This is a genomic window from Achromobacter sp. Marseille-Q4962, assembly GCF_943737005.1.
GTDB lineage: Bacteria > Pseudomonadota > Gammaproteobacteria > Burkholderiales > Burkholderiaceae_B > Achromobacter.
This window is the reverse complement of sequence record NZ_CALSFU010000025.1, coordinates 1-54,782: the sequence shown is the minus strand read 5'-3', so window position 1 is coordinate 54,782 and position 54,782 is coordinate 1. Positions and strand designations below refer to the sequence as shown.

Here is a 54,782-nt window from a genome sequence, read left to right as displayed (position 1 = left end):
CCTGGCCGGCACGTTGCGGGAAGCCGGTTATGAGCAACCGCCGGATAATCCGCCGGGACGCGGGGAGTGGTTGTATTTCGGATCGCGCCTGCCGGCGCCGTGGACGGCGTGGCGCGAGGCGTTCTACCGCTGTCTGGCCGTCGTCGCGAACCGCCGGAACGAACGGCTGGGTATCGAGAACCGCTATCCGGACGAGCTGGACGCGTTCTTGCGGCGCAATCGCGAGGCGGGGCAGCGCCGGCCGCAGTCCCATCTCAGTCGGCTGGGTGTGGACGACTATGTGCTGCTGCATCAGCGCGCCGAGGGCGGGCAGGTGTTTCCCATGCAGCTGGCGGCGCTGCTATCCGAGCCGGGGGAGGATTTCGAGGGCGGCGAGTTCGTGATGACGGAGCAGCGGCCCCGGATGCAATCGCGCCCGATCGTGGCGCCGCTGAGGCTGGGCGACGTGGCCGTGGTCGCGACGGCGGGATGGCCCCGGGAAGGGGCGCGAGGGGCGTACCGGGTCAGTTTCAGGCATGCGGTGAGCCGGGTGCGGCGGGGCGAGCGCATCGGCATGGAGGTGTTCTTCCACGATGCGCCATGAGGTCGGGGCGGCGGCGTCAGCGCGCGCCCAAGTGTTTGAGATATGCGCAGAACATGTCGGCCATGGCATCGGCGTACGTCCGGATGTCGGCGGCCGTGCGCGGGCTGGATGAGAACTCCTTGCCCACGGTGCTCAGGGTGGTGGTGACGAGTTCGCCGGCCAGCGCGCGGCGGGCGGGGGCGGCCCGGGGAAGCGCCTCTTGCATGAAGGCCCGGATGCAGCGGCCGCCAGCGGCGCGGGCCTGTTGTGCTTCGGGCGCGTCGCGGTAGAGGGGCGCGGCGTCGCCGAGGGCGCCGCGCATGGCGGCTTCTTCGCATTCGGAGCGCAGGAACGCATGGACGAGGGTGCGCAGCCGTGCGAGCGGCGGCTTGCGCGCGTCGCCCAGGATGCGGTTCAGCAGGTCCGTCGTTTGGCGCCATTCGTCGCACTGCAGGCGGAACAGAATGGCGGCCTTGTTGGGAAAGTACTGGTACACCGAGCCCACACTGACGCCGGCTCTTTCGGCGACGCGCGCGGTGGTGAAACGCTGTGCGCCTTCCTTGGCCAGAACCTGAGTGGCGGCTTCGAGAATGGCCGCGACGAGCTGGGTGGAACGGGCCTGTTTGGGCTGCTTGCGCGAGGAAACTTGCGGGGCGGCGGGGCGGGGCATGGCGGCGTCGGGCGACTGGCAGGAATGCGAATAGGAAATGCGACGAAACAATCGTATTCTACCAACGCGACGAATTAATCGCATTTCCATGCCGCCGGGCCGGCCCGGCGAACAAGAATCCCCCTGGGGGACGGCTGGCCCGCACGCGGGCGCGGCATGGGGCATTTTTCTGTTTCGCTCCGCAGGCGTTTTGTTGTTGCGGACGTTCAGGCGGCTGGCGCGCGCCCGCGCGCTGGAAGCGCTGGTGGGTTAAGCCTGCCTCAGCGGGCCAGCATGAAAACCGTCACGCCCGCGCCGAGCAGGATCAGCATCGCGCCCGAGGCCCGCTCCAGCCAGGGCAGGGCGCGCTCGAAACGCCGCAGCACGGCGGGACTGCCGATCAGGGCCGCCACCAGGACGTCCCACAGCAGCACCACGCTGAACATCCAGACGCCATAGACCATCTTCCACCCCGACGCGGCCTGGGGGCCGAGCATGGCGGCCAGGCTGGCGTAGAAGAGCGCGTTCTTGGGGTTGAGAATGGCCGACAGCAAGCCCATGCCGGCGGCGCGCCGCCAGGCGGCGGCGGGATGCGGGCCTGGGTGCATTTCCCGGCCGGGCGGCGCGAGCGTGCCGCCCAGGCCGCCGGCGCCGGCGTGGCGGATGAACAGGACGCCGAGATAAAGCAGGTAGCCGCATCCGGCCAGTTGCAGCGCCGCGAACCAGGCGCTGTCGGGCCGCAGCGCGGCGGTGCCGGCGAAGGCGGCGGCGATGAATACGCCGTTGGCGGCCGCGATGCCCAGGCATGCGCCGCTGGCGATGCGCCAGCCGGCATGCAGCGAGGTGCGGGCGATAAGGAAGAAGTCGGGGCCGGGCGAGAGCAGCGCCAGGAAATGCGCCGCGGCGATCATGAGGAATTGCTGCATCCAGGAGGGCGTATCGGTAACGGACTCCCGTAGTGTGCAGGCCGGCGGCGCGCCGCGTATTGAAGAAAATTGCGGCGCCGGCACGGCGCGCCTAGCGCCGGAAGCGGCCGGGCGTCATGCCCGCATAAGCCTTGAAGACGCGCTGGAAATGCGCCTGGTCCGCGAAGCCCAGGCGGTAGGCCAGGTCGGAAATATCGTCGCCCGCGCGGATGCGTTCGCGGGCGAGATTGACGCGCTGGTTCAATTGCCAGGCGTGCGGCGTCATGCCGGTGACGGCGCGAAAGGCGCGGATGGTCTGGTAGCGGCTGGCGCCCGTCCATTGCGCCAGCGTGTCCAGCGCGACGGGCATGGACGGATCTGCGCGCAGCCGCTCCAGGATGGGCGCGACCCGCGCGGCCAGCCGGGGCGAGGCGGCGGGCGTGGCGATGCGCAGGCCCGCCGAGGTGTCGCAGTCGCCGACGAATTCGATCAGCGCGGATGTTTTCTCCTGCGGGTCCGCAGGGGAGAAGAGCAGCGTGTTGAGCCGGCAGTAGCGCCGGTAGAGCGCGGGGTCGGAGACGACGCGCACGGGCTCGTCGTCGGTCCGGGCGTACTCCTGCCGCACGGCGCGCAGCCACGCGGCGTCCAAATGCAGCATCTGGTAGCTCCAGGCGGCGCCCGGCGCCGGGTTGCAGGCATGCACGCGCGCTGCCGGCACGAACACGAGCGCGCCGGGCCGCAGCGCGACGGGCCCGCCGGGCGCGCCCGTGAAAACGCTGGCGCCATCGTCCACGGCGCCGATGGAAAACGTGGGATGACTGTGCGGTTTGTAGCAGGCGCGGCTGCGGCACGCGCGGCGGCTTTCGACAAAGGGCAGGGCGGGGTCGCGCCAGAAAGCCTCGGCCGGGCCAGACGGCGGGCGCGGGTCCGAGCCGGCGCCGCTCGCCGCGCGCGCCGGCGCGTCCGTCCGGGATGGCTCATGGCTCATGGCGCGATGCCGTCCAGTGTCTGCTGCGCGTCGGCGGGCAGCTCGATGTCTCCGGCGGCGAGGTTTTCGCGCAGGTGGGCCAGCGACGCGGTGCCGGGAATGAGCAGGATGTTCGGCGCGCGATGCAACAGCCAGGCCAGTGCCGCCTGCATGGGGGTGACGCCGAGCCGCTGCGCCACATCCGACAGGGCGGACGATTGCAGCGGCGTGAAGCCGCCCAGCGGAAAGAACGGCACGTAGGCGATGCCGTCGCCGGCCAGCGCGTCGATGAGAGCGTCGTCGCCGCGGTGCGCCAGGTTGTAGTGGTTCTGCACGCAGACGATCTCGCATATGCGCCGCGCTTCGGCGACCTGTTTGGCCGTGACGTTGCTCAGGCCGATGTGGCGCACCAGCCCCTGCTGCTGCAGGCCGGCCAGGGTGGAGAGCGGCGCCTCGATCGAGCCTTCCGCGGGGCCGTGGGGGTCGAGCATGATGCGCAGGTTGACCACTTCCAACACGTCCAGGCCGAGGTTGCGCAGGTTGTCGTGGACCGCCTGCGTCAGGGCCTCGGGCGAGAAGGCCGGCAGCCAGGAGGCGTCGGCCCCGCGGCGCGCGCCGATCTTGGTGACGATGACGAGGTCGTCGGGATAGGGCGCGAGGGCCGCGCGGATGAGCTGGTTGGTGACATGGGGGCCGTAGAAATCGCTGGTGTCGATGTGGTTCACGCCGGATGCGACGGCCTCGCGCAGCACGGCCAGCGCGGCGTCGCGGTCTTTGGGCGGGCCGAAGACGCCGGGGCCCGCGAGCTGCATGGCGCCGTAGCCGATCCGGCCGACGCGGCGGCTGCCCAGCGGAAACGCGCGGGTAGACAGGGGGGAGGGCATGGGGGGTATCTCCTGGGATGGGCGCCGGACATTCACGCCGGACATTCACGATAGCGCGGCCGGCCGCCGCAGGGAAATGCGAGTACGCGATTCCGGGGCCGACGGCGGGACGCCGCATTTTTCCGCGCGACGCCAGGCGTGCCGCGCTTGCGGCGGCAGGCCGGAAATGCGAATAGCGGAAGGGGGCGATGCCGTCGTATGCTATTCGCCGCAAGCGCGCCATCCGTGCCGATCGGGCCGGGCGGCGCGGCGAGTTTCACGCCAGCCGTGCTGGCCGTAAGCGTTTACGTCAATCAACGCACTGTCGATCCCCGCCGGTCGAAGTGCGTTGCGCGCGCCGAGCCGTCCGGGGAACTGCCTGGAGTGGTTCTGCATGACGCTTTCTTCTTCTCAAGACCCGGCCCGGGGGCGCCTGGCGCGCCTGACCGCCGTGCTTTTCATTTCTTATCTCTGCGTGGGCATGTCTCTGCCCGTGGTGCCCGTCTATGTGGCCGGGCAACTGGGGCTGGGCAACGCGTGGGCCGGCCTGGGCGCGGGCGCGGCTTTCCTGGCCACGATCTTCACCCGCGGCCATGCCGGCGGGCTGGCGGACCGCCAGGGCCCGCGGGCCGCAGTGCGGCGCGGCCTGGCGCTGTACGCGGCGGGCAGCCTGATCTCGATGGCGGCGGGCCTGCCCCTGGGCCACGCCGGGCTGGCCTATGCGGTGCTGCTTGCCGGCCGTCTCGCGCTCGGGCTGGGCGAGAGCCTGGCGGCGGTGGGGGCGATTGCGTGGGGCATCGGCCTGGCGGGTCCGGCGCGCTCGGGGCGGGTGCTGGCGCTGGTGGGCGCGGCCATGTATGGCGCGCTCGCAGTGGGCGGGCCGATCGGGCTGGCGCTGCTGGAGAGGATCGGCTTAACCGGCGCCATGGCGGCCGGCGCCGCGCTGCCTTGCCTGGGGCTGCTGGCGATCCGGGGCTTGCCGGACGTGGCGCCGCATGCGGGCGGTCCGCGCCCCTCGTTCTGGAGCGTGGTGGGCAGGATCTGGCGGCACGGCGCGGTGGTCTGCCTGCAAGGCATCGGCTTTGCCGCGATCGGCGCGTTCTTCACCCTGCATTTTCTGAGCCGGCACTGGGCCCACGCGGGATGGGGGCTGACCGCTTTCGGCGCGGGTTTCGTGCTGGTGCGCGTGCTGCTGGGCCATCTGCCGGACCGCATTGGCGGGTTGCGGGTGGCGGTAGGCTCGCTTGCCGTGGAGGCGGCCGGCCAGGCCCTGGTCTGGGGCGCGTCCAGCCCCTTGCTGGCGCTGGCCGGCGCGTTCCTGACGGGGCTCGGCTGCTCGATGATCTTTCCGGCGATGGGCCGCGAGGTGGTGCACCGGATCGAGCCCGGATTGCGGGCCACGGCCATGGGCGGGTTTTCGGCTTTCCAGGATATTGCCTACGGCCTGACGGGGCCGCTGGCCGGCCTGCTGGCCGACCGCGCGGGTTACGGCAGCGTGTTCGCCCTGGGCGCGGGCGCCGCCGCGGCCGGTTGCGTGATCGCGCTGTCGCTCGGAGCCGGCGCGCGCCGCTCGGGGGCGTTGTTCAGCCCAGGGCGCGCCAGACGAGCACGCTCGCCACAATGACGCACACCAGCGCGAACGCGCGCTGCAGCGCGGCCTGGGGCACCCGGTGGATAAAGGCGCGCCCGACTCCCATGCCGGCGATGGCGGCGGCCACGAAGGCCCATTGGGCCGCGGACAGCGCCAGCCCGTGGGCCGCGGCCGAAGCCACGGTGACGGCGGAGATCAGCGCGATCACCATCAGCGAGGTCGAGACGATGCCGTGCATGCGCACGTCGCTGAAGTAGGTGAGCGCGGGCACGATGATGAAGCCGCCGCCTACGCCCAGCATGCCCGTGCATACGCCCGACACCGCGCCGATGGCGCCCAGCGTGGCGGCGGTGCGCGGCGTCCAGATGAACTTGCCGGTGTCGGGCGAAATGCGGCAGGGCTTGGCGCGCGGATCGCCGGCGCCGGCCTGGCGCGACTGGCCGGCCATGCGCGCGGCCACGAGCAGCATCACCGCCGCGAAGCCCAGGCTCAGCCAGGCGGCAGGCAATTGGCGCGCGAGAAGCAGCCCGGCCGGCGCGGTGAGTCCGCCCGCTATCGCCATGAGCGTGGCGGCTTTGTAGCGCACCAGTCCGCGGCGCAGGCCCTGGACGGCGCCCAGGGCCGAGGCGGCGCCGACGGCGATGAGCGCCACGGGCGCGGCGTCGGCCAGCGGCATGTGCAGGCCGAACATGAGGGCGGGCACGGCGAGGATGCCGCCGCCCGCGCCGGTCAGGCCCAGCAGCGCGCCGACGGCCGCGCCCAGGATAGCGGCGGTGAGCATATTAAATAACCATTTGGAATAAGCTTATTATTTTATTTCATAATTGACGCGGCATGGCAAGCGCGGGCCAGCCTTGACTGCCCGATGGCCGCGCGAGCGCCGCGCTGCTGGCCCGGAAACAGGTTTTCCGACATGAAATTCACGAAAACGCGGATCTTTCGGCGACAGGTGGCGGCTTCGACTGCCATCGCGAACCGCTATCAATGGCCAGGGCTCCCGCTTTCCGCCGGTTGCCAAACGATGATGCAGACGGACGCGGCGCCGCAGGACGGCCGGTTTGGTCGGCAGGCCCTAGGCAGCCGGGCGATGCCACCAGCAGCCTGCCGGCGGACGCCATTGCATCGGGAAGGTGTTCCTGCCGCCGGGCATCCGTTCCGCCGGATCGGCAATGGAGAATGGGGACGACCTCTTGCGCCGCGGGGCGCTCTTGCGGGCGCCCCGCGGCAAGACGGCAAGACGGTGGAAAGACGTTCAGCCCAGCGCGGCCTCGTAGCGGCGCGCGACTTCGGGCCAGTTGATGACGTTGTAGAAGGCCGCGATGTATTCGGGGCGGCGGTTCTGGTACTTGAGGTAGTAGGCGTGCTCCCACACGTCCAGACCCAGGATGGGGGTGTTGCCGGTCATGAGGGGCGTGTCCTGGTTGGCAGTGCTTTCCACCACCAGCTTTTTCTGGGGTGTGACGCTCAGCCAGGCCCAGCCGCTGCCGAAGCGGGTGAGGGCCGCCTTGGTGAACTGGTCCTTGAAGCTGTCCAGGCCGCCGAGGTCGGCGTCGATGGCGGCGGCCAGCTTGCCTTGCGGCTTGCCGCCGCCCTGCGGCGACATGACTTCCCAGAACAGGCTGTGGTTGGCGTGGCCGCCGCCGTTGTTGCGCACCGCCACGCGCACCGCCTCGGGCAGTTTGTCGATGCCCGCCACCAGTTCTTCGACGGGCGGAAAGGGTAGCTGGTTGCTCTCGAGCGCGGCGTTCAGGTTGTTGACGTAGGTCTGGTGGTGCTTGGTGTAGTGGATCTCCATGGTCTGCGCATCGATGTGGGGTTCGAGCGCATCGTAGGCATAGGGCAGGGGAGGAAGGGTGTAGGGCACGAGGGTCTCCAGTCGAATGCGTGCGGGTGGGAAATTGCGGGGCGGGCGCTATTGCGGCGGACCGGCGGGGCCGGCCGCGCCCTGCTGGCAGGCCAGCCGCACGCCGGCGTCGTCGGGGTGGCCGGCGAGATAGCGCAGCAGTTCGGCGTAGGTGCGGCGGCTGTGGGCCAGGGCCGCCTGGCGCCAGGCCTCGGGCAGTTCGTCGTCGTACATGGCGCTGCACAGCCGCTGGTGCGCCGTCAGCAACAGGCGGCGTCGGGTGGCGTCGTCGCCGGTTTTTTCGCAGAGGTCGGCCAGGTTGTGGTGGGCGATGACCCAGGCGGCCACGCCCGCGTCGGCATCGTCGTCGACCGCGAATCGATCGCGCGCCTGGGCCAGCGCGGCGCGGTAGTGGGACTCGGCTTTGCGGAGGTCGCCCGCCTGGAAGGCGAGGTTGCCGTGGCGCGTGGCCAGCCTCCACCGCGCCAGGCTTGCGGCGGCGGGCCGGGCGAGGGCGTATCGATGGTCGACGGCGTGCATGGCGGCCTTCGTGTTTATTTAACAATAAAGCAAATGATAAGCACTGTTATTTGCGATAGCAAATTTCAGGCGGGCCTGAAACGGGGGCGGATACGTGCGACATAGCAGTTGTGCGCGACATGAAAGGGCGCGCCGGGAGGGCGGTTTTTATTTAGAACTTATGGTTATAAAAACTGGTTTTCTTATATTTTTGACTGCGCGCCGCCGCTCCTGGGCGACGCGCTGCGGTCAGGCGCTGTCGCGCTTTTTTTGCGCATCCCGGTCCGACCAGCGCCGGCGGGGAGAAAAATTTCACGAAACTTACGGCGAGGGTTTTCCCGGTTCGTTGTGAAGTCGTTTGCCGATACGATGGCGCCCGAAAACCATAAACGCGACCAATTGTTACCCGTTGGGACGCGCAGCGGGGAATGCACCCCATTCTCCGGCACAGCGACTGGGCACTTTATCCAAGTTGGGAGACTTCCACATGCAACGCCGTTCATTCCTCAAGAAAGCCACTCTGGGCGCGGCCGCCGGCGGCGCCACCCTGGCAGCCCCCGTATTCGCGCAGGACGCGCCGACGCTGAACTGGCGCCTGGCGTCGAGCTTCCCGCGCAGCGCCGACGCCATCTATTCCGGCGGCGAAAGCCTGGCCAAGTACGTCTCGGAGGCCACGGGCGGCAAGTTTTCCATCCGCGTGTTCCCCGCCGGCGAAATCGTGCCGGCCCTGCAGGTGCTGGACGGCGTGCAGAACGGCACCATCGAGTGCGGGCATTCGGCCTCGTACTACTACTTCGGCAAGGACCCCATCCTGAGCTTCGACGCGGCGGTGCCGTTCGGCCTGAACACGCGCCAGATGAACTCCTGGATGCGCCACGGCGATGGACTGAAGCTGATGCGCGAGGTGTTCAAGAAGTACAACGTGGTGAACTTCCCGTGCGGCTATACCGGCACCCAGATGGGCGGCTGGTTCCGTAAGGAAATCAACACGCTGGACGATCTCAAGGGCCTGAAGTTCCGCATGAGCGCGTTCGCCGGCGCGGTGCTGTCGCGCCTGGGCGTGGTGCCGCAGCAGATCGCGGGCGGCGACATCTATCCGGCGCTCGAGAAGGGCACCATCGACGGCGCCGAATGGATCGGCCCCTACGATGACGAGAAACTGGGCTTCAACAAGGTGGCGCCGTACTACTACTTCCCGGGCTGGTGGGAAGGCACGCTGCAGGTGTCGCTGTACGTGAACCAGGACGCCTACAACAAGCTGCCCAAGCACTACCAGGCGGTGCTGGACCAGGCCTCGGCTGCGGCGACCAACGACATGATCGCCAAGTACGACGCGGAGAACCCGGGCGCGCTGCGCCGCCTGATCGCCGCCGGCGCCAAGCTCAAGTCCTTCCCCAAGCCGGTGCTCGACGCCTGCTACCAGGAAGCGCTGAAGGTGTACGCCGACATGAGCGCGAAAGACCCGATGTTCAAGAAGGTCTACGAAAACATGCGCGACTTCCGCGACAACGAGCTGCCCTGGTTCCGCGTGGCCGAAGGCAGCTTCGACAGCTACATGGGCACCATCAACCGCGGCAAGTAAGTCCGCGGCGATGTCCCCGGGGCGCGCGCCTTCTTGCCATGAAGCGCGCGCCCTTTTCGTCCTCTCCTGGTAGACCCTAGCAGCCGCCGGGCATGCCGGCCCGGCGGTGTCGGAAATCCATCATGAATGCCCTATTAGCCTTGTCCCGCTTGATCGACGCGATCAACACGGCGGTCGGCCGGTGCGTGACGTGGCTGACGCTGGTCGTCGTCGTCATCAGCGCCGGCAACGCCGTCATCCGCAAACTGTTCCAGACCAGCTCCAACGCGTGGCTGGAGCTGCAGTGGTATCTGTTCGGCGCCATTTTCCTGCTGGCCGCCGGCTACACCCTGCTCAAGAACGAGCACGTGCGCGTGGACGTGCTCTCGTCCAAGCTGCCGCGCCGCGCGCAGGTGTGCATCGACATCTTTGGCGTGCTTTTCTTCCTGCTGCCGGCCTGCGTGCTGATCGCCTATCTGTCGTGGCCCATGTTCATGGACTCCTACGTGACGCATGAAATGTCTTCCAACTCCGGCGGCCTGATCCGCTGGCCGGTCAAGCTGCTGATTCCCGTGGGCTTCAGCCTGCTGATCCTGGCCGGCATTTCGCACCTCATCAAGTGCGTGGGTTTTCTGATGGGGCGCTGCCCCGATCCGGGCGCGCGCGAGGAGGCCGAGTCGGCGGAGGAAGCGCTGGCGCGCGAGATCGCCGAGGAGGCGCGGCAGCGCGAAGCGCGCGAGCTGGGCCAGCGCCAGCCGGGCGATGACGGGGAGGGCCGTTGAACATGGATTTCTTCATTGCAAACATGGCCCCCATCATGTTCGCCTCGCTTGTGGTGTTCCTGCTGCTGGGCTTTCCGGTGGCGTTCGCGCTGGCGGCCAACGGCATTCTGTTCGGCCTGATCGGCATGGAACTGGGGCTGCTCAATGCCGCGCTGTTCCAGGCGCTGCCGCAGCGGGTGTTTGGCATCATCGCCAACGATACCTTGCTCGCCGTGCCGTTCTTCACCTTCATGGGGCTGGTGCTGGAGCGCTCCGGCATGGCGGAAGACCTGCTGGAAACCATCGGCCAGCTCTTCGGCACCGTGCGCGGCGGACTGGCGATTGCCGTGGTGTTCGTGGGCGCGATGCTGGCGGCCACCACCGGCGTGGTGTCGGCCTCGGTCATTTCCATGGGCCTGATCTCGCTGCCCATCATGCTGCGCTACGGCTACGACCGCCGGCTGGCCAGCGGCATCATCGCGGCATCCGGCACGCTGTCGCAGATCATTCCGCCTTCGCTGGTGCTCATCATCCTGGCCGACCAGTTGGGCCGCTCCATCGGCGACATGTACCGTGGCGCCATCGTGCCGGGCTTCGTGCTGGCGGGCGCCTACGTGGTCTTCGTGGTGGTGATGTCGCTCATCAAGCCGGACAGCGCGCCGGCCCTGCCCGAAGAGGCGCGTTCCTTCCGCGAGCCCAACGGCACGCGCGGCGGGCGCTCGCTGCTGGTGCTGATGATCATCTCGGCGGCCTCGGCGTATTTCGCCGGGCAGTACCTGGAGTCCGACACCGCGCCCATCGACGAGCAGATCGTGCTGTCGCTGCTCATCTGGGGCCTGACCGCCTTCGTCATCGCCATCGTCAATAAGGTGTTCAGGCTGCGCCTGCTGTCGGCGCTGGCCGAGCGCGTGACCTTTGTGATGATCCCGCCGCTCTTTCTCATCTTCCTGGTGCTGGGCACGATCTTCATCGGCGTGGCCACGCCGACCGAAGGCGGCGCCATGGGCGCGGTGGGCGCCATCCTGATGGCGATGTCGCGCAAGCGCCTCTCGCTCAAGCTGCTCAAGCAGGCCATGGACACCACGACCAAGCTGTCGACCTTCGTGGTCTTCATCCTGGTGGGGTCCACGGTGTTCGGCCTGACCTTCCGCGGTGTGAACGGCGACTTGTGGGTGGAACACCTGCTGATCGGCCTGCCGGGCGGGGAGTACGGCTTCCTGATCGCGGTCAGCGCGTTGACCTTCGTGCTGGCGTTCTTCCTCGACTTCTTCGAGCTGGCCTTCATCATCGTGCCGCTGCTGGGGCCGGTGGCCGACAAGCTGGGCATCGACCTGATCTGGTTCGGCGTGCTGCTGGCGGTGAACATGCAGACTTCGTTCATGCACCCGCCGTTCGGTTTCGCGCTGTTCTACCTGCGCTCGGTCGCGCCCAAGGACCGCTACCGCGACAAGGTCACGGGCAAGATGATCGAGCCCGTGACCACGGGGCAGATCTACCGCGGGTCGATTCCGTTCATCGTGATCCAGCTGCTCATGGTGGCGGCCGTGCTGCTGTTCCCGGCCATGGTCATGCACTACAAGAGCGACGCGCCCGAGGTCGACGCCAGCAAGGTGAAAATCCAGGTCGACACCGACTACGGCGGCGGCATCTACGACACGCCGCAAGACCCCGCGGCCGGGTTCAAGTAGCCCGGCGCGGCAGGGCCGGCCGCGTCCTGCAGGCCCAGACCGGCGTGTCCGCGTGCGCCGGCGTCAGCGCGGGGGCGGCGCGGCGTTGCGGCCGAACAGGGCGTTGAGCTCGCTGCCCGCGGCCGCCTGGGCGAAGCCCTCGAGCCGGCCTTCGGCCAGGCCGCGCGCGGCGCGCATGAAGCCGCCCCAGGCCGCGCGCGCCAGCGCGCCGCCCACGCTGACGCGCCGCACGCCCAGGCGGGCGGCTTCGTCGATGGAAAGGCCGCCGGGTGCGCCGAGCAGCAGGTTGACGGGCCTGGGCGCCACGGCCTGCACCACGGCCCGTACTTGTTGCGCCGTCTGGATGCCGGGCGCGTAGAGGCAGTCGGCCCCGGCTTCGGCATAGGCCCGCAGGCGGGCAATGGCGTCGTCCAGATCGGGCGAGCCGGCGAAGAAGTTTTCGGCGCGCCCCACCAGCAGCGTTTCGCCGCCCGCGGCGTCGATGGCCTGGCGCGCCGCCGCGATGCGATGCGCCGCGGTTTCGATGGGCAGCAGCGGGGCGGCCGGGTCGCCCGTGCTGTCTTCGATGGACAGCCCGGCCACGCCGGTTTCGACCGCCAGGGCTACGTTTTCGGCCACTTCGCCGGGCGTGGCCCCGAATCCGTTTTCGAAATCCGCATTGACAGGCAGGCTCGTGGCCCGCACCAGTTCGCGCAGGTGCGCCAGCACGGCATCGCGCGGCAGCGCATTGTCGGCATGGCCGGTGGACCAGGCCAGTCCGGAACTGGTGCTGGCCAATGCCTTGAAGCCGAGGTGCTGCAGAAAGAGCGCGCTGCCGATATCCCAGGGATTGGGCAATACGAAGCAGCCGCTCCGGTGCAACGCCCGGAAGGCGGCGCGTTTTTCGGAAATGCTCGGGGGCATGGGTATCTCTCCGTTTTTAATGAATTCGTCAGCAGGATTTAAGCGGATAGAAATATGACGAAAACCTGAATGGAAAACTGTTTTCAAAACCGCCGAAAACCCGCTTTCATTGTCAAATTTTGAAACTGGAGCCCATTTTTACGCCTATTGCGCTCCGTAATGCGCGCATAATGGGGTCGCTTCCGGGTTTTCCCGGTAGGCTCTTTTTGCAAGCGTGTTGTCACCGTTCCGGCAGTTCGTGGTTCGAAATTCATGTCGTCGTTGCGTGACAGCATGGAATTTTTCACGGAGATGTCTATGACAGACGAGGCAAAACCGCGCAGGCGCTTCCTGCAGGCGCTGGCCATCGTGCCTGCTTCCACCCTTGCGGTGGGCACCATGGCAACCGGCTGTAGCAGCGCCGCCGACAAGGCGGCGCCGGCTTCCGCAAAGGCCTACGAGCCTACCTATTTCACCAAGCCCGAATGGGCGTTCATCGTGGCCGCGGTGGATCACCTGATTCCCGAAGACCAGTACGGTCCCGGCGCCGTCGCGGCGGGCGTGCCCGAATTCATAGACCGCCAGATGGAAACGCCCTATGGCCACGGCAAGCTGTGGTACATGCAGGGGCCGTTCCACCCCGACGTGGCGCCCGAGCTGGGCTACCAGCTCAACCAGAACCCCCGCGAGCTGTACCGCCACGGCATCGCCGCCTGCGATGCGTGGTGCAAGAAGACGCACGGCAAGGTCTTCGCCGAGCTCGACAAGCCGGTCCAGGAGCAGGTGCTGAAGGACATGCAGGCCGGCAAGATCGAATTCGATACCGTGCCCGCCAAGACCTTCTTCAGCTACCTGCTGACCAACACCAAGGAAGGTTTCTTCGCCGACCCGATGTACGGCGGCAACAAGGGCATGGTGGGCTGGAAGATGGTGGGTTTCCCGGGCGCGCGTGGCGATTACATGGATTGGGCCGACCAGCCTAATGTCAAGTATCCCTACGGCCCTGTGTCGATTTCCGGGGAAAGGGGCTGAGCGATGGCGATCAAGAAAGAAAAAGTCGATGCCGTGCTGGTGGGTTTTGGCTGGACCGGCGCCATCATGGGCCAGGAACTCACGGAAGCCGGCCTGAACGTGCTGGCGCTGGAGCGCGGCGGCATGCAGGACACGCCCACGGATGCGGAATATCCGAAGGTGCTGGACGAACTCGCCTATTCGGTGCGCGGCAAGCTGTTCCAGGATCTCTCCAAGGAAACCGTGACGATACGGCATGGCGTCGACGACGTGGCCGTGCCGTATCGCCAGAACGGCTCCTTCCTGCTGGGCACCGGCGTGGGCGGGGCGGGCTTCCACTGGAACGGCATGCACTACCGCATCCTGCCCGAGGAACTGGAGCTGCGCACGCGCTACGAGACGCGCTACGGCAAGAAGTTCATCCCGGAAGGCATGACCATCCAGGATTTCGGCGTCACGTTCGACGAGCTGGAGCCCAGCTTCACCAAGTTCGAGTACGTGTGCGGCACCTCGGGCAAGGCCGGCAACCTCAACGGCAAGATCGTCGAGGGCGGCAATCCGCACGAAGGCCCGCGCAGCAAGGAATACCCGCTGCCGCCCCTGACCACCACCTACGGCGCGCAGCTTTTCGAGAAGGCCGCCCGCGAAGTGGGGTTCAACCCCTATCCGGCGCCGGCGTCCAATGCGTCGGGCCCGTACACCAATCCGTACGGCGTGCGCCTGGGGCCCTGTAATTTCTGCGGGTTCTGCGAGAACTACGGGTGCTACATGTACTCGAAGGCCTCGCCGCAGACGACCATTCTGCCGGTGCTGCTCAAGAAGCCGAACTTCGAGCTGCGCACGCACTCGCACGTGATCAAGGTCAACCTGGACTCTTCCGGCAAGAGGGCCGTGGGCGTGACCTACATCGACGCCCAGGGGCGCGAGGTGGAACAGCCCGCCGACCTGGTGATCCTGTCGGCCTACCAGATGCACAACGTGCGCCTGCTGCTGCTTTCGGGCATCGGCAAGCCCTACGATCCCAAGACCAACGAAGGCGTGGTGGGCAAGAACTACGCCTACCAGATGAACGGCGCGGTGAACGTGCTGCTGCCCAAGGGCACCCAGCTCAATCCCTTCGTGGGCACGGGCGCGGGCGGCGTGAGCATGGACGACCTGAACGGCGACCAGTTCGACCACGGGCCGCTGGGCTTCGTCGGCGGCGCCAGCATCCGCCACGTGCGCTACGGCGGGCGCCCCATCAAGCAGACGCCCACGGTGCCGGGCACGCCCGCGTGGGGCACGGCCTGGAAGGCCGGCGTGCAGGACGCCTACCAGCGGTTCCTGACCATCGGCATTTCCGGATCGGTGATGTCGTACCGCGACGCCTATCTGTCGCTGGACCCGACCTACAAGGACAGCTTCGGCCAGCCGCTGCTGCGCATGACCTTCGACTGGCATGACAACGAGTTCGACATGCTGGCCTACATGGGCAAGCGCATGGAGGAAGTGGCCAAGGCCATGAATCCCGAGAAGCACTTCGTGGCCGTGCGCAAGAAGGGCGCCCGCTACGACACGCGCGTCTACCAGAGCACGCACAACACGGGCGGCGCGATCATGGGCGCCAACCCCAAGGAAAGCGTGGTCAACAAGTACCTGCAGAGCTGGGACGTGCCCAACGTGTTCGTCATGGGCGCCTGCGTGTTCCCGCAGAACATGGGCTACAACCCGACCGGCCTGGTCGGCGCCCTGGCGTTCTGGTCGGCCAAGGCGATCCGCGAGCAGTACCTGAAGAACCCCGGTCCGCTGGTCCAGGCTTGAGGAGGGACGCGTCATGATGAAGCAAACCATAGCCGCGGCCCTCGCTCTGTGCGCCGCAAGCGCCGCCTGGGCCGCCGAGGGCACGCCCGCCGCGGCCGACGCGCAGCTCGTCAAGCAAGGCGAATACTTGTCCCGCGCGGGCGACTGCATCGCCTGCCACACCGCCAAGGACGGCAAGCCCTTTGCGGGCGGCCTGGGTCTGGATTCGCCGCTGGGCGTCATCTATTCCACCAACATCACGCCGGACAAGGAAACCGGCATCGGCGAATACAGCCTGGAAGACTTCGACCGCGCCGTGCGCCATGGCGTATCCAAGGACGGCCACACGCTGTATCCGGCCATGCCGTATCCCTCGTACGCCAGGATGTCGCCCGACGACGTGAAGGCGCTGTATGCGTACTTCATGCAGGGCGTGCAGCCGGTCAGGCAGGAGAACAAGGACACGGACATCGTCTGGCCGCTCTCCATGCGCTGGCCGCTGGCGGTGTGGCGCTGGATGTTCGCGCCCGACGTCGCGACCGCGCCCGTTACCGTGCCCGACGGCGCGGACAAGCAGGCGCTGCTGCGCGGCCAGTATCTGGTCGAGGGCCTGGGCCACTGCGGCACCTGCCACACGCCCCGCGGCTTCGCGCTGCAGGAGAAGGCGCTCACCGACGCCGACGGCTCCGACTATCTGTCCGGCGGCGTGGTCGAGGGCTGGCTGGCCAAGAACCTGCGCGGCGATCCGGTGGACGGCCTGGGCGCCTGGAGCAAGGAAGACATCGTGGCCTTCCTGAAGTCCGGGCGCAACGGGCATTCCGCCGCCTTCGGCGGCATGGCCCAGGTGGTTTCGGACAGTACGCAGCACCTCTCCGACGAGGACCTGAACGCCATCGCTGCCTACCTGAAGAGCCTGCCGCCCGCCCGCAAGGACGCGGCCGCGGCCCTGACGTACGACCCGGCCGTGGCGCAGGCGCTGCGCACCGGCAAGGACCAGGGCGACGGCGCCATGACCTTCCTCAACAACTGCGCGGCTTGTCATCGCAGCACCGGCAAGGGCTACGAGCAGACCTTCCCGCAGCTGGCGCTGAGCAGTACGGTCAACTCGGCCGATCCGACCTCGCTCATCCACATCGTGCTCAAGGGCGCGCAGATGCCGGGCACCGGCGCGGCGCCCACGCGCTATGCGATGCCGGGCTTCGACTGGCGCCTGACCGACAAGGAAGTGGCCGATGTCGTGACCTTCGTGCGCGCGAGCTGGGGCAACAAGGGCGCGGCCGTTACCGCGTCCGACGTGGCCAAGGTGCGCAAGGATGTCGGCGCGGCGGCCGCGCCGGCCCGCTGAGCGGCATCCCCGACGGCCGCGCCCGCCGCGCGGCCCCGGCGCCGGAAAGCCATGCGCTTTCCGGCGTTTTTTTTTTGCCGCCGGGCCGCTTCAAGGCAAACAGACGGCTTCTTTTGGGGCGGCAAGCCGGGGGGCTTTGTCCGCCGCGCGGCCCGGCCATTAAGTTCCGCCTTAAGTGTGCAATTGCAGGCCGTTAATCTCAGGCGCGGCGGCGCTTTCTACACTGGGGCCTGTCCATCACGGGGAGCCTTGCCATGACGCGCCAATACGATTTCGTGCTGTTCGACCTGCTGACCGCCTTGCTCGATTCCTGGACGCTGTGGAACAGCGTGGCGGGCGGGGAGGAGGCGGGGCGCGCGTGGCGGGCCGCCTATCTCAGGCGCACCTACGCCTGCGGCGCGTATCGGCCCTATGAAACCCTGGTGCGCGAAGCCGCCTTGGAAACCGGGCTGCCGGGCGGCGTGGCGCAGGCGCTGGAGGCGCGCTGGAGCGAGCTGGCGCCCTGGGAGGGCGTGGCGGGTATGTTGCGGGCGCTGCGCGCCACGCACAGGCTGGGCGTGGTCACGAACTGTTCGGAACGGCTGGGGCGCCTGGCCGCCGGGCGCCTGGGCATGCCCCTGGACGTCATCGTGACGTCGGAGCGCGCCGGCTATTACAAGCCCGATCCGCGGCCCTATCGGCTGGCCCTGGCAGAACTGGGCGCGGAGCCGGCCCGGACGCTGTTCGTGGCGGGGTCGGGATACGATCTGTTCGGCACGTCGGCGGTGGGCATGGACGCGTACTGGCACAACCGCGCGGGGCTGGCGCTGCCCGCGGGGGCGCCCGCGCCGCTGCGCGAAGCCCGCACGCTGGACGGCCTCGCGCAGCTGGCCGGCGCGCCGCCCGCCGGCCCGCGCTAGGCGTCGACGCTAGAAGGACCGGCCGTCGACAGGCCGGACGTCGAGCGACTGCAGGTCCACGCCTTCGAGGCAGCGCGCGTTGACGGCCGCCATGCGGTTGCCGGCGGGATCGACGCCCTCGCCGTAGGGATGGATGCCGCAGACGGGGCAGAAGCGGTGCTGGATGCGCTGCTTGCCAAAGGCATAGGTAGCCAGCTGGTCTTCGGGGGTGGACAGGCGCAGCCGGTCGCGCGGCACGAACCAATGCAGCGAGCCCATCCGCGTGCAGATGGAACAGTTGCAGTCCATGACCTGGGCCAGTTCGCCTTCGACTTCGAAGGCGATCCGTCCGCAGTGGCAGCTTCCCTGGTAGCGCATGGTGTCTCTCTCCGGGTGGCGAGGGCCCCGCCGGTCGGCGCCGCAGGCCCTGACATCGGCAAATTTATCACCGACGGCGGAATCGGGCATGCGCGCCGCGGCGTGCGCTTCAGGCGATGCGCAGCACGTCGGCCAATGGGCGGCGGGGTTTCTGCGGCCACGCTGCGGCGCTCGGGCGCGCCGTGCAGGTTGAGTCCCACGGCGCTGTTCTCGGCGCTGATGGTGACGTCCGGCACCATGACACACCGGCTCAAGCGGCTGGAAAGCGCGGGCCTGGTCGGGCGCGTGCCGAACCAGCGGGACGCGCGCAGCATGCTGGTGCAGCTGACGCCCGGGGGCTGACGCTGATCGACCGTGCGGTGGAGGCGCTCCTGGATAACGAGCGCGTGTTGCCGGCCCCGCTGCCGGCGGCCTGGACGCGCACTGATCGACGCTGCTGCTGGCGCCCGAAACGCCCGCCGGCGAACCCCGGCGCTAGGCACGCGCGGCGCGCCCCGTCAGACCGGCCGTACATAGCGGCGCGCCTGCACGCGCAGGCCGCCCAGTTCGTCTTCCTCGGTGGCGGCGAGGCGCCAGCCCTGCCGTTCGTAGAAGCCGATGGCGCGCCGGTTGCCTTCGATGGCGTACAGGTAGAGCTGTTTTGCGCCGCGCGCCCGGGCCCACCGGGCGGCCTGTTCCACCAGCATCCTGCCCGCGCCGGCGCCCTGGAACGGGCCGAGGACGTGCAGATTGTCGAGCAGCACGCCGCGCGGATCGCCTTCGTCGCGCACGCACGCGAAGCCGATGGGTTCGCCGCCCCGCTCGGCGATGTACACCGCTTGCGGCACGGCTTCGCGCATCCGGCTCTGCCAGTGCACCCGGCGTTCGTCGGCCAGCCCGGTGTCCAGGAATCCGTCGGGCAGCAGGCCGCGGTAAGTCGCGGCCCAGCTGTCGGCGTGCATGCGGGCGATGAGTTCGGCGTCCTGGCTGCCGGCCAGGCGCAGGACGATCGGGGAAGAGGGCATGGGGCGGGTCGGCTCCTGGGACGGTTCCGGGGAGGCGGCTCGGGCGCGGTTGCCGGATGTGGGCGAGGCCCGCGCGGGAGCCGGCCCGCCATGGTAGCGGATCGCGGCCGGTTCCTTCGGCGCTTGCTTGCGGCCCGGCCCGTCGGCGCTTGCTCGCGGGAGCCGGCCCTTGACGGCGGCGGGAGCCTGCTTGCGCCGCATGATTTCCGCGCGCGCCATTATTTCCATCGAGATTATTCCCACCATTACGGACAGGGTGGGTCAGCGCGCAACCGGAACATCTTGCACACCGACCCGCCGACGTGGCGGGGTTTTCATGGCCCCGCCGTTGGCGCATATCCACGGCGGAGCATGCCATGACACTTGCGTTTTCCCCCGCCCCCCCGGCGAGCCGCTGCTCCTGCCGGCTGCGCGCGGCCATCGGCCCGCATGTGGCGGCGCTGGCGCGCGCGGGGTTTTCGGTGGCGCTGGATTTTCCCGCCAACACGCGCCGCAGCCGGCAGTGGCTGCTCAGGCTCGCGCAGGCCGCGGGCTGCGGCCACCGCCTGCATTACCTGGACGTTCCGGCGGCCGAATGCAAGGCCCGCCTGCGCCGGCGCAACGCCGAGGGGGGCATCCGTTCCGCCCCGACGAAGCGGCGTTCGACGCCATCGACGCCTTTTTCGTCGAGCCGGACGGGCAGGAAGGGCTGGTCATCGAGCGCCACTGCGCGCAACACCGCGCGCCTGCTATGATTGCTGGATAAATAACCAGTATACGGACGGCGCGCCGGCTTTTCGCGATGTTTCCCGAGTACCGCTATTACTACCTGCACAATTTCCAGCGCGCGCTTGCCTGGATCGAGGCGCGTTGCGCGGATCTGCTGGACGAGGCCGAGCGGGGCTTCCTGTCGTCGTTCGCCGCGCTGCCGCCGCTTTCGCAGGCGCTGCTGGTGCGCCTGCTGATGCGGCGCGGCCCCTGGTTCCGCGCCAGCCGCCTGGCCTACGAAGAGATTCCCGCCATCGCCGAGGCGGCCGCGCCGCTGCTGGCGGCGGGCTGGCTGGCGGCCGACGATCCCATGACGCTGGAGGAGCTTTTCGCCCTGAGCACCAAGGCCGAGCTCGCGCCGCTGTGCGCCGAGGCGGGCCTGGACCCGGGCAGCATGCGCAAGGCGGACCTGCTGGCGGCGCTGCAGGCGCGCGCGCCCGCGCCGCGCCGCTACGCCGAATGGCGCGCCGACGCCGACATCGCCTGGAAAGTGCGGGCGGCTGCGCTGTGCGAACGGCTGCGGCTGATGTTCTTTGGCAATTTGCGCCAGGACTGGTCCGAATTCGTGCTGGCCGACCTGGGCGTTTTCCAGTACGAGCAGGTGCCGCTGGATCGCGCGGCGCGCGCTTTCCAGTCGCGCGCCGACATCGATTGCTACCTGGCGCTGGCAGCCTGCCGCGAAGCGGTCGACGACGGCGCGGACGTGGCCTCGCTGCTGCGGGCGCTGGACGCCTGCGCCAGCGCCAATCCATGGCTGGAGCAGCGGCGCGCCAAGGTGCTGCTGCGTCTCGGCCAGCGCTGCGAGCGCGAGGGCGACTGGGGCAACGCCGAGGGCGTGTATGCGCAGTGCGCCTATCCGGGCGCGCGCCATCGCCTCGTCCGGGTGCGAGAGCGCATGGGCCGCCACGAGGCGGCGCTGGCGCTCGCCCTGCAGGCCCTGCGCGCGCCCGAGGACGAAACCGAGGCGCAGCGCCTGGCGCGCATGCTGCCTCGCCTGCGGCGCGCGCTGGGGCTGGCCGAGCGGCCGGCCGGCGGCGTCCCCGGCCTGGCGCGCGAGGACGTGTCGTTGCCCAGGTGCGGGGCTGCGCGCGTCGAGGAGCAGTTGCGCGCGCACCTGCACCGCGACGAGGCGCCGGTGCATTACGTGGAAAACACCCTCATCAATGCGCTGTTCGGCCTGTTGTGCTGGCCGGCCGTGTTCGCGCCGGTGCCGGGCGCATTTTTCCACCCGTTCCAGCGCGGCCCGGCCGACCTGGACGCGCCCGATTTCCATGCGCGCCGGCGGCCCCTGTTCGATGCCTGCCTGGCCGCGCTGGACGACGGTTCGTACCGCGATGTCATCCTGCGCCGCCATGCCGAGAAGGCCGGCATCCAGTCGCCTTTCGTGTCCTGGGCCGCGCTGACGGAGCCGCTGCTGCGCCTGGCGCTGGACTGCATCGCCGCGCCGCACCTGAAGCTCTACTTCCAGCGGCTTGCACGCGACGTGCGGAACAACCGCTCGGGCCTGCCCGACCTGATCCGCTTCTGGCCATCCGAAAAACGCTACGAACTGATCGAGGTGAAAGGGCCGGGCGACCGCCTGCAGGACAACCAGATCCGCTGGCTGCGCTATTGCGCCGAGCACGGACTGCCCGCCCGCGTCTGCCACGTAACCTGGCAAGAGGAAGGGGCATGAGCATGAGCCCGCCGGGCCGCCCCAAGGGCGAATACCGGAGTGCGCAGCACGAAGGCGGCCCGATGAGCCCGCCGGGCCGCCCCAAGGGCGAATACCGGAGTGCGCAGCACGAAGGCGGCCCGATGAGCCCGCCGGGCCGCCCCAAGGGCGAATGCCGGAGTGCGCAGCACGAAGGCGGCCCGATGCGCCCGCCGGGCCGCCCCAAGGGCGAATGCCAGGGGGCGCAGCACGAAGATGCTCCCGCGGGCCTGGCGGTGGCGGTGCGGGCATTGTGCGAATTCACGGCGCGGGCCGGCGACCTGGACCTGCGCTTCACGCCCGCGCCTTCCGGCCTGGAGGGCATGGCCGGCCATGCGGCGGTGGCCAGGCGCCGGGGCGGCGGCTACGAAACCGAGGTGGCGTTGTCGGGCGAATTCCGCGGCCTGCGCGTGCGCGGGCGGGCCGACGGCTACGACCCCGCGTCCAACCAGCTCGAGGAGGTGAAGACCTACCGCGGGCGGCTGGAAAACGTGCGGGCCAACCAGCGCGCCCTGCACTGGGCGCAGGCGCGGGTGTACGGGCATCTGCTGTGCGAGACGCGCGGCCTGCCGAGCCTGCGGGTGGCGCTGGTGTATTTCAATCCGGGCACGGAAGAAGAAACGGTGCTGGCCGAAACCTGGGAGGCCGCCGCGCTGGCCGCGTTCTTCCAGGAACAATGCGCGCGGTTTCTGGAGCATGCGCAGGCTGAGCAGGCGCGCCGCCGGGCGCGCGATGCCGCCCTGGCGGCGCTGGCGTTTCCGCACGGGACGCTGCGCAGCGGCCAGCGCGAGCTGGCGGTGGCGACGTACCGACGCGCGCGCGACGGCGGCTGCCTGCTGGCGCAGGCGCCCACCGGCATCGGCAAGACGCTGGGCACGCTGTTTCCCGTGCTCAAGGCCTGTCCCGAGGCGGGGCTGGACAAGGTGTTCTTCCTGGCCGCCAAAGGGCCGGGGCGGGCGCTGGCGCTGGACGCGCTGGACACGATCAACGCGCAGCCCGCCGCGCCGCGGCTGCGCGTGCTGGAGCTGCAGGCGCGCGAGAAGTCCTGCGTGCATCCCGACAAGGCGTGCCACGGCGAATCGTGCCCGCTTGCCCGCGGCTTCTACGACCGGCTGCCGGCCGCGCGCGCGGACGCGTTGCGGTCGGGCCGGTTCGATGCGGCCTCGGTGCGCGCCGCGGCCGCCGGCCACGGCATATGTCCGTATTTCCTGACGCAGGAACTCATACGCTGGTGCGACGTGGCGGTGGGCGACTACAACTACTACTTCGATGCCAGCGCCATGCTGTACGCGCTGGCGCAGGCGCACCAGTGGAAGGTGGCGGTGCTGGCGGACGAGGCGCACAACCTGGTCGAGCGCGCGCGGCGTATGTACACGGCCGAACTGGATCAGCGCCAGCTGGCGGGCGCGCGGCAGGACGCGCCCAAGGCCCTGAAAAAGCCGCTGGACGCGCTCAACCGCGCCTGGAACGCCTTTAACCGCAAGCAGGCCGCGCCCTACGAGGCTTACGAGGCCGTGCCCGCCGGGGTGCTGGCCGCGCTGCAGAACGCGGTGGCCGCCATGGCCGACCACGTCGCCGAGTCGCCGCCGCCGCAGGACGCGCCTTTGCTGCGCTTCTATTTCGAGGCGCTGCATTTCATGCGGCTGGCCGAACAGTTCGGCCCGCATGCGCTGTTCGACGCCTCGCTGGGGGCGGCGGCCGGCGGCGCGCCGGCCCGCGCGCCTTGCTCCACGCTGTGCGTGCGCAACGTGGTGCCCGCGCCCCACCTGGCCGGCCGTTTCGCGGGCGCCCACGCCGCGGTGCTGTTCTCGGGCACGCTCAACCCGCAGCGGTTCTATCGCGACATGCTGGGCCTGCCCGCGCAGGCGGCCTGGATCGACGTGGACGCGCCTTTCCGCCCCGAGCAACTGCAGGTGAGGGTGGCGGGCCACGTGTCCACGCGCTATCGCGACCGCGCGCGCTCGCTCGGCCCCATCGCCGACCTGATCGCCGAGCAGTATGCGCGCAGGCCGGGCAACTACCTGGGCTTTCTGAGCAGCTTCGATTACCTGGCCCGGGTGTGCGAGTCCATGCGCGAGCGCCATCCCGAGGTGCCCGTGTGGGCGCAGACGCCGGGCATGGGCGAGGCCGAGCGCGCCGAGTTCCTGGCCCGTTTTACCGAGACGGGGCGCGGGGTGGGGTTTGCCGTGCTGGGCGGGGCGTTTTCCGAAGGCGTGGATCTGCCGGGCGAGCGGCTCATCGGCGCTTTCATCGCCACGCTGGGGCTGCCGCAAGTGAATGCGGTCAACGAGAACATGCGCCGCGCGCTGGACGCGCGCTACGGAGCCGACCAGGGCTACGACTACACCTATCTCTTTCCGGGTCTGCGGAAAGTGGTGCAGGCGGCCGGCCGCGTCATCCGCACGGTGGAAGACCGCGGCAGCGTGCTGCTCATCGACGACCGCTACCGGCGCGCCCGGGTCAGGCGTCTGCTGCCGTCGTGGTGGCGCGTGGAGACCAGTCCGGCTCCTGCGGGCAACGCCCGGGATCGCGGCTGAGGGCAGCCGTGCGCCGCGCAAATGCGGCCGGGTTTGCGGTAATGTCGGGGACGGCGGCCTGTCGGCCGCCATGCAGCAAACCATGCAAAGAACATTGCCGCGCCTGCCGGGCGCGCAACCAGGAGACACAAGCCATGCCCCAAGCCCAGCAACCTCCGGCCGCGCTGAACGACATCGTGGCCATGCCGGCGCACGCGCTGTCGGACGCCATCCGCCAGCGCCGGATATCATGCCGCGAGGTGATGCGGGCCTATCTGGACCATATCGACCGGGTCAACCCCAAGGTGAACGCCATCGTGGCCCGCCGCGACGAGGCCGAGCTGCTGCGCGAGGCCGACGAACGCGACGCGCAGCTCGCGGCCGGCCAGTGGCTGGGCTGGCTGCACGGCATGCCGCAGGCGCCCAAGGATCTGACGGCGGTGCGGGGCATGGTGACCTCCATGGGATCGCTCGTGTTCAAGGACCAGGTGCCGGCGCGCGACTCCATCATCGTGGAGCGCATGCGCCGCGCCGGGGCGATTTTCATCGGGCGCACCAACGTGCCGGAGTTCGGCCTGGGTTCGCACACCTACAACCGCGTGTACGGCACCACCCGCAATCCCTACGACCTGTCGCGCTCGGCCGGGGGCAGCAGCGGCGGGGCGGCCGCCGCGCTCGCCGCCCGCATGCTGCCCGTGGCGGACGGCAGCGACTTCGGCGGCTCGCTGCGCAACCCCGCGGGGTTTTGCAATGTGTATGGTTTCCGCCCCTCGGCCGGCCGGGTGCCCTCGGGGCCGGGCGGCGAGGTGTTCCTGAAGCAGCTTTCCTACGAGGGCCCCATGGGGCGGACCCCGCGCGACGTGGCGCTGCTGCTGTCCGTGCTGGCGGGGCACGATCCGCGCGCGCCCTTGTCGCTGTCGGAAGACCCGTCCGTGTTCCGCGAGCCGCTGGACGCCGATATGCGGGGCAGGCGCGTCGGCTGGCTGGGCGACTGGAACGGCTATCTGCCGATGGAGGACGGCATTCTGGATCTGTGCCGCGACGCGCTGGCCGGCCTGCAGGCCGCCGGCTGCGAGGTGGCGCCGCTGACCGTGCCCTTCGAGGGCGAACGCCTCTGGCGCATCTGGCTCGCGCACCGGCATCTGATGGTGGGCGGCCAGTACCGCGCGCTGTGCGACGACCCGGCCAGGCGCGAACGGGTCAAGCCCGCGCTGATCTGGGAAGTGGAGGGGCTGTCGGGCATGACGGCGCTGGACGTCTACCGCGCCGCGGAAGAGCGCAGCGCCTGGTACGAAGCCGTACTGGCGATGTTCCGCGAAGTGGACTACCTGGCCGTGCCCACGGCGCAGGTGTTCCCCTTCGACGCCGATCTGGACTGGCCCAGGGAAATCGCGGGCCGGCCCATGGATACTTACCACCGCTGGATGGAGGTGGTCACGCCCTGGACCCTGGCCGGATGTCCGGTGATCAGCGTGCCGGCCGGTTTCAACCCGGCCGGGCTGCCCATGGGCATGCAACTCATCGGGCCGCCGCGCGGCGACCTGGCCGTGCTGCGGCTGGCGCATGCCTACGAACGCCAGCGCGACTGGGTGGCGCGGCGTCCGCCGCAGGCGCTCTGGCTGGCGTAGCGCGCCGGCGCCCGCCGCCTACCAGTGCAGCTTGGTGGAGGATTTCACTTCGTGCATGGACAGGGTGGACAGCAATTCTTTCACGCCGGGCAGGGGGCGCAGCCGGTTGCGCACGAATTCCGCGTAGGCATCGAAATCGCGCGCCACGACGTGCAGCAGATAATCGTGCTCGCCCGTGGTGTTGTGGCAGGCCAGCACTTCGGGCAGGGCCTGCACGCCGGCCTCGAACGCGGCGCAGATTTTTTCGGAATGGCTTTCGAGGGAAATGCTGACGAACGCGACCACTCCCATGCCCAGCGCGCGCCGGTCCAGAATGGCCTGGTAGCCCCGGATGATGCCGGACCCTTCAAGGCGCTTGAGCCGCTTCCAGCAGGGCGACGCCGACAGCGATACGCGTTCGGCGAGTTCCGCATTACTGAGCCGCCCATCATCTTGAAGGATTTTCATGATTTTCCAATCGATCGCGTCAAGTTGATGTAACCGGGCAGTATCTTTCATGCTTTTTTTCTGCGGGGAAATAATGTTTCCTATTATCTCCGCACCGCAGTTGATTTGGAAAGGTATTTGCGCGGCAGCCACGGCACACTTGCAGGGGTTCGCAACACTGTGTCTGGCGTTGCGGCGCTATTGTTTTCAAACAGCGCCCCGCGTGCGCCGGGACGGTCGCGCCAATATTACCGGAGGCAATGCCATGAGTTATTCGAGTTATCACAAGAAAGACATTTTCGGCCGTCCGCTGCACGCGGAAACGCAAATGATGTCTTATGGGTTCGACCCTTTTCTGTCCGAGGGCGCGATCAAGCCGCCGGTTTTCCTGACGTCGACGTTCGCATTCCGTTCCGCCGAAGACGGGGCGGAATTCTTCGATCTGGTTTCCGGACGGAAACCCCTGCCGCAGGACGAGGCGGCCGGGCTGGTCTATAGCCGCTTCAATCATCCGAACCTGGAAATCGTGGAAGACCGGCTGGCGCTGCTGGACGGCTCGGAAGCGGCCGCGGTAACGTCCAGCGGCATGTCGGCCATCAGTTCGGTGCTGCTGGCTTTCCTGAAGCCGGGCGATCAGCTGGTGCAGTCGGTGCCGCTGTACGGCGGCACCGAGACACTGATTTCCAAGATATTTCCGCAGTGGGGCGTGGGCTCGCACGCCATTGGCGACGGCCTGTCGGCGCAGTCCATGCGCGAGGCGCTGGAGGCCGCGGCTGCGCAGGGGCCGGTCAAGCTTTTCTATGTGGAAACGCCGGCCAATCCCACCAACGCGCTCGTCGATTTCGCGGCCATGCGGGCCGAGCTGGACGCATTCGAGTCGCGGCACGGCTACCGTCCCACCGCGGTGTGCGACAACACGCTGCTGGGGCCGATTTTCCAGAAGCCCGCCGCGCATGGCGCCGACCTCTGCGTGTATTCGCTCACCAAGTACGTCGGCGGCCATAGCGACCTGGTGGCCGGGGCGGTCACGGGCAGCGCTGCGCGGGTCAGGCAGGTGAAGGCGATACGCAGCGCTTTCGGTTCGCAGCTGGATCCGCATTCCTGCTGGATGATCACGCGCTCCATGGAAACCGTGGTGCTGCGCATGAAGCAGGCGGCGCGCACCGCCAGCAAGGTGGCGCAATGGCTGGCGGGCAACCCGCACGAGCCCGTGCGCCTCTACCATCCGGAGCACGCGTCCGACGCCGCCTATCGCGAGGTGTACAAGCGCCAGTGCGCCGGGCCGGGCTCCACCTTCGCCTTCGAGCTGGAAGGGGGCAGGGCGCGGGCGTTCCGCTTCATCAATGCGCTGCGGCTGTTCAAGTCCGCGGTGAGCCTGGGCGGCACCGAATCGCTGATCTGTCATCCCGCGTCCACCACGCATTCGGGCGTGCCGGCCGCCGAACGCGAGGCGGCCGGCGTGTCCGAAGGGCTGGTGCGCGTGTCCATCGGGCTGGAGCACGAGGAAGACCTGATCGCGGACATGGAGCACGCGCTGGCGGCCGGTTAGCAGGGCGCAGCCCATCCGGCGCGGGCCGCGAGCGCCGGGCCGCCGCTCAGGCGCGGCGGCCGTTCAGCATTACCAGCGCCGCGCCGCCCAGCAGCAGGAGGGCGGCCGCGGCCATGACGGCCGCGAAACCCGTATCGAACGCCGCGCGGGCCGTGGCGGCCAGCGCTTCGCCCGCGCCGCCCGCCAGATGGCGGGCCGCCTCCAGCGCGGCGTCCAGGCTGTCGCGCGCGGCGGGCGGCACAGGCACCGCCGGCGGCGCGTCCAGCGCGCGCGCATACACCGCCGACAGCAGCGAGCCCAGCAGCGTGACGCCGAGGGCACCGCCCAGTTCGTACGACACTTCCTCGATCGACGCCGCCATGCCCGCGCGTTCCGGCGGCGCGCTCTGCATGATGGTGGCCGAGGCCGAAGTCATGGCCGCGCCGAGCCCCGCGCCCAGCACGGCCAGGCATGTCACCTGGACGTGGGCCGCCATGTCTTGGGCCAGCAGGTAGCCCAGCATGCCCAGCGCCGACATGACGAGCGAACCCGCCAGCAGGCTGCGCGAGCCCAGGCGGGGCAGCAGCAGCCCCGCCAGCGGCCCCGAGGCGAAGGCGGCCAGCGGCAGGGGCAGGATCCAGAGCGCCGCCTCGAACGGGCTCAGTCCCAGCACGAGCTGCAGGCGCTGGCTGAACGCCAGCTCCATGCCCAGCAGCGCCGCCGCCGCGAACAGCGCGGCCGCCGCGGCGGAGGCGAATTCGCCGTTGCGGAAGATCGCGAAATCCACCATGGGGTCGGGTTGCCGGCGCTGGCGGCGGGCGAAGCGCGCCAGCGTCCAGGCGCCGGCCAGCGCGGCGCAGGCAGCCAGCGCATAAGACGGCGCGGGCCGGCCCAGCTCCTTCAGCCCGTATGCGCAGAGAATCATGCCCGCCATGGCCTGCAGCGATCCGGGCAGGTCCCAGGGGCGCGACGCGTTGCACGCGCCGCGCGGCACGAAACGCGCCGTCAGCGGCAGCGCCGCCAGCACGATGGGCACGTTGATGAGGAACACCGAGCCCCACCAGAAGTGCTCCAGCAACAGGCCGCCCAGCACGGGGCCCAGCGCCGCGCCGCCCGAGGCGACCGAGGCCCAGATGCCGATGGCCACCGCGCGCTCGCGGTCGTCGGTGAACGTCAGCTGCAGGATGGACAGCGTGGCCGGCATCATCATGGCCGCGCCCACTCCCAGCGCCGCGCGGGCGGCGATCAGCAAGGCCGGCCCGGGCGCATAGGCCGCCGCCAGCGAGGCCAGCCCGAACACGCCCATGCCCAGCATGAAGAGCCGCTTGTGGCCGGCGCGATCGCCCAGGGCGCCCATGCCCAGCAGCAGGCCCGACACCGCCAGCCCGTAGCTGTTCACGATCCACAGCTGCTCGGACGCGCTGGCGCCCAGCGCCTGCGTCAGGCGGGGCAGCGCCGTGTACAGCACGGTCATGTCCATCACGATCAGGAGCAGCGCCACCGACACGATCGCCAGCACGAGCCAGCGCGCGCAAGGGCGCCGGGAACACACCACAGACACTTCGATCTCCGGGAAAAGGCTGCCGCGGCGAGTCCGCGGGCAGTCGGGAAGGCGGGATTATCAATCTGAATATGCGTCTTTAAAAGTTAATATCCATCTGTTTAGTAGATGGATTTCGGCCCGGCGGCGGGCCCGACCAGGAGACACCCATGCAATGGACGCTGGAGCAGCTCCGCCAATTCGCCCTGGCCGCGGAACTCGGCTCTTTCTCGGCGGCCGCGCGGCGCCTCGGCAAGGCACAGTCCGCCGTGAGCACCGCGGTTGCGCTGTTGGAGGCCGACCTGGGCATCGCGCTGTTCGACCGGGCCGGCCGCAATGCCGCGCTGACCCCGGAAGGGGAGGTCATGCTGCGCGAGGCCCGCGAGCTGCTGCGCCAGGCCGACGCCTTCGATCGGCGCGCGCTGGCCTTCTCCGCCGGCCAGCAGGCCCGCCTCGTTATCGCGCTGGACGAGGCGCTGCCGTACCTGGTCATCGGCAAGCTGCTCGTCGATACCGCCCGGCGCTATCCGGCGCTGGAACTCACCCAGCTCAACGGCACGGCCGCCGAGGTCGCGGATTTCGTGCGCGACGGCCGCGCGCAGGCAGGCTTTCATTTCGATCATGGCGATCCCGGTCCGGACTACGCCCACAGCTATCTCGGCAGCGTGGCGCAGGGCGTCTACGCCGGCCGCCGCCATCCGCTGGCCCGGCAGCGCGGCGTTTCCCGGCATGACCTCGCCCGCCATCGCCAACTGGTCATGCAGATGCAGGGCGCTGCCTATCCCGAGCTCAGCCCCAGCGTCTGGCGTTCCGACAGCATCTATGGCATTGCCGCCATGGCGGCCGACGGCCTGGGCTGGGCCATCTTGCCAGTCAACATCGCGGAGTACGAGAGCTTCCGGGTGCAGCTGCGGCAACTGGACTGCGAGGGGCTGGCGCCAGCGGCGCTGGGGGTGAGGATGATCTGGAAGCCCGGCGCCGGGCCGGGCGAAGCGGAGCGGTGGATGCGGGCGCGCATGGAGCGCCTGCTGGCCGGGAAATGACGCGGTCCGCCCGGATCGAGGCGGTTTCGGGGGCGCGCGGCGGGAGTTGTCCCGCGGGCGCGTCTGTTTTAATTTTTCAGGGTCGACGATGTGATTTCCGGAGGCCCTCATGCAGATCTACGAGATCATTTCGGACCATCAGGCGGGCATGCGGCTGCCGCTGTACGCGGTGACGCTGGCCGCTCCGGCATACGCGGGCGCGCCGGTGCTGCTCATCATGCACTGGCACGCGTTCCGGCGCGAAACGCCGCTGCGGCTGTCCGGCGCGACGCCGCCATCGCGGGCCGTGCCGGGCTCGGCGGTGGAGCTACCCGTGCCCTGGCGCGGCATCGAGGATCTGGACCGCGTGCTGCTGGACGCCGCCTGGCGCCTGGGGGCGTGGGACCTGGAGAGGTCGGGCCACGGCCCGTGGTGGCGCCTGGGGGCCGGCGAAGGCGAGGCCCTGGCCGGCCGCAGGGCGTTCGGCGATTATCCCGACGCCACGGCCGATGCGCCGGCGCCCGTGCTGGATGCGCCGAGCCAGGCCGACCTGCTGCAATTGTCGGCGCGCCGGGGATACGTGCGCTGGCTGTTCCGGCCGCGCTCGGGCGGGATCTGGGACGAGCTGCCGGCGGACGACGCCACGCTGGCCGACGGCGGCGGCCGGCAGGCGCCATGTCCGGTGGCGCCCCATGCCTATGACGCCGGCAAGCCCGGACGCTGGGTCTACCGGCTCGGCCGCGGTGACGGTTTCTGCCTTCCCTGAGCGGCATCGGGCGCTGATACACACTGTTTCAATTTTGACGCTTGAAGCTTCAAGAACAGCTCCTATTTCGCTTTTCGCCGTGACTCAATGTTCCGGCGCCCCGCCGGCCTTCCGGACGGCCCGCGGGAGATTCCCTTTTTGGTGATCTGAAATCGCTTAGGAGATTGAACATGAAGATTCGTCCCCTCTACGACCGGGTTATCGTCAAGCGAATCGAGAAAGAGCGCACGACGGCCTCGGGCATAGTCATCCCCGACTCGGCCGCCGAGAAGCCCGAGCAGGGCGAAGTCCTTGCCGTAGGCAGCGGCAAGGTGCTGCAGGACGGCAGCGTGCGCGAACTCCAGCTCAAGGTCGGCGACCACGTGCTCTTCGGCAAGTATGCCGGGCAGACCGTCAAGGTCGACGGCGAGGAACTGCTGGTGATGCGCGAGGAAGACGTGCTCGGCGTCATCGAAGCCCAGGCCGATACGCTCAAGAAGGCGGCCTGATTTCCCGAACCAGACTGTGCACAGAACCGGAGTACTCCCATGAGCGCGAAAGACGTTAAGTTTCATGACAACGCCCGCAGCCGCGTGGTCAAGGGCGTGAACATTCTGGCCGACGCCGTGAAAGTGACCCTGGGCCCGAAAGGACGCAACGTGCTGCTCGAGCGCAGCTTCGGCGCGCCCACGATCACCAAGGACGGGGTGTCGGTGGCCAAGGAAATCGAGCTGAAGGACAAATTCGAGAACATGGGCGCCCAGGTGGTGAAGCAGGTGGCGTCCAAGACGGCGGACGTGGCCGGCGACGGCACCACGACCGCCACCGTGCTGGCCCAGGCCATCGTCCAGGAAGGCATGAAGTACGTGGCTTCCGGCATGAACCCCATGGACCTGAAGCGCGGCATCGACCAGGCGGTGTCGGCGGTGGTCGAATCGCTGCGCAAGCTGTCCAAACCCATCTCCACCAACAAGGAAATCTCGCAGGTGGCGGCGCTGTCGGCCAACTCCGACGAAGACGTCGGCAAGATCATCGCCCAGGCCATGGAAAAAGTGGGCAACGAGGGCGTGATCACGGTCGAGGACGGCAAGTCGCTGGACAACGAGCTCGAGGTGGTCGAGGGCATGCAGTTCGACCGCGGCTATCTCAGCCCGTACTTCATCAACGAACCCGAGAAGCAGCTGGTTTCGCTCGAAGACCCGCTGGTGCTGCTGCACGACAAGAAAATCTCCAACATCCGCGACCTGCTGCCCGTGCTGGAGGCGGCCGCCAAGGCCGGCAAGCCGCTGCTGATCGTGGCCGAGGACGTGGAAGGCGAGGCGCTGGCGACGCTGGTGGTCAACGCCATGCGCGGCGTGCTGAAGGTGGCCGCCGTCAAGGCCCCGGGCTTCGGCGACCGCCGCAAGGCCATGCTGGAAGACATTGCCGTGCTCACGGGCGCGACCGTCATTTCCGAAGAAACCGGCCTGCAGCTCGAGAAGGCCACGCTGGCCGAGCTGGGCAGCGCCAAGCGCGTCGAGGTCCGCAAAGAGAACACGATCATCGTGGGCGGCGCCGGCGACCAGGCCCGCATCGATGCCCGCGTGAAGTCCATCCAGGCGCAGATCGAGGAAGCCACCAGCGACTATGACCGCGAGAAACTGCAGGAGCGCGTGGCCAAGCTGGCTGGCGGCGTGGCGGTGATCAAGGTCGGCGCGGCCACCGAAGTCGAGATGAAAGAGAAGAAGGACCGCGTGGACGATGCGCTGCATGCGACCCGCGCCGCCGTGGAAGAGGGCGTCGTGCCCGGCGGAGGCGTGGCGCTGCTGCGCGCCCGCGCCGCGCTCGGCAAGCTCAAGGGCGCCAACGCCGACCAGGACGCCGGCATCCGCATCGTGCTGCGCGCGCTGGAAGCTCCGCTGCGCGCCATCGTGGCCAACGCGGGCGAAGAGCCCTCGGTGGTCGTGGCCAAGGTGCTCGAAGGGCAAGGCAATCACGGCTACAACGCCGCCACCGGCGAGTACGGCGACCTCGTGGAAATGGGCGTGGTCGACCCGACCAAGGTGACGCGCACCGCGCTGCAGAATGCGGCGTCGATTGCCGGTCTCATCCTCACCACCGACGCCACGGTGGCCGAGCTGCCCAAGGAAGACAAGGCCGCCGCGCCCGCGACGTCCGACATGGACTACTGATTCCCTGGCGGCCGTCCGGCCGCCAGGGATTAGGGCCGAACTCGCTGTTCGGTTGCGCCTCCTTGCGAGGCGCTTTTTTTATCGCCGGGCCCCCAAGCCATCGACGCGTTCGACGAGGTTGCCGGTCATGGCGTCGTCGAGGCCGGCGCCGTTCCATCGCATTTTGAGGGAGGGCCGCAGGGTGGAGTACTTCATGCGCTCGTTGAATTGGTTGTGGCAGCGGGACGTTCCCGACACATGGCCGGCGTGGCGCGGGAATCCGCGGGCGTCTTGCAGCCGGCCGGCCGCGAGGACCGACAAGATGAGAAAAGCCTTCGGTCGTCGGGAATGAGCCAGATCCCAAGCTGCAAGGCGATAATTCGGCTCTGGCGCGGCCAGGCGCATCCGGGGAGGCCGGCCGCCTCGCCCGCGGCGCGAAAGGGCCGTCTCCGTCTAAGATCGTTCTGAACCTCGAGAATCCTTTCAGCGGGCGCCGCGCGCCCGGCACCTCATTTCCATGGAATTCATACGCCGCCGCATCGAACGGCAGGTTTTCGGCCTGACCGGCCTGTCCCTCGGGCAGCTCGACCTGGAGAGCCCCAAAGGCGACCCGGGGCTGTTCGGCCCGCAGTCGGTGTCGTGGCGGGTGCATGCGGACTTCACCAGCATGCTGGTGGGCGGCATCTGCGCGCTCATGCTGCAGACCCTGCATCCGCTGGCGCTGGCCGGGGTGTGGGACCACTCTAATTTCCGCCAGGACATGCTGGGCCGGCTGCGCCGCACCGGGCAGTTCATTGCGGGCACGACCTTCGGCAGCCATCGCGACGCGGACTGGCTGATCGAGAAGGTGAAGACCATCCACCTGCAGGTCGCCGGCACGGCCGAGGACGGCCGGCCCTACGCGGCCAGCGACGCCGATCTGCTGACCTGGGTGCATGTCGCCGAGGTCAGCAGTTTTCTCGCGGCGCATCTGCGCTACCGCAACCCGGCGCTGTCCGCCCGCGACCAGGACCGCTATTACGACGAGATCGCCCTGATCGCCGAGCGCCTGGGCGCGCGCGGCGTGCCCCGCTCGCGCGCCGAGGTGCAACGCTATCTGGCCGGGATGCGGCCGCAATTGCGGGCCGGGGCGCGCAGCCGCGAAGTGGTGCGGCTGCTGTTGGAGGCGCCGGCCTCGCAGCCGCCGCTGGCGCGGCCGGCGGGCCGCCTGATGATGCAAGCCGGCATCGACCTGCTGCCGGGCTGGGCCGCCGCCGAACTGGGACTGCGGATGCCGGACGCGCAGCGGCGCGCCGTGCGCGCGGGCGTGCGGGCGACGGCGCGGTTGTTGCGCTGGGCGGTGCGGGACGGCTCCGCCCAGCGCGCGCGGCGGCGCATGGGGCTGGCCTGAGCGGGCCCGCCGGCCGGGGCCGCGGCCCGGCGCGACGGCCGCCGGGGCAGGGAGTCCCCGCATGCGCCGGCGAGCCGCCTGTGGCGGCAATCGCTGCAATGTGTCCGCGGCCGGGAGCCCTCCATGTCCTTCCAGGCGCGCTATTGCAGGGTTCTGGACCGGCAGTTGAACCGCCACGCGGTGTGGGAGCCTGGCATTGCCCTGCGGCTGGGCGATGACGGCGCCTTGCATGAGGGGGCGTTCCTGCGGCTCGGGCGCGTCGGAGATTTTCTGGGGAAGCACGGCATGGCGGTCGCGCAGGGCCGGCCCGCGCGGTCCGCCTTCACCTCAGTCGGGGCCACGACTGCCCTGCTGCACGGCGGCGCGGCAGCCGGCCCGGCGGACGCGGGCGCGATCATGAAACGCCCGCAGGCGCGGGTCAGGCAATGGGCGAGCAGCGCGTCGCTGCCCTGGGCCTGGTTGAGCGGACCGTACACGGGGTCGCCGGTGCGCTCGTAGGAACCGAAAATCGCGCCCATCCTGGATACCACCTCGTCGTCCGCGGCGATCCCGCCGACGTCCGGCAGGGAGGCCGGAAGCGAATACCCCGGCAGGCCGGGTTGCGCCGGACGGCGTCCTCCACCCAGCGGGAGGCTGCGTCGAGCGGGTGGTCGGTGGGGTGGCGGGGATCGGCCAGCGCCGCCTCGTGGCTGTGTTCGATGGCCTCGATCAAGCGGTGGTCGCCGCGGGCGCGCGCGCCCGCGATCATCCTGTGCTTGTGCGCTTCGTCGATTTCCCGCCAGTCGGGCGGCACGGCATGGGGTTCCAGGCCGTGCCGGGCGAGCAGGGCCAGGTATTGCGGCCTGAGGCGGTGGTCCATGGGCGGCCCCGCGATGTCCGTGCGCCCGTCCGCCAACGGCGGCGCCCGGGCGCATCAGCTCTTGCGATACACCAGCACCGGCACCTTGGAGTGGGTCAGCACTTTCTGCGTCTGGCTGCCCAGGACGATGGCGCTCATGCCGCGGCGGCCGTGCGAGGCCATGGCGATGAGGTCGCACTGGCGGCTGACGGCGGTGTCGATGATGGCCTGGAAGGGATCTTCGTGGGTGACGCGCAGGGTTTCGCAGGGCACGCCGAGCGATTGGGCCTGTTCGGCGGCTTCGCCGAGAATGCGGTCGGCCTGGACGCGCATGGCTTCCTGGTACTCGGTCAGGCTCTTGGCGATCTGGGTGGCGCCCAGCGCGAAGACGTGGAAGGGCTCTTCCACGGTGAGGAGCGTGACCCGCGCGCCCAGCGACTTGGCCAGTTGCAGGCTTTGCCGGACCGCGTCGGTGGAAAGGGGGGATCCGTCGGTGGGGATGAGGATGTGCTGATACATGGCGTTGTCTCCGTTTTGAGGGGCACATCGATTGACAGTCGGCGCCCGGCATGCGGGCGCGTCTCCGCGAGCCGGAGACTTTCTTACTGTAGCCGGGAAGCTCGCCTGGCGGTTTGCGCGGCGTCAATGCCGCCAGGCGGGTTTGATGCGGGGGAATTTCCCGCGCCGGGCGCGCGGCGCCCGGGACGCGTGCCGCCCGGGACGCATGCCGCGGGAAAGGAGGCTCCTTTTAGCGTTAACAGGCCCTAGCTGAGCAGCGCGGCCACCAGGTCGCCGCCGGCGGCCGGCGGGCCGCTGAAGTCCAGGGCGGCCTCGACGTTGCGCAGATGCTCGTCCATGAGCGCGCAGGCGCGTTCGGTGTCGCCGGCGCGGGCGGCTTCGATGAAGGCGTGGTGTTCGCGCGAGGAGCAACCGGCGTCGCGGGAGCTTTGGTAGAGCACGGTGATGACGGCGCTGCGCGCGGAGAGTTCGCGCAACATGCCGGTCAGTACGGTGTTGCCCACGGTGTCGGCCAGCAGGAGGTGGAATTCGCTCAGCAGGCGGTTGCGTTCCTGCGCGTCGCCGCTTTCGAGGGCGCGCCGCTCGGCGCGCAGGTGGGCGTCGATGCGGCGATAGTCGGCGGGTCTGGCGCGGGCGACGAATTCGCGGGCCAGCGCCGCTTCGAGAATGCGGCGCACGGCGTAGACTTCGCGCGCCTCGTTGGCGTCGGGCTTGCTCACGAAGGCGCCTTTGTCGGGCACGATGTCGATGAGCTTGTCTTTGGACAGCATGAGCAGGGCGGCGCGGATCTTGGTGCGGCTCACCTTGTAGACGCGCGCGAGCGCTTCTTCGCGCAGGCGGGTGCCGGGGGGCAGCCGGTGCGAGACGATGGCGGCGGAGATTTCCCTGGCGATGTCGCTGGCGCTGGGGTCGGGGGCGGTTTGCGGGGTCATGGGCGCGCGGGCGCGGGCATTGCTACGGGCGCCAGTCTAGCAAACGGCGCGGCCGGAAAACAGAAAAACCGCGCAGATTTTGTATACAAATCTGCGCGGCAAAAGCGGCCCGCAGGCCGCTCCAAGGGAAAAGCGTCAGTTCTTGGCCATCAGGCCCAGGTGCTCGATGAGCGGCTTCTGTTTCACGTAGGTGTCGGCGGCCCAGGCGCGGTAATCCGCGCTGTTGCGATAGGCGGGCTGCTGGTTGAGCTGCTGCATGACTTCCATGCTGGCGGGGCTGTAGAGCGCCTGCTTGAAGGCGTCGTGCAGGATGCGGATGACGGCGGGGTCCACGCCCTTGGGGCCGGCCAGGCCGTATGGCGAAGTGGACACCACGCCGTAGCCGAGCTCTTGCGCGGTGGGCACGTCGGGCCAGCGGGTCGTGCGCTTTTCGCCGAAAGTCACCAGCAGGCGCATCTTGCCGGCGTCCACGAACTGGTCCCAGCCGGTGGCGTCGCTCTGCGCCATGACGTGGCCGCCCAGCAGCGCCTGCTGCATGTCGGCGTTGCCCTTGAAGGGCACATGGTTGAGCTTGACCTTGGCATTGATGGCCAGTTCCTCCATCAGCAGGTGGGGCGAGGAGCCCACGCCGGTGGAGCCGTAGTCGATGGTGCCGGGCGCCTTGCGCGCGGCCTCGATGTACTCGTTGAAGGTCTTGAAAGGCGAATCCGCGCGCACGGTGAGGCCGAAGGTATAACCGGACAGCCCGATGATGAAGTCGAAATCGTTGATCGGGTGCCAGTTGGTGTGCTGCATGTACGGCATGCGCAGCATGGCCAGCGTATAGAGCGTGATGGTGTAGCCGTCGGGCTTGGCCGTCTTGGCCATGGTGCCCGGGCCCAGCGTGCCGCCCGCGCCGGGGCGGTTTTCCACGACCACGGGCTGGCCCAGCGACTTGGAAGCTTCCTGCGCCAGGATGCGCAGATGGCGGTCGGTGGAGCCGCCGGCCGGGAAGGGCACGATGACCGTAACGGGCTTGGTGGGGAATTGCGGCGTCTGGGCGGCGGCGGGCAGGGCGCCCATCGCCAGGATGCAGAGCAAAGCGCCCAGGCAGGCGCGGCGCAGGGGGGATGCAGGCATGGAAGGTCTCCTCGGGTGGCGGCGTCCCGGTAAACGGGATCTGTGGTTGTGTGGGGAAAGCTTGACGGGGCGCTAGTCGGGAGCGGGCTCGGCCTCGCGCCAGCCGACCCGCACCGGCAGCCGCGCCAGCGACTGGCGCAGCTGCTCGCGCAGCGCGGGCGGGGCGTCGGCGCTGGCGCACACGGCGAGCTCGGGACGGGCGTCGTCGGTCAGCCGGAACCAGGGACTGTCCGCCGGGCAGCCCGCGTCGAGCAGGGTGCGCTCGATGAGCGCGCGCACGGTGAAGGCGGCGGCGAGCCGGCGCAGGTCGGGCTTGTAGATCTTGCCCACGTTGGTCATGGGCATGTGCTCGAGCACGATGACCCGCTTGGGCCGGGCGGGGCCTTCGTCCACGTGGCGCGCGGCGTGGACCAGCAGTTCCTCCTCGGTGGCCCGAGCGCCGTCGGCCAGGGTGACGAAGGCCACCGGCAGTTCGCCCGCGTAGGGGTCGGGCGCGCCCACGGCGGCGCACAGGCTCACGGCCGGATGGCGCGCCAGCGCGTCCTCGATGACCTTGGGATCGATGTTGTGGCCGCTCCGGATGATGAGGTCCTTGGCCCGCCCCTGCAGGTGCAGGCGGCCCGCATCGTCCAGGAAACCGACGTCGCCGCTGATGAGCCAGCCGTCTTCGGTGAAGGCGCGCGCCGTGTCCTCGGCGTCGAGAAAGCCGGGGATGACGTTGGGCGCCCTGAAGAGCAGCATGCCTGCCTCGCCGGGCGGCAGGTCGCGCGGGGGCTGGCCGGCCGGGGTGTCGAGCGCCGTGACGCGCACTTCCACGTACGGCAGCGGATAGCCCACGCAGTTGACCGGAAAGCGCGAGCCGGGCGGGCTGATGGAGGTGATGCCGGCCATCTCGGTCATGCCCAGGCTTTCGTTGATATGCAGGCCGAACAGGCGCTCGAAGCGGCTGGCCAGCTCGGCGGGCAGGGGCGCCGCGCCGGTGCGGCAGTAGCGCAGCGAGGAGATGTCGGCGCCGTCTAGCGGCACCTCGGCGAGCGCGGCCAGCATCGTGGGCACGCCTTGCAGCGAGGTGACGCGGTGGCGCTCGACCAGCTTCCAGTAGTTGCGCACCACGTCGCGGTTGCGCAGCAGCAGGGTGGTCGGAATGAGGGTGTGCACGCCGGCCGACAGCGCGGCCAGCGAGGCTGGCAGCACGCCCGCCACGTGAAAGAGCGGATAGCCGTTGATGACCACGTCGCCCGGGCCCGCGCCCTGCAATTGCACGGCGGCCCAGGCGCTGAAGACCTGGTTGGCGTGGGTATGTACGGCGAGCTTGGGCGCGCCCGTGGTGCCGCCGGTGTGGAAATACGCGGCCGTGTCGGCGGCGCGGATGACGCGCCCGCTGGCCAGGCGGTCGGCGGGTTGCGCGGCGCGGGCCGCGTTGAAGTCCAGCGTGCCTTCGGGCAGCGCGGGGCGCGCGGCCGGGTCTTCGTACCAGGGAGCCACGCGCAGCACGGCGCGCAGCGTGGGCACGCGCTCGCGCAGGGCCAGCGCCTTGGTCCAGGCGCCGCATTCCTGGTCGGAGCCATAGGCGATGAGCACGCGCGCACGGGCCTTGCTCATGAGCGCGGCCAGCTTGTCTTCGGCCAGCAGCGGATTCAGCGGCTGCACGATGCCGGCGGCCTCGCCGCCCCACAGCGCCAGGTGGTATTCCAGGCAGCCGGGCAGCAGGACGGCCACCGCGTCCTGCGCGCCCACGCCCAGCGTGTGCAGCAGGTTGGCGGTCTGGTGGATGCCTTCCAGCAGTTCGCGGTAGCTCCAGCGGTCCACCGCGTCGTCCGGATCGGCGGTGCGCAGGAAGGTGAGCGCGGGCCGGTCGCCGAACGCAGCGGCGGAGTTGCGGAAGATCTCGTAGGTGCTCCGCACCGTGAGCGTCTCGGCCAGCGGCCGGGCCGCGATCCGGCGCACGTCTTCCACGCCCCGCACCGGAAACCGCGAGGAAAAGGGGACGCCCGGTTCAGGGACGCCCGGTCCAGGGACGCCCGGTTCAGGGACGCCCGGCGCGGTGTCCCCCGCCACGGGCGCGCCAGGTTCGCGCGCCCCGCTCATGGCCGGCCCAGCGCGATGTAGCGCCGCAGGTGGTGGTCTTCGTCGCCGAACTGGTGGTCGATCATGACGAGGCGCTTGGCGTAGTGCGCGAGCGGCAGTTCCCAGGTCATGCCGATGCCGCCGTGCATCTGGATGCTTTCCTCGGCGACCAGGGTGCCGACGCGGCCGATGGTGGCCTTGGCGGCCGACAGCGCGCGTTCGCGGACGGCGCGGTCGGGGTTGTCCAGGGCCGCCGCGGCGTTGATGACGGCCGAGCGCGCCTGCTCGATTTCCAGCAGCAAGTCGGCCATGCGGTGCTGCAGGGCCTGGAAGCTGCCGATGGGCACGCCGAACTGGCGGCGCGTGCGCAGGTAGTCGAGCGTGGCGTCGCGCGCGCAATCCATGGCGCCCACGGCTTCGGCGCACAGGGCCAGCAGGCCACGGCCCAGTGCGCGCTCCAGCGCCGGATAGCCCTGGCCGGTCCGGCCCACCAGCGCGTCCGCGGCGAGCCGGACCCGGTCGAAACGCAGCTGCGCGGCGCGGCCGCCGTCGATGAGGGCATGGCCGTGCGCGGTCAGGCCGGGCGCGTGCGCCGGCGCCAGGAACAGGCTGATGCCGGTTTCGTCGCCGGGCCGGCCCTGGCTGCGGGCGGCCACCAGGTAGCGGTCGGCGTGCGCGCCGAGGTAGACCAGGGACTTTTCGCCGTCGAGCACCCAGCCGTCGCCGTCGGGCTCGGCGCGCAAGGCGATGCCGGCGGGGTCGTAGCCCGATTCGGGTTCGGCCAGGGCCAGCGCGGCGTGCAGCGAGCCCTCCATCAGGCCGGCCAGCAATTCCTTTTGCGCGGGCGTGCCGGCGTCGGCGAGGAGGCTGCCCACGACCAGCGCGTCCAGGAAAGGTTCCAGCACCAGCCCGCGGCCCAGTTCCTCGAAGACCACGGCGATGTCGAAGCCCGCGCCGCCCAGGCCGCCATCGGCTTCGGAAAAGAGCGCGGCCACCGCGCCCAGCTCGGCGTAGCGCCGCCAGAACTCGGGGCTGTAGCCGCGCGCCGAGCGGGCCAGGCCGTCGCGCGTGGCATAGGGATACTGTTCGGCGATGAAGCGGCGCAGCGTGTCGGACAGCATGCGCCGGTCTTCGGTGTGTTCGAAATTCATGGCCAGCCTTTAGAGTCCGAGGATCATCTTGCTGATGATGTTTTTCTGGATTTCGTTGGAGCCGCCGAAGATCGACAGCTTGCGGTTGTTGAAGTACTGCGCGGCGGCGGCGCCCCAGCCCTCGGGGCCCAGCGGCGGCCCCTCGTAGCCGCCGTGCAGGGCCTCGGGCGCGAAGGCGCGCGCGTGCGGGCCCATGGCGCGCCGCATGAGCGCGGTGATTTCCTGGCGGATCTGGGTGCCGCGTATCTTGAGCATGGAGCTCTCGGCGCCGGGCGCGCCGCCGCCTTGCGCCGCGGCCACCACGCGCAGGTTGGTGGTGCGCATGTTGGCGAGCTCGATCTCCACGCGCGCCACGCGGGCGGCGAAGTCCGGGTCTTCCAGCAGCGGGCGGCCATGGCGGCGGATGCGCGCGGCCACGGTCTTCAGGCGCTCCAGCGCGGCGGCCGACTGCCCCACGCCGGCGATGTTGGTGCGCTCGTAGGTGAGCAGGTATTTGGCGCAGGTCCAGCCCCGGTTCTCTTCGCCGACCAGGTTCTCCGCGGGCACGCGCACATCCGAGAAGAACACCTCGTTGACTTCGTGCTCGCCGTCCAGCGTGATGATGGGCCGCACTTCGATGCCCGGGCTTGCCATGTCGATGAGCAGGAAGCTGATGCCTTCCTGGCGCTTGCCTTCGCTGGAGGTGCGCACCAGGCAGAAGATCATGTTGGCGTACTGGCCCAGCGTGGTCCAGGTTTTCTGGCCGTTGACGATGTAGCTGTCGCCGTCGCGCACGGCCGTGGTCTTGAGCGAAGCCAGGTCCGAGCCCGCGCCCGGTTCGGAATAGCCCTGGCACCACCAGTCGGAGCCGTCCAGGATGCGCGGCAGCCAGCGGCGCTTCTGCGCCTCGGTGCCGTACTTGATGAGCACCGGCCCCAGCATGCTGAGGCCGAAGGGCACGATGCGCGGCGCGCCGGCCAGCGCGCACTCGTTGTCGAAGATGAATTTCTGCGTGGCGGTCCAGCCCGTGCCGCCGTATTCCGCCGGCCAGTGGCTGGCCAGCCAGCCGCGCTCGTTGAGGGTGGCGTGCCAGCCGCTCATCTCCTCGCGCGTGAGGCGCTGGCCGTCCAGCACCTTGGCCGACAGGGCCGGCGGCAGGCGCTCGGCCAAGAAGGCGCGCACCTCGTCGCGGAACGCGGTTTCTTCGGGGGTGAATTCCAGATCCATGGGGGTCCTCAGTAGATTTCGAACAGGCCGGCCGCGCCCATGCCGCCGCCCACGCACATGGTGACCACGGCGTAGCGGGCGCCGCGCCGGCGGCCCTCGAGCAGCACGTGGCCCGCCAGGCGGGCGCCGGTGACGCCGAACGGGTGGCCCAGGCTGATGGCGCCGCCGTTCACGTTGAGCCGGTCCATGGGAATGCCCAGGCGCCGCTGGCAGTACAGCGCCTGCGAGGCGAAAGCCTCATTCAGTTCCCACAGGCCGATGTCCTCGACGGACAAGCCATGGCGCTCCAGCAGGCGGGGCACGGCGTAGACGGGACCGATGCCCATTTCGTCGGGCTCGCAGCCGGCGATGGCCAGGCCGCGGAACGCGCCCAGCGGCCGTATGCCGGCACGGGCGGCTTCGCCCGCTTCCATGAGCACGCAGGCGGCCGCGCCGTCCGAGAGCTGGGAGGCGTTGCCGGCGGTGACGTACTGGCCTTCGCCGCGCACCGGCGCGAGCTTGGCCAGCGCCTCCAGCGTGGTGCCGGGGCGGTTGCAGGTGTCGTGGCCGATCGTGACTTCGCGCTCGCGGGTTTCGCCCGTCTCCCGGTCGGTCATGGCCATCACGGTAGCCACGGGGATGATCTCCTCGCGGTAGCGGCCGGCGGCCTGGGCCGCCTCGGTGCGCGCCTGGCTTTGCAGGGCGAAGGCGTCCTGGTCTTCGCGGCTGATGCCATAGCGGGCGGCCACGATGTCGGCCGTTTCGATCATGGGCAGGTAAAGTCCGGGCTTGTGCTCGCGTATCCAGGGATCGGTGCCGATGTCGGGATTGTCGCGGGTGCGCAGCTGCGAAATGCTTTCCACGCCGCCGGCGATCATGGCCGGCGCGCCGTCCATGACGATGCGCGCGGCGGCCGAGGCGATGGCCTGCAGGCCGGAGGCGCAGAAGCGGTTGACGGTGGCCCCGCCGATGCCGACGGGCAGGCCGGCGCGGATCACGGCCTGGCGGGCGATGTTGCGCCCCGTCGTGCCCTCGGGGTAGCCGCAGCCCAGGATGGCGTCTTCGATGCGGGCGGGGTCGATGCCGGCGCGCTCGACGGCCGCGCGCACGGCGTGGGCCGCCAGCGTGGCGCCGGGAGTGATGTTGAATTCGCCGCGGTGCGCCTTGGTGATGGGCGTGCGGGCGGTGGAGACGATGACGGCTTCGCGCATGGCGGGAATGTCCTTTACGGTTGGGCGGTGTTCAGGCTGGCGAAATCGCGGCCGGACTCGGCCAGGCGCACCAGCAGCGCGGAGGGCTTCCAGAAGGCGGGGTCTTCGTTGCGCCAGGCGCGGATGTCTTCCAGGATGCGGGCCGGCCCGACGGTGTCGGCATAAAAGAGCGGCCCGCCCCGGTAGCGTGGAAAGCCGTAGCCGTGCAGGAATACCGCGTCCACGTCGGCCGGCTTGTCGGCGATGCCTTCTTCCAGCACGTTGGCCGCCTCGTTGATCATGGCCGCCAGGTAGCGGCGCTGGATCTCGCCTTCGCTGAAAGCGCGCGGCGTCACGCCGGCGCGGCGGCGCTCGGCGTCCACGATCTCCAGCACCTCGGGGTCGGGCCGGCCCTGGCGCGATCCGGCTTCGTAGCGGTAGAAGCCGCGCCCGGTTTTCTGGCCGAACCAGCCGCGCTCGCAGATGCGGTCGGCGATCTCCACGTAGCGGATGGCCGGATCGCGCGTGGCCGCGCGGCGCTTGCGCGTGGCCCAGCCGATGTCCCCGCCGGCCATGTCGGTCATCTGGTAGGGGCCCATGGGATAGCCGAAGGCGCGCACGGCGGCGTCGATCTCGTAGGGGCTGGCGCCGTCCTGCATCATCATGTCGGCGGCCTGGCGGTGCACGGCCAGGATGCGGTTGCCGATGAAACCGTCGCACACGCCCGCGCGCACCGGGATCTTGCGCAGCCGCCGCGCCAGCTCGAAGCCCGTGGCCACCGTGTCGGCGGCGGTGGCCCGGCCCACCACGATCTCCAGCAGCTTCATGATGTGGGCCGGCGAGAAGAAGTGCAGGCCCAGCACGTCGGCCGGGCGGCTCGTGGCCTGGGCGATGCAGTCCACGTCCAGGTAGGAGGTGTTGGTGGCGAGCACCGCGCCCGGCCGGGCCACGCGGTCCAGTTCGGCGAACACGGCGCGCTTGACCTCCATGTCCTCGAATACCGCCTCGATGATGAGGTCGGCGTCGGCCAGCGCGGCGTAGTCCAGCGCCCCGGCGTGGCGGGCCATGCGCTCCTCGCGCTGGGCCGCGCTCAGCCGCCCTTTGCGCACGGCCTGGTCGTAGACGTCCCGCACCCTGGCGAGGCCGCGGGCCAGGGCGGCCTCGTCCTGCTCGATCATCACGGCCGACAGGCCCGCGTCCAGCAGCGCCACGGTGATGCCCGCGCCCATGGTGCCGCCGCCGACGACGCCCACCCGGCCCAGGGGACGCGGGCGGGCCTGTTTCAACTCGGGCACGCGCGTGGTGCCGCGCTCGGCGAAGAACGCATGCACCAGGGCGGCGCGCTGCGGGCTGTCCAGACATTGCAGAAAGAGCGAACGCTCGGTGGCCAGCCCCTCGTCGAAGGGCAGCTCCACCGCGGCGCGCACGGCTTCGACGATGCGCAGCGGCGAGTACAGCCCGCGCGCCCGGGCGGCGCGTTCGCCGGACTCGGCCAGCGCGGCGCGCGCGGCCGTCTTGTCGGCCAGGCCCTGGGCGTCGCGGCTGCGGCGCGGGCCGGCGCCCTGGTCCAGCAGCTCGCGCGCATAGGCCAGGCCGGCGGCCAGGGCGTCGCCGCCCTCGGCCACGCGGTCCACCAGCCCGCTGGCCAGCGCGCCGGCCGCGGTAATGGGCGCGCCCGAGAGCATCAGGTCCAGCGCGGCGGCCGCGCCCATCAGGCGCGGGGCGCGTTGCGTGCCGCCCGCGCCGGGCAGCAGGCCGAGATTGACTTCGGGCAGGCCAAGGCGCGCATCGGGCAGGGCCACGCGGTAGTGCGCCGCCATGGCCACTTCCAGCCCGCCGCCCAGCGCCGCGCCGTGCAGCGCGGCCACCACGGGTTTGGGGCAGTTCTCGATGGCGTTGCAGACGTCGGGCAGGGCGGGCGGACGCGGCGGCTTGCCGAATTCGCGGATGTCGGCGCCCGCGATGAAGTTGGCGCCCGCGCCGGCCAGCACCACGGCGCGCACCTGCGGGTCGACGCCGGCCTGGGCGATGGCCTCGGCCAGGCCGCGCCGCACGTCGGCGCTCAGCGCATTCACGGGAGGATGGTCGACGACGACGATGAGTAGGTCATCCTGGCGGCGCGCGCGGGCGGCGCCCGCGCTGGCGGGGTCTGTCATGCAGTGTCTCCTGGGCGGGCCTTGGGGGGCCGTCTTGGTCGGGCTTCATTCTTTCCCGTCAGTCCGGATTTGACAATGGCATCATCCATTGACATGACGTTCAAGAAAATTTGACAATGATCCGATTTCAGGCAGAAGGAAGCTGGCTGTGGACACCAAATCCCTGACCCTGCTGGTGGAGATCCTGGACGCCGGCAACCTGAGCGAGGCGGCGCGCCGGCTCAAGATGACGCGCGCCAACGTGAGCTACCACCTGGCGCAGCTCGAGCGCGCCGTGGGTATGCAGCTGGTGCGCCGCACCACCCGGCGCGTGGAGCCCACCGAAATCGGACTCAAGCTCTACCAGCATGGCCGCAGCATCCTGGAAGAGCTGGTGGCCGCGCGCGAGGCGGTGCAGACGCTGGGCAAGACGCCGCAGGGCAAGGTGCGGCTGAGCGTGCCCAGCGGCTACGGCCAGTTCGTGATGACGCCCTGGCTGCTGGAATTCAAGCGCGCGTACCCCGGCATCGTGCTCGACGTGCTGTTCGAGAACAGCGTGGACGATCTGCTGCGCGACGAGGTGGACATTGCCGTGCGCATCATGTCGGAGCCGCCGCAGAACCTGGTGGCGCGCGAGCTGGGGCAGGTGCGCTACACGGCCTGCGCCTCGCCCGGGTACGCGGCGCGGCATGGCCTGCCGCCGGATCCGCAGGCGCTGGCCGGCGCGCCGGTGATCAGCGCGGCCGTCATCGGCCGGCCGCTGCGGCTGTCCGCGTATCGCGGCAACGCGCCGCGCGAGCAGGTGGTGCTGGAGCCCACGGTGATCTCGCGCAATTACGCATTCCTGCGCGACGCCGCGCTGGCGGGGCTGGGCGTGGCCATCCTGCCGGACTACGTGGTGCACGAGGACGTGGCCCAGGGCCGCCTGCTGGAGGCCCTGGGCGACTGGCGGCTGAGTATCTTCGGGCGCGCCATGTACATGCTGTACATGCCCAACCGCCATCATCCGCGCGCCATCGCGATGATGATCGAATTCATCCTGGAGCGCGCCCAGGGAGCCGGACTGCTGCCGGCGCGCGCTTCCGCTTTCGCCCCCGTCCAGCCATGACCGACCACCCGACCGCCGACCCCCGCCTGGCGCAGCTGCGCCGCATGAAGATCGCCGCCGTGGCGCTGCTGGCCGCCATGGTCGGCGGCTTCGTCGCCAGCCACGCCATGGGCGGCCAGGGCGTCTGGGCCTGGGTGCGCGCCTTCTGCGAGGCGGCCACCGTGGGCGCGCTGGCGGACTGGTTCGCCGTGGTGGCGCTGTTCCGCCGGCCGCTGGGGCTGCCCATTCCGCACACCGCCATCATTCCCAGCAACAAGGACCGCATCGGCGACAGCCTGGCCGCATTCGTGCGCGACCATTTCCTGGACCCCGACGCGCTCATCGAGAAACTGCGCCTGTTCGATCCGGCGGCGCGGCTGTCGCGTTGGCTGGGCCGGCCGCGCCAGGCGCGCATGTTGGCCGACGGCGCGCGCAAAGTGGCGCTGCAGACGCTGGACATGCTGGACGAGCAGGCCGTGCGTGGCGTGATCCGCGCGTTCGTGGTGAAGACGCTGCGCGAGTGGGACGCCGCCTCCACCGCGGGCGAGGTGCTGGCGCTGCTGACGCGCGACGGGCGGCACCAGGAGCTGCTGGACGCGGCGCTGCAGCGGCTGGGCGGCTACCTGGACGACGAGGAGGTGAAGGCGCGCGCCTCGGCGCTGCTGGCGAAGTTCGCGCGCAAGGAGTGGCCGCGCATCATGGCCACGGTAAACGTGGTGGCCTCGGTGGAGGGCATGGCCGACAACCTGGCCGACCGGCTGGCGCGGGCGCTGGTGCAGGAACTGCGCGACGTGCTGTCCGAGCCCGGACACCCCGTGCGGCGCGACTACGAAGCCTGGGTGACGGGTTACATCGACCGCCTGCGCGGCGATCCGGCGCTGGCCGAGCAGGTGGAACACCTCAAGTCGCGCGCCATCGACCATCCCAAGGTGCAGGAGTACGTGCAGGGCCTCTGGGACGAGATCCACGCGGCCCTGCGGCGCGACCTGTCGCGCGAGGATTCGGCGCTGGCCAGGCACCTGGAGCACGCCTTGCAGGCCATGGGACGCAAGCTGGGCGAGGATCCGGGCCTGCGCGAGGCCATCAATCTGCACGTGCTGGGCAGTGCGCGCCGCCTCACCGGCAGGCTGCGCGCCGGCGTGACCGCGCACATTTCGCGCACGGTGAAGAACTGGGACGAACGGCACCTGGTGCGCCAGCTCGAGCTGAGCGTGGGGCGCGACCTGCAATACATCCGCTTCAACGGCACGCTGGTGGGCGGGCTGATCGGCGTGGGCCTGCACGCGCTGGTGCGGCTGGCCGGCGGCGGGTGAGGCGCGCGGCTCAGGGCAGGCCGTTGTCGCCGTGCAGGCGGAAGCCCTCGCGCCGCCGCAGGCGCTCGCAATAGGCCCGCACGGCGGGCAGCGCGGGCTTGTCGAACGGGGTGTGGCGCCAGCGGTTCACCGACAGGCCGATGGGGATGTCGGCCAGCGTGAAGTCCGCGCCGGCCACGTAGGCCCCGGTGGCCGCCAGCCGGGCGTCCAGCACCCGCATGGCGCGCGTCCAGTCGTCGCAAGAGGCGGCGATGGCGGCCGGATCCTGGTGCGCGGGCGAGCGCCGCACCAATCCCATGAAGGCAGGGCTCCATGCGCGGTTGAGGTCGGACGCCTGCCAATCCATCCATTGGTCCACGCGCGCCCGCTCGCGCGGTTCGGCGGGGTAGAGCGCCGCGCCGCCGTACTGCGCCGCGAGATAGCGCAGGATGCTGTGGGACTCCCACAGCACGAAATCCCCGTCCACGATGACCGGCACCTGGCCGTGCGGATTCAGGGCAAGAAAAGCCGGGGCGGCGGTGGGCCGGAAGCCCGAGCCCCAGTCTTCGCGATCGTAGGGAAGCTGGAGTTCGGCGCAGGCCCACAGCACTTTGCGGACGTTGATGGAGGCGGCTTTACCGAGGATTTTCAGCATGGGTCGTGGCGGGACGATGCGCGGCCGCGAGGCATTCGCGGTCTGTGCGCGGGGCAGACGAAGCCTCGCACAGGCTGGCACGCGGGCGCCAGATACAGAACGCGGCGAAAACGGCCATGACAGCGCGCGCGGTTCAGGCGGCCGCCGCCTCCGGCTGCGCCGCCAGCCTGCGCACCGGGGACAGCGCCAGCAGCGCGAACTGCAGCGCGAAGCCCGCCGCCACGGCCCACAGGCAGGCCGGCGCGCCGTGGCGGCCCGCCAGCAGCGCGCCGATCAGCGCGCCTACGGGGCGGGCGCCGAAGGTGGCGGTCTGGATCACGGCCGACACCCGCCCGAGCATGGCGTTCGGCGTGACCGCCTGGCGCAGCGTGGTGGTGGCGATGGTCCAGAGAATGGGCCCCGCGCCGAAGAAAAAGAATGCCAGCCCGGCCAGGACGGGCGAGGGCCAGGCCAGCGTGGACAGCATCGCCAGGCTGGCGGCGAAGGCCGACAGCGGGCCGGCCGCGACCACCGTGCCGAAGCGCAGACGGCGCCCCAGCCAGGGCGCGGCCAGCGCGCCGGACACCATGCCCGCGCCGTAGATGCCCAGCGTCAGGCCGATGGCGGCCGCGTCCATGCGCAGGGTGTCCACGGCATAGGCCACGTAAATCCCTTGCAGGATGAACCATGCGGTGTTGAAGACCACCGCGGTCGCCAGCACCGGCCGCAGCAGCGGGTGGCGCGCCGCGAAGGCGGCGCCTTCGGCCAGTTCGCGCCCGGGATGGCGATGCGCCGGGCGCGCCGGCCTGTCGGCGGGCAGCCCCGCCAGCAGCAGCGCCGCGGCCAGCGACAGCGCCGCGGCCGCGGCATAGGCCGGCGCCGCGCCCAGCGCGCCCACCAGCGCGCCGCCCAGGGCGGGGCCGGCCATGAAGGCGGCGCTGCGCGCCAGTTCCAGCCAGCGGTTGGCGCGAGCCAGTTCGCCCGCCGGCACCAGCCTGGGCAGCAGCGCGGGCGCGGCCACGCCGTAGGCCACGGTGCCCACCGCGGTCAGAAAGCCCAGCGCCGCCAGCGCGCCCAGGTTCAGCGCGCCGGCCAGCAGCAGGGCCAGCAGTGCCGCCAGGCCGGCCGCGCGGACGAATTCGGCGCCGGCCATGAGGGCGCGGCGCGGCATGCGGTCGGCCAGCACGCCGGCCGGCAGCGACAGCAGCAGGAAGGGCAGGGTCTGGGCCGTCTGCAGGTAGCCGGTCTGCGACGCGTCGGCGCCCAGCGCCAGCACGGCGACCAGCGGCGCGGCGGCCAGCGCCATCTGTTCGGAGAACTGCGCCGCCAGGTTGGAGGCGGCCAGCCGGCGGAAGGCCGGGGGCAGGGAAGCGGGGGTCGGCATGGACGGAGGGCGGGCGCGGCGCGGGGAAAACGCCCGCGTCCCGGCAAGAAGAACAGGACGCGATCTTCGCCGCGCTCTGGCCGGGCCCGCACTCCGGAAATTGCGCCTCAGGGGATGGCCGGGTAGGCGCCCGGGCCGTCGGGCCAGGGCGTAAGCACCTCGTAGCCGGTGTCGGTCACGACCACCATGTGTTCCCACTGGGCCGACAGGGAGCGGTCCCGGGTGACCACCGTCCAGCCGTCGGCGAGCTGTTTGGTCTGCGGCTTGCCGGCGTTGATCATGGGCTCGATGGTGAACATCATGCCGGGCTGCAGCACCAGCCCCTCGCCGGGGCGGCCGTAGTGCAGCACCTGGGGTTCGTCGTGGTAGATCTGTCCGATGCCGTGGCCGCAGTATTCGCGCACGATGCTGAAGTGCTCGCGGTGGGCCACTTTCTGGATGGCGTGGCCGACGTCGCCCAGCGTGGCGCCGGGCCGCACCTGCATGATGCCGGCGCGCATGGCTTCGTAGGTGGTTTCCACCAGCCGGCGCGCCAGCGGGCTGGGCCTGCCCACGTAGTACATGCGGCTGGTGTCGCCGTACCAGCCGTCCTTGATGACCGCCACGTCGATGTTCAGGATGTCGCCGTCCTTGAGCACCTTGGCCGAGGGAATGCCATGGCAGACGACGTGGTTGGCCGAGGCGCAGATGGTCTTGGGAAAGCCGTGGTAGCCCACGTTGGCGGGAATGGCCTTCTGCACGTTGACGATGTAGTCGTGGCAGATGCGGTCGAGCGCGTCCGTGGTGACGCCGGGCCGCACGTGCTCGCCGATCATGTGCAGGACTTCGGCGGCCAGCGCGCCCGCCTTTCGGGCCATTTCGATGTCGGCGGCCGATTTGATGGAAACCTTGCGGGCCATTTACGCGGCCTCCTGCGCGCCGCCGTGGGGCAGGCCCTGGGAAAGCGAGGCAATGGCGAAGCCGTCGGCCTGTTCGATGCGGATTAGTAGCTGGCAGATGTCGGCGTGGCGCAGCTCCGGATACAGTTCGGAGAGCATGCCGATGCGCATCCAGTGTTCGGCCTGGGAATTGATGGAGCGGCTGAGCGCGCCGCTGGCGACGCGCAGGTTTTCGTGCATCTGCTCGGAAATCTTGACGATGCCCATTGTGATCGATCCATATATGGTTTGTATATGGATCGTATAGTAGCGCGCCAAACCGCCGCCGGCAAATGCGGGCGGCGCCGCGCCGGTGTAGGCTAGGGCGTTTTGACGCACCCCCGGGCGCCAGCGCGACTCGACGGACCGCTGGGGACCGCAGACAAGGAAAAGAACATGGAAGAGACATCCCCGGCCCCGACGGGCCTGGACTGGGCGCGCATGGTGGACGAACTGAACCGCCTGCTGCGCCTGAAAACCACTGTCATCGGCATGAAGCTTTACGAAAGGGCGGCCGACATGGAGGGCGTGCCGGGCTTGCGCCGGCCCAAGGCCGTCCACACCACGGACCAGATCGTGGGCATGGCGGCGCGCCTCGGCTGGACGGTGGGCATCACGGCCGACGATCTGGTGGGGGCGCAGTGCCGCGCCGTGATCGGACTGGGGCCGCAGGACGACGCCTGGCGCAGCGGCAAAGACTACGTGGGCGTGTGGCACGCCACCGAGGCCGATGCGCGGGCCCGGCAGGCGGCGCTCACCTGTGTGCCGGCCGGACGCCATGAAGCCATGGCGGTTTCGCCGCTGGCCTCGGGACGGCTCGATCCGCCCGACATTTGTCTGATCTACGCCACCCCGGGCCAGATGATCATTCTCATCAACGGCCTGCAATGGAAAAACTACCGCCGCTTCGACTGGAGCGTGGTCGGCGAGACGGCCTGCGCGGATTCCTGGGGGCGCGCGCTGGCCACGGGCGAACCCAGCCTGTCGCTGCCCTGTTTTGCCGAGCGCCGCTACGGCGGCGTGCCCGACGAAGAGATGCTGATGGCGCTGCCGCCGCGCTATCTGCCGGCCGCCATCGAAGGCATGAAAGCCTTGTCGGCCAACGGGCTGCGCTACCCCATCGCGCCTTACGGCATCCAGAACGACGTGCGGGCCGGCATGGGCGTAAGCTACGGCGGCGGCCGGGCGTAGGCGGCCGGGCTTTCCGGAACGGCTGGAGGGTTTTTCGTGCATCCCCGACTTCTGAAGACGTTTCTTGCCGTGGCGCGCACCCGCAACGTCACGCGCGCAGGCGAAGCGCTGCACCTGGCGCAGTCCAGCGTGAGCGACCAGATCCAGGCCCTGGAAGCGGACCTGGGCGTGCCGCTGTTCGTCCGCGGGCGGCAGGGGTTGAGCCTGACGCCGGCCGGGGACGCGCTGCGGCCCTATGCGCAGGAACTGCTGGCGCTGGCCGACGAGGCACGGGCCGCCGCCACGGCCGGCGCGGCGCTGGCGCCCCGGCCCCTGGCGTTGGGCGCGCTGGAAACCATTGCCGCGGCCCGGCTGCCCCAATGGCTGGAAGATCTGCGCCGCCGTCACGCGCTGCTGCGCGTGAACCTCGACATCGCGGGCAGCGGGGCGCTGTTGCAGGGCGTCGCGGACGGCATGCTGGACGCGGCCTTCTGTTTCGCGCGCGGCCGCCTCGATGCGCGGCTGGCGCATCGCGTGCTGCGGACCGAGCCGCTGGCGCTGGTCGGGCCGCCTTCCGCCCGCGCGGACGCCGCGCCGCCGTCGGCCCGGCAGTTCATCGCCACGCAGCCTGGGTGCGTGTATCGCGAGATGCTCGATGCCGCGTGCGCGCAGGCCGGATTGCGCGGGCCCGCCATCGCGGCCGAGGTCGGAAGCCTGGCCGCGATCGCGCGGCTGGCGGCGGCGGGGGCGGGCTGCGCGCTGCTGCCGCGCCTGGCCGTGCAGGCGCAGCTCGAGCGCGGAGAGTTGGCCGAATTGCCCTGGCCGGGGCCTGCGGCGTCCGCCTCGCTCATCCTGGTGTGGCGCCGCCGCCGCGCGCAGCCGCCGGCGCTGGCGAACCTGCTCGAGGCCGCGCGGGATTGGGCCGCCGCGGTCACGCCAGCCGGTGCCCCCCTTCCACGTGCAGCACCGTTCCCGTCGTGAAGGTATTGGCCATGAGAAAGGCGATGGCGTCGGCAATGTCGCCGGCGCGTCCCACCCTGCCGGCGGGCAGGCGGCGGGCCATGGACTGCAGGGCCTCGTCTTTGCGGTCGCCAGCCACGTGGGTCCAGATCGGCGTGTCCACCCAGCCGGGCGAGACGGCGTTTACCCGCAGCGGCGCGAGTTCCACCGCCAGCGCGCGCACCAGCCCTTCGAGCGCCGCATTGATGGCGGCCACCACGGCGCCGCGCGGCTGCGGCCGGTAGGCCGCGATGCCGGAGGTGAAGGTGAGCGAGCCGCCGGGCGCGAGCCGGGCCGCGCCGTGCCGGGCCAGGTACAGCGGGCCGAACACCTTGCTGGCCACGGCGCGTTGCGCCGCGGCCATGTCCAGGTCGGGCAGCAAGGCGTAGGCGCCCTGGATGTCGGCCGCGGTGCAGGCGATGTGATCCAGCGCGCCCGCGCGCTCGAAGAGCGAGGCCACCTGCTCCTCGCGGGAGATGTCCGCCGCCAGCGCGCGCAGGAGGCCGGGCCGGCCCAGTTGTTCGCAGGCGCGCGCCAGCCGTTCCGCGTCGCGCCCCACGATGGTCACCTGCGCGCCGTCGTCCAGGCAGCGCCGCGCCAGGGCCAGCCCCATTCCGGAACTGCCGCCCGCGATAAGCACCTTTTGTCGGGAATCCGTCATTGTCCGTCGTCCTTGTCGATATCGGGTTGAATCGGGAAGGCCAGTGTCCCAGCCGCCGGGCGGCGGGGAAAACGGAAAAAACCGATGGCGCGATCGGAGCCGCCGATGGCCGGCCTCGCGTTCTTGCCGTGGCGGGGCTCTATCATCGGGGCAATGCGTGGCGCGGCGCATGCGGCCGCGTCTTTTCGGCCACGTTTTTTCATGGAGAGCCCATGCCCCCGTCCGCCCCCCGCCTCGTCATCTTCGATTGCGACGGCGTCCTGATCGACAGCGAAATCATCGCCGCGAAGGCGCAGTCGCAAGCGCTGGCCGAACACGGCATCGCCATCACGCCGCAGGAAGCGGCGCGGCGCTTCGCCGGCATTCCGGATGCGGACATGTGGCGCACGCTGCAGCAGGAGAACGGCCGTTCGCTGCCGCCCGGATTCGCGGGCAGCTATGCGCGGCGGCTGGACGACACGTTCCGCGAGGCGCTGCGCGCCTTGCCCGGCGTGCGCGAGACGGTGCAGGCCCTGCGCGGACGCGGCATGGATGTCTGCGTGGCGTCCAGCAGCATGCCCGCCAAGCTGCAATCGGTATTGAAGCTGGTGGGACTGTGGGATCTTTTCGCGCCCCACGTCTACAGCACGGCCCAGGTCGCGCACGGCAAACCCGCGCCCGACGTGTTCCTGTACGCCGCCCGCCAGATGCGCGCCGCCGTGCTGGACTGCGTGGTGGTGGAAGACAGCGTGGCCGGCGTGCAGGCGGCGCGCGCCGCGCGCATGCGGGCCGTGGGCTTCGTCGGCGCTTCGCACAACGGCCCCGGCCAGCGCCAGCGCCTGCTGGACGAAGGCGCGTTCACCGTCATCGACGATCTGCGCGACTTGCCGGGATTGCTGTGAGCTGTCGGGCGGCCGCGCGGGCCGGGGGGGGGCGCCCGACAGCTCACAGC

The 54,782-nt window shown here is 70.1% G+C and carries 52 protein-coding genes and 1 pseudogene (1 of these 53 running past the window's edge); 26 read left to right on the top strand and 27 right to left on the bottom strand.

Features of this window, described 5'->3' with window-relative positions:
• Positions 1–583: the 3' portion of a 2OG-Fe(II) oxygenase gene (locus NGJ44_RS19400; RefSeq protein ID WP_053244024.1), read on the top strand. Its footprint begins 152 nt before the window's first position; the window shows 583 of its 735 coding nt (coding positions 153–735); its start codon lies off the left edge, out of view; its stop codon occupies positions 581–583.
• Between the two features lie 16 nt (positions 584–599).
• Here the strand turns inward: NGJ44_RS19400 and NGJ44_RS19395 are convergent, their stop codons facing one another.
• The 4 genes from NGJ44_RS19395 to NGJ44_RS19380 all read right to left on the bottom strand — a co-directional run bounded on the left by NGJ44_RS19395 (position 600) and on the right by NGJ44_RS19380 (position 3,967).
• A complete protein-coding gene (locus NGJ44_RS19395; RefSeq protein ID WP_251865233.1) occupies positions 600–1,232 on the bottom strand; it encodes a TetR/AcrR family transcriptional regulator in 633 nt (210 codons plus the stop codon).
• 260 nt (positions 1,233–1,492) lie between these two features.
• Positions 1,493–2,137 carry a LysE family translocator gene (locus NGJ44_RS19390; protein WP_251865222.1) on the bottom strand — a complete coding sequence of 215 codons (645 nt, stop codon included), beginning with the start codon at positions 2,135–2,137 and terminating at the stop codon, positions 1,493–1,495.
• A 91-nt stretch (positions 2,138–2,228) separates the two neighbouring features.
• Entirely contained in the window at positions 2,229–3,104 is an 876-nt protein-coding gene (locus NGJ44_RS19385) for a helix-turn-helix domain-containing protein (RefSeq protein WP_251865221.1), read from the bottom strand.
• On the bottom strand, positions 3,101–3,967 hold the full coding sequence (locus tag NGJ44_RS19380) for an aldo/keto reductase family oxidoreductase (RefSeq protein WP_286012412.1): 867 nt from the start codon (positions 3,965–3,967) through the stop codon (positions 3,101–3,103). The genes NGJ44_RS19385 and NGJ44_RS19380 overlap by 4 nt, the downstream gene beginning before the upstream one ends.
• Positions 3,968–4,340: 373 nt before the next feature.
• Between NGJ44_RS19380 and NGJ44_RS19375 the strand changes: the two genes are divergently transcribed.
• Positions 4,341–5,570 carry an arabinose transporter gene (locus tag NGJ44_RS19375; protein ID WP_251865219.1) on the top strand — a complete coding sequence of 410 codons (1,230 nt, stop codon included), beginning with the start codon at positions 4,341–4,343 and terminating at the stop codon, positions 5,568–5,570.
• Here the strand turns inward: NGJ44_RS19375 and NGJ44_RS19370 are convergent.
• From NGJ44_RS19370 to NGJ44_RS19360, 3 genes are all read right to left on the bottom strand, one after another.
• Positions 5,530–6,318 carry a sulfite exporter TauE/SafE family protein gene (locus NGJ44_RS19370; RefSeq protein WP_251865217.1) on the bottom strand — a complete coding sequence of 263 codons (789 nt, stop codon included), beginning with the start codon at positions 6,316–6,318 and terminating at the stop codon, positions 5,530–5,532. The genes NGJ44_RS19375 and NGJ44_RS19370 overlap by 41 nt on opposite strands.
• A 471-nt stretch (positions 6,319–6,789) precedes the next feature.
• On the bottom strand, positions 6,790–7,401 hold the full coding sequence (locus tag NGJ44_RS19365) for a superoxide dismutase (protein ID WP_251865215.1): 612 nt from the start codon (positions 7,399–7,401) through the stop codon (positions 6,790–6,792).
• A 48-nt stretch (positions 7,402–7,449) separates the two neighbouring features.
• Positions 7,450–7,920 carry a DUF2753 family protein gene (locus NGJ44_RS19360; RefSeq protein ID WP_251865213.1) on the bottom strand — a complete coding sequence of 157 codons (471 nt, stop codon included), beginning with the start codon at positions 7,918–7,920 and terminating at the stop codon, positions 7,450–7,452.
• A gap of 466 nt (positions 7,921–8,386) precedes the next feature.
• On the opposite strand from NGJ44_RS19360, the gene NGJ44_RS19355 reads away from it, so the two are divergent.
• The 3 genes from NGJ44_RS19355 to NGJ44_RS19345 all read left to right on the top strand — a co-directional run bounded on the left by NGJ44_RS19355 (position 8,387) and on the right by NGJ44_RS19345 (position 11,909).
• Positions 8,387–9,481 carry a TRAP transporter substrate-binding protein gene (locus tag NGJ44_RS19355; RefSeq protein ID WP_053246047.1) on the top strand — a complete coding sequence of 365 codons (1,095 nt, stop codon included), beginning with the start codon at positions 8,387–8,389 and terminating at the stop codon, positions 9,479–9,481.
• Positions 9,482–9,603: 122 nt separating this feature from the next.
• The gene (locus NGJ44_RS19350) at positions 9,604–10,242 is read left to right on the top strand and encodes a TRAP transporter small permease subunit (protein WP_251865211.1); all 639 of its coding nucleotides are present in this window, start codon (positions 9,604–9,606) and stop codon (positions 10,240–10,242) included.
• Between the two features lie 2 nt (positions 10,243–10,244).
• A complete protein-coding gene (locus NGJ44_RS19345) occupies positions 10,245–11,909 on the top strand; it encodes a TRAP transporter large permease (protein ID WP_251865209.1) in 1,665 nt (554 codons plus the stop codon).
• A gap of 63 nt (positions 11,910–11,972) precedes the next feature.
• Here the strand turns inward: NGJ44_RS19345 and NGJ44_RS19340 are convergent, their stop codons facing one another.
• Positions 11,973–12,812: an isocitrate lyase/PEP mutase family protein gene (locus NGJ44_RS19340; protein ID WP_251865206.1), complete on the bottom strand. Its 840-nt coding sequence runs from the start codon at positions 12,810–12,812 to the stop codon at positions 11,973–11,975.
• A 297-nt stretch (positions 12,813–13,109) separates the two neighbouring features.
• On the opposite strand from NGJ44_RS19340, the gene NGJ44_RS19335 reads away from it, so the two are divergent.
• The 4 genes from NGJ44_RS19335 (at position 13,110) to NGJ44_RS19320 (ending at position 17,825) form a co-directional block, all read left to right on the top strand.
• Positions 13,110–13,823: a gluconate 2-dehydrogenase subunit 3 family protein gene (locus tag NGJ44_RS19335; protein ID WP_053245659.1), complete on the top strand. Its 714-nt coding sequence runs from the start codon at positions 13,110–13,112 to the stop codon at positions 13,821–13,823.
• A 3-nt stretch (positions 13,824–13,826) separates the two neighbouring features.
• On the top strand, positions 13,827–15,602 hold the full coding sequence (locus NGJ44_RS19330; RefSeq protein ID WP_251865203.1) for a GMC family oxidoreductase: 1,776 nt from the start codon (positions 13,827–13,829) through the stop codon (positions 15,600–15,602).
• Between the two features lie 13 nt (positions 15,603–15,615).
• Complete coding sequence (locus NGJ44_RS19325; RefSeq protein ID WP_251865202.1) at positions 15,616–16,926, top strand: c-type cytochrome; 1,311 nt, start codon at positions 15,616–15,618, stop codon at positions 16,924–16,926.
• Between the two features lie 254 nt (positions 16,927–17,180).
• Positions 17,181–17,825 carry an HAD family hydrolase gene (locus NGJ44_RS19320; RefSeq protein ID WP_251865200.1) on the top strand — a complete coding sequence of 215 codons (645 nt, stop codon included), beginning with the start codon at positions 17,181–17,183 and terminating at the stop codon, positions 17,823–17,825.
• A 9-nt stretch (positions 17,826–17,834) separates the two neighbouring features.
• Here NGJ44_RS19320 and NGJ44_RS19315 read toward each other — a convergent pair whose 3' ends face one another.
• On the bottom strand, positions 17,835–18,182 hold the full coding sequence (locus NGJ44_RS19315) for a GFA family protein (RefSeq protein WP_053243695.1): 348 nt from the start codon (positions 18,180–18,182) through the stop codon (positions 17,835–17,837).
• 156 nt (positions 18,183–18,338) lie between these two features.
• Here NGJ44_RS19315 and NGJ44_RS19310 point away from each other — a divergent pair.
• Positions 18,339–18,595, top strand: a pseudogene (locus NGJ44_RS19310) (MarR family transcriptional regulator); the annotation flags it as partial.
• An 84-nt stretch (positions 18,596–18,679) separates the two neighbouring features.
• Here the strand turns inward: NGJ44_RS19310 and NGJ44_RS19305 are convergent.
• A complete protein-coding gene (locus NGJ44_RS19305) occupies positions 18,680–19,186 on the bottom strand; it encodes a GNAT family N-acetyltransferase (protein ID WP_053243694.1) in 507 nt (168 codons plus the stop codon).
• A gap of 356 nt (positions 19,187–19,542) precedes the next feature.
• Between NGJ44_RS19305 and NGJ44_RS19300 the strand changes: the two genes are divergently transcribed.
• The 4 genes from NGJ44_RS19300 to NGJ44_RS19285 all read left to right on the top strand — a co-directional run bounded on the left by NGJ44_RS19300 (position 19,543) and on the right by NGJ44_RS19285 (position 25,770).
• Positions 19,543–19,920, top strand: coding sequence for a P-loop nucleotide/nucleoside kinase family protein (locus NGJ44_RS19300; protein WP_251865198.1), 378 nt, complete (start codon positions 19,543–19,545; stop codon positions 19,918–19,920).
• A 47-nt stretch (positions 19,921–19,967) separates the two neighbouring features.
• Positions 19,968–21,608, top strand: coding sequence for a VRR-NUC domain-containing protein (locus tag NGJ44_RS19295; protein ID WP_251865196.1), 1,641 nt, complete (start codon positions 19,968–19,970; stop codon positions 21,606–21,608).
• Positions 21,605–24,163: an ATP-dependent DNA helicase gene (locus tag NGJ44_RS19290; RefSeq protein WP_251865194.1), complete on the top strand. Its 2,559-nt coding sequence runs from the start codon at positions 21,605–21,607 to the stop codon at positions 24,161–24,163. Before NGJ44_RS19295 ends, NGJ44_RS19290 begins: the two co-directional genes overlap by 4 nt.
• Positions 24,164–24,297: 134 nt before the next feature.
• Positions 24,298–25,770, top strand: coding sequence for an amidase (locus NGJ44_RS19285; protein WP_053246731.1), 1,473 nt, complete (start codon positions 24,298–24,300; stop codon positions 25,768–25,770).
• Between the two features lie 18 nt (positions 25,771–25,788).
• On the opposite strand, the gene NGJ44_RS19280 is transcribed toward NGJ44_RS19285, so the two are convergent.
• Entirely contained in the window at positions 25,789–26,268 is a 480-nt protein-coding gene (locus NGJ44_RS19280; RefSeq protein WP_082308554.1) for an Lrp/AsnC family transcriptional regulator, read from the bottom strand.
• Positions 26,269–26,461: 193 nt separating this feature from the next.
• Between NGJ44_RS19280 and NGJ44_RS19275 the strand changes: the two genes are divergently transcribed.
• Entirely contained in the window at positions 26,462–27,745 is a 1,284-nt protein-coding gene (locus NGJ44_RS19275) for a cystathionine gamma-synthase family protein (RefSeq protein WP_053246732.1), read from the top strand.
• 46 nt (positions 27,746–27,791) lie between these two features.
• Here the strand turns inward: NGJ44_RS19275 and NGJ44_RS19270 are convergent, their stop codons facing one another.
• Positions 27,792–29,285 carry an MFS transporter gene (locus NGJ44_RS19270; protein WP_251865192.1) on the bottom strand — a complete coding sequence of 498 codons (1,494 nt, stop codon included), beginning with the start codon at positions 29,283–29,285 and terminating at the stop codon, positions 27,792–27,794.
• 149 nt (positions 29,286–29,434) lie between these two features.
• Between NGJ44_RS19270 and NGJ44_RS19265 the strand changes: the two genes are divergently transcribed.
• The 4 genes from NGJ44_RS19265 to groL all read left to right on the top strand — a co-directional run bounded on the left by NGJ44_RS19265 (position 29,435) and on the right by groL (position 33,202).
• Positions 29,435–30,307, top strand: a complete 873-nt coding sequence (locus NGJ44_RS19265; protein ID WP_251865190.1) for a LysR family transcriptional regulator — start codon at positions 29,435–29,437, stop codon at positions 30,305–30,307.
• Positions 30,308–30,416: 109 nt separating this feature from the next.
• Entirely contained in the window at positions 30,417–31,052 is a 636-nt protein-coding gene (locus NGJ44_RS19260; protein ID WP_251865188.1) for a diguanylate cyclase, read from the top strand.
• Positions 31,053–31,222: 170 nt separating this feature from the next.
• Complete coding sequence (locus NGJ44_RS19255) at positions 31,223–31,540, top strand: co-chaperone GroES (RefSeq protein ID WP_251865187.1); 318 nt, start codon at positions 31,223–31,225, stop codon at positions 31,538–31,540.
• A 39-nt stretch (positions 31,541–31,579) separates the two neighbouring features.
• Positions 31,580–33,202 carry a chaperonin GroEL gene (groL, locus tag NGJ44_RS19250; RefSeq protein WP_251865185.1) on the top strand — a complete coding sequence of 541 codons (1,623 nt, stop codon included), beginning with the start codon at positions 31,580–31,582 and terminating at the stop codon, positions 33,200–33,202.
• A 78-nt stretch (positions 33,203–33,280) separates the two neighbouring features.
• Here the strand turns inward: groL and NGJ44_RS19245 are convergent, their stop codons facing one another.
• Positions 33,281–33,502 carry a hypothetical protein gene (locus NGJ44_RS19245; RefSeq protein WP_251865183.1) on the bottom strand — a complete coding sequence of 74 codons (222 nt, stop codon included), beginning with the start codon at positions 33,500–33,502 and terminating at the stop codon, positions 33,281–33,283.
• 196 nt (positions 33,503–33,698) lie between these two features.
• Here NGJ44_RS19245 and NGJ44_RS19240 point away from each other — a divergent pair, with 196 nt between their 5' ends.
• On the top strand, positions 33,699–34,571 hold the full coding sequence (locus NGJ44_RS19240) for an oxygenase MpaB family protein (RefSeq protein ID WP_251865181.1): 873 nt from the start codon (positions 33,699–33,701) through the stop codon (positions 34,569–34,571).
• Between the two features lie 123 nt (positions 34,572–34,694).
• Complete coding sequence (locus NGJ44_RS19235; protein ID WP_251865179.1) at positions 34,695–35,069, top strand: hypothetical protein; 375 nt, start codon at positions 34,695–34,697, stop codon at positions 35,067–35,069.
• Positions 35,070–35,484: 415 nt separating this feature from the next.
• Here NGJ44_RS19235 and NGJ44_RS19230 read toward each other — a convergent pair whose 3' ends face one another.
• From NGJ44_RS19230 to NGJ44_RS19195, 8 genes are all read right to left on the bottom strand, one after another.
• The gene (locus tag NGJ44_RS19230) at positions 35,485–35,928 is read right to left on the bottom strand and encodes a universal stress protein (RefSeq protein WP_053246656.1); all 444 of its coding nucleotides are present in this window, start codon (positions 35,926–35,928) and stop codon (positions 35,485–35,487) included.
• 245 nt (positions 35,929–36,173) lie between these two features.
• Positions 36,174–36,860, bottom strand: a complete 687-nt coding sequence (locus NGJ44_RS19225) for a GntR family transcriptional regulator (protein WP_251865177.1) — start codon at positions 36,858–36,860, stop codon at positions 36,174–36,176.
• A 135-nt stretch (positions 36,861–36,995) separates the two neighbouring features.
• Positions 36,996–37,979, bottom strand: a complete 984-nt coding sequence (locus NGJ44_RS19220) for a tripartite tricarboxylate transporter substrate binding protein (RefSeq protein ID WP_251865176.1) — start codon at positions 37,977–37,979, stop codon at positions 36,996–36,998.
• Between the two features lie 72 nt (positions 37,980–38,051).
• On the bottom strand, positions 38,052–40,067 hold the full coding sequence (locus NGJ44_RS19215) for an acyl-CoA synthetase (protein WP_502802151.1): 2,016 nt from the start codon (positions 40,065–40,067) through the stop codon (positions 38,052–38,054).
• The gene (locus tag NGJ44_RS19210; protein WP_251865173.1) at positions 40,064–41,197 is read right to left on the bottom strand and encodes an acyl-CoA dehydrogenase family protein; all 1,134 of its coding nucleotides are present in this window, start codon (positions 41,195–41,197) and stop codon (positions 40,064–40,066) included. The genes NGJ44_RS19215 and NGJ44_RS19210 overlap by 4 nt, the downstream gene beginning before the upstream one ends.
• Positions 41,198–41,206: 9 nt before the next feature.
• Entirely contained in the window at positions 41,207–42,403 is a 1,197-nt protein-coding gene (locus tag NGJ44_RS19205; protein WP_251865171.1) for an acyl-CoA dehydrogenase family protein, read from the bottom strand.
• Between the two features lie 8 nt (positions 42,404–42,411).
• Complete coding sequence (locus tag NGJ44_RS19200; RefSeq protein ID WP_251865169.1) at positions 42,412–43,593, bottom strand: acetyl-CoA C-acyltransferase; 1,182 nt, start codon at positions 43,591–43,593, stop codon at positions 42,412–42,414.
• A gap of 14 nt (positions 43,594–43,607) precedes the next feature.
• Positions 43,608–45,728 (bottom strand): 3-hydroxyacyl-CoA dehydrogenase NAD-binding domain-containing protein, encoded by a 2,121-nt coding sequence (locus tag NGJ44_RS19195; RefSeq protein ID WP_251865167.1) that lies wholly within the window; start codon positions 45,726–45,728, stop codon positions 43,608–43,610.
• A 148-nt stretch (positions 45,729–45,876) separates the two neighbouring features.
• Here NGJ44_RS19195 and NGJ44_RS19190 point away from each other — a divergent pair, with 148 nt between their 5' ends.
• Together NGJ44_RS19190 and NGJ44_RS19185 are read left to right on the top strand one after the other, a co-directional pair.
• Positions 45,877–46,815, top strand: coding sequence for a LysR family transcriptional regulator (locus NGJ44_RS19190; RefSeq protein ID WP_251865165.1), 939 nt, complete (start codon positions 45,877–45,879; stop codon positions 46,813–46,815).
• On the top strand, positions 46,812–48,107 hold the full coding sequence (locus NGJ44_RS19185) for a DUF445 domain-containing protein (protein ID WP_251865163.1): 1,296 nt from the start codon (positions 46,812–46,814) through the stop codon (positions 48,105–48,107). Before NGJ44_RS19190 ends, NGJ44_RS19185 begins: the two co-directional genes overlap by 4 nt.
• Before the next feature lie 10 nt (positions 48,108–48,117).
• Here the strand turns inward: NGJ44_RS19185 and NGJ44_RS19180 are convergent, their stop codons facing one another.
• The 4 genes from NGJ44_RS19180 to NGJ44_RS19165 all read right to left on the bottom strand — a co-directional run bounded on the left by NGJ44_RS19180 (position 48,118) and on the right by NGJ44_RS19165 (position 51,249).
• Entirely contained in the window at positions 48,118–48,741 is a 624-nt protein-coding gene (locus NGJ44_RS19180) for a glutathione S-transferase family protein (RefSeq protein ID WP_251865161.1), read from the bottom strand.
• A gap of 133 nt (positions 48,742–48,874) precedes the next feature.
• Positions 48,875–50,104, bottom strand: a complete 1,230-nt coding sequence (locus tag NGJ44_RS19175; RefSeq protein WP_251865159.1) for an MFS transporter — start codon at positions 50,102–50,104, stop codon at positions 48,875–48,877.
• Between the two features lie 107 nt (positions 50,105–50,211).
• A complete protein-coding gene (gene map, locus NGJ44_RS19170; RefSeq protein ID WP_251865157.1) occupies positions 50,212–51,003 on the bottom strand; it encodes a type I methionyl aminopeptidase in 792 nt (263 codons plus the stop codon).
• Positions 51,004–51,249, bottom strand: coding sequence for a ParD-like family protein (locus NGJ44_RS19165; RefSeq protein WP_251865155.1), 246 nt, complete (start codon positions 51,247–51,249; stop codon positions 51,004–51,006).
• 168 nt (positions 51,250–51,417) lie between these two features.
• On the opposite strand from NGJ44_RS19165, the gene NGJ44_RS19160 reads away from it, so the two are divergent.
• Together NGJ44_RS19160 and NGJ44_RS19155 are read left to right on the top strand one after the other, a co-directional pair.
• The gene (locus NGJ44_RS19160; RefSeq protein ID WP_251865153.1) at positions 51,418–52,212 is read left to right on the top strand and encodes a DUF169 domain-containing protein; all 795 of its coding nucleotides are present in this window, start codon (positions 51,418–51,420) and stop codon (positions 52,210–52,212) included.
• Positions 52,213–52,248: 36 nt separating this feature from the next.
• Positions 52,249–53,172, top strand: a complete 924-nt coding sequence (locus tag NGJ44_RS19155; protein ID WP_251865151.1) for a LysR family transcriptional regulator — start codon at positions 52,249–52,251, stop codon at positions 53,170–53,172.
• Here the strand turns inward: NGJ44_RS19155 and NGJ44_RS19150 are convergent.
• Both NGJ44_RS19150 and NGJ44_RS19145 read right to left on the bottom strand, forming a co-directional pair.
• The gene (locus NGJ44_RS19150; protein WP_251865149.1) at positions 53,123–53,851 is read right to left on the bottom strand and encodes an SDR family oxidoreductase; all 729 of its coding nucleotides are present in this window, start codon (positions 53,849–53,851) and stop codon (positions 53,123–53,125) included. The genes NGJ44_RS19155 and NGJ44_RS19150 overlap by 50 nt on opposite strands.
• The gene (locus tag NGJ44_RS19145) at positions 53,848–54,054 is read right to left on the bottom strand and encodes a hypothetical protein (RefSeq protein WP_235491039.1); all 207 of its coding nucleotides are present in this window, start codon (positions 54,052–54,054) and stop codon (positions 53,848–53,850) included. Before NGJ44_RS19145 ends, NGJ44_RS19150 begins: the two co-directional genes overlap by 4 nt.
• Positions 54,055–54,063: 9 nt before the next feature.
• Here NGJ44_RS19145 and NGJ44_RS19140 point away from each other — a divergent pair, with 9 nt between their 5' ends.
• The gene (locus NGJ44_RS19140) at positions 54,064–54,732 is read left to right on the top strand and encodes an HAD family hydrolase (RefSeq protein ID WP_251865147.1); all 669 of its coding nucleotides are present in this window, start codon (positions 54,064–54,066) and stop codon (positions 54,730–54,732) included.
• The last annotated feature ends 50 nt before the right edge of the window (positions 54,733–54,782 follow it).

Excerpts from the sequence above, each read along its gene's own strand:
- NGJ44_RS19395 (WP_251865233.1), bottom strand. The coding sequence starts at position 1,232 with ATGCCCCGCCCCGCCGCCCCGCAAGTTTCCTCGCGCAAGCAGCCCAAA.
- NGJ44_RS19345 (WP_251865209.1), top strand. The coding sequence starts at position 10,245 with ATGGATTTCTTCATTGCAAACATGGCCCCCATCATGTTCGCCTCGCTT.
- NGJ44_RS19185 (WP_251865163.1), top strand. The coding sequence starts at position 46,812 with ATGACCGACCACCCGACCGCCGACCCCCGCCTGGCGCAGCTGCGCCGC.
- NGJ44_RS19370 (WP_251865217.1), bottom strand. The coding sequence starts at position 6,318 with ATGCTCACCGCCGCTATCCTGGGCGCGGCCGTCGGCGCGCTGCTGGGC.
- NGJ44_RS19150 (WP_251865149.1), bottom strand. The coding sequence starts at position 53,851 with ATGACGGATTCCCGACAAAAGGTGCTTATCGCGGGCGGCAGTTCCGGA.
- NGJ44_RS19280 (WP_082308554.1), bottom strand. The coding sequence starts at position 26,268 with ATGAAAGATACTGCCCGGTTACATCAACTTGACGCGATCGATTGGAAA.
- NGJ44_RS19380 (WP_286012412.1), bottom strand. The coding sequence starts at position 3,967 with ATGCCCTCCCCCCTGTCTACCCGCGCGTTTCCGCTGGGCAGCCGCCGC.
- NGJ44_RS19230 (WP_053246656.1), bottom strand. The coding sequence starts at position 35,928 with ATGTATCAGCACATCCTCATCCCCACCGACGGATCCCCCCTTTCCACC.
- NGJ44_RS19290 (WP_251865194.1), top strand. The coding sequence starts at position 21,605 with ATGAGCATGAGCCCGCCGGGCCGCCCCAAGGGCGAATACCGGAGTGCG.
- NGJ44_RS19225 (WP_251865177.1), bottom strand. The coding sequence starts at position 36,860 with ATGACCCCGCAAACCGCCCCCGACCCCAGCGCCAGCGACATCGCCAGG.
- NGJ44_RS19255 (WP_251865187.1), top strand. The coding sequence starts at position 31,223 with ATGAAGATTCGTCCCCTCTACGACCGGGTTATCGTCAAGCGAATCGAG.
- NGJ44_RS19220 (WP_251865176.1), bottom strand. The coding sequence starts at position 37,979 with ATGCCTGCATCCCCCCTGCGCCGCGCCTGCCTGGGCGCTTTGCTCTGC.
- NGJ44_RS19330 (WP_251865203.1), top strand. The coding sequence starts at position 13,827 with ATGGCGATCAAGAAAGAAAAAGTCGATGCCGTGCTGGTGGGTTTTGGC.
- NGJ44_RS19205 (WP_251865171.1), bottom strand. The coding sequence starts at position 42,403 with ATGGATCTGGAATTCACCCCCGAAGAAACCGCGTTCCGCGACGAGGTG.
- NGJ44_RS19305 (WP_053243694.1), bottom strand. The coding sequence starts at position 19,186 with ATGCCCTCTTCCCCGATCGTCCTGCGCCTGGCCGGCAGCCAGGACGCC.
- NGJ44_RS19200 (WP_251865169.1), bottom strand. The coding sequence starts at position 43,593 with ATGCGCGAAGCCGTCATCGTCTCCACCGCCCGCACGCCCATCACCAAG.
- NGJ44_RS19180 (WP_251865161.1), bottom strand. The coding sequence starts at position 48,741 with ATGCTGAAAATCCTCGGTAAAGCCGCCTCCATCAACGTCCGCAAAGTG.
- NGJ44_RS19165 (WP_251865155.1), bottom strand. The coding sequence starts at position 51,249 with ATGGGCATCGTCAAGATTTCCGAGCAGATGCACGAAAACCTGCGCGTC.
- NGJ44_RS19385 (WP_251865221.1), bottom strand. The coding sequence starts at position 3,104 with ATGAGCCATGAGCCATCCCGGACGGACGCGCCGGCGCGCGCGGCGAGC.
- NGJ44_RS19160 (WP_251865153.1), top strand. The coding sequence starts at position 51,418 with ATGGAAGAGACATCCCCGGCCCCGACGGGCCTGGACTGGGCGCGCATG.
- NGJ44_RS19350 (WP_251865211.1), top strand. The coding sequence starts at position 9,604 with ATGAATGCCCTATTAGCCTTGTCCCGCTTGATCGACGCGATCAACACG.
- NGJ44_RS19210 (WP_251865173.1), bottom strand. The coding sequence starts at position 41,197 with ATGAATTTCGAACACACCGAAGACCGGCGCATGCTGTCCGACACGCTG.
- NGJ44_RS19275 (WP_053246732.1), top strand. The coding sequence starts at position 26,462 with ATGAGTTATTCGAGTTATCACAAGAAAGACATTTTCGGCCGTCCGCTG.
- groL (WP_251865185.1), top strand. The coding sequence starts at position 31,580 with ATGAGCGCGAAAGACGTTAAGTTTCATGACAACGCCCGCAGCCGCGTG.
- NGJ44_RS19195 (WP_251865167.1), bottom strand. The coding sequence starts at position 45,728 with ATGACAGACCCCGCCAGCGCGGGCGCCGCCCGCGCGCGCCGCCAGGAT.
- NGJ44_RS19325 (WP_251865202.1), top strand. The coding sequence starts at position 15,616 with ATGATGAAGCAAACCATAGCCGCGGCCCTCGCTCTGTGCGCCGCAAGC.
- NGJ44_RS19335 (WP_053245659.1), top strand. The coding sequence starts at position 13,110 with ATGACAGACGAGGCAAAACCGCGCAGGCGCTTCCTGCAGGCGCTGGCC.
- NGJ44_RS19140 (WP_251865147.1), top strand. The coding sequence starts at position 54,064 with ATGCCCCCGTCCGCCCCCCGCCTCGTCATCTTCGATTGCGACGGCGTC.
- NGJ44_RS19235 (WP_251865179.1), top strand. The coding sequence starts at position 34,695 with ATGTCCTTCCAGGCGCGCTATTGCAGGGTTCTGGACCGGCAGTTGAAC.
- NGJ44_RS19285 (WP_053246731.1), top strand. The coding sequence starts at position 24,298 with ATGCCCCAAGCCCAGCAACCTCCGGCCGCGCTGAACGACATCGTGGCC.
- NGJ44_RS19300 (WP_251865198.1), top strand. The coding sequence starts at position 19,543 with ATGACACTTGCGTTTTCCCCCGCCCCCCCGGCGAGCCGCTGCTCCTGC.
- NGJ44_RS19215 (WP_502802151.1), bottom strand. The coding sequence starts at position 40,067 with ATGAGCGGGGCGCGCGAACCTGGCGCGCCCGTGGCGGGGGACACCGCG.
- NGJ44_RS19390 (WP_251865222.1), bottom strand. The coding sequence starts at position 2,137 with ATGCAGCAATTCCTCATGATCGCCGCGGCGCATTTCCTGGCGCTGCTC.
- NGJ44_RS19355 (WP_053246047.1), top strand. The coding sequence starts at position 8,387 with ATGCAACGCCGTTCATTCCTCAAGAAAGCCACTCTGGGCGCGGCCGCC.
- NGJ44_RS19320 (WP_251865200.1), top strand. The coding sequence starts at position 17,181 with ATGACGCGCCAATACGATTTCGTGCTGTTCGACCTGCTGACCGCCTTG.
- NGJ44_RS19265 (WP_251865190.1), top strand. The coding sequence starts at position 29,435 with ATGCAATGGACGCTGGAGCAGCTCCGCCAATTCGCCCTGGCCGCGGAA.
- NGJ44_RS19260 (WP_251865188.1), top strand. The coding sequence starts at position 30,417 with ATGCAGATCTACGAGATCATTTCGGACCATCAGGCGGGCATGCGGCTG.
- NGJ44_RS19360 (WP_251865213.1), bottom strand. The coding sequence starts at position 7,920 with ATGCACGCCGTCGACCATCGATACGCCCTCGCCCGGCCCGCCGCCGCA.
- NGJ44_RS19340 (WP_251865206.1), bottom strand. The coding sequence starts at position 12,812 with ATGCCCCCGAGCATTTCCGAAAAACGCGCCGCCTTCCGGGCGTTGCAC.
- NGJ44_RS19240 (WP_251865181.1), top strand. The coding sequence starts at position 33,699 with ATGGAATTCATACGCCGCCGCATCGAACGGCAGGTTTTCGGCCTGACC.
- NGJ44_RS19375 (WP_251865219.1), top strand. The coding sequence starts at position 4,341 with ATGACGCTTTCTTCTTCTCAAGACCCGGCCCGGGGGCGCCTGGCGCGC.
- NGJ44_RS19145 (WP_235491039.1), bottom strand. The coding sequence starts at position 54,054 with ATGAAAAAACGTGGCCGAAAAGACGCGGCCGCATGCGCCGCGCCACGC.
- NGJ44_RS19315 (WP_053243695.1), bottom strand. The coding sequence starts at position 18,182 with ATGCGCTACCAGGGAAGCTGCCACTGCGGACGGATCGCCTTCGAAGTC.
- NGJ44_RS19295 (WP_251865196.1), top strand. The coding sequence starts at position 19,968 with ATGTTTCCCGAGTACCGCTATTACTACCTGCACAATTTCCAGCGCGCG.
- NGJ44_RS19175 (WP_251865159.1), bottom strand. The coding sequence starts at position 50,104 with ATGCCGACCCCCGCTTCCCTGCCCCCGGCCTTCCGCCGGCTGGCCGCC.
- map (WP_251865157.1), bottom strand. The coding sequence starts at position 51,003 with ATGGCCCGCAAGGTTTCCATCAAATCGGCCGCCGACATCGAAATGGCC.